The 57144-nt window shown below is 51.8% G+C and carries 55 protein-coding genes and 6 pseudogenes (2 of these 61 only partly in view); 38 read left to right on the forward strand and 23 right to left on the reverse strand.

Annotated elements, in window-relative coordinates; genetic code table 11:
- The 6 genes and pseudogenes from NSS88_RS08850 to NSS88_RS08875 all read right to left on the reverse strand — a co-directional run.
- On the reverse strand, positions 1-729 hold the 5' portion of the coding sequence (locus tag NSS88_RS08850; protein ID WP_011232915.1) for a carbon-nitrogen hydrolase family protein. 132 nt of this gene lie to the left of the window's left edge; only the first 729 of its 861 coding nucleotides appear in the window; it begins with the start codon at positions 727-729; its stop codon lies beyond the left edge, outside the window.
- Positions 730-913: 184 nt separating this feature from the next.
- Complete coding sequence (gene pdxK / locus NSS88_RS08855; protein ID WP_121678294.1) at positions 914-1729, reverse strand: pyridoxine/pyridoxal/pyridoxamine kinase; 816 nt, start codon at positions 1727-1729, stop codon at positions 914-916.
- 45 nt (positions 1730-1774) lie between these two features.
- The gene (locus tag NSS88_RS08860) at positions 1775-2293 is read right to left on the reverse strand and encodes a Uma2 family endonuclease (protein ID WP_341084059.1); all 519 of its coding nucleotides are present in this window, start codon (positions 2291-2293) and stop codon (positions 1775-1777) included.
- Positions 2294-2364: 71 nt separating this feature from the next.
- A pseudogene (locus tag NSS88_RS08865) lies at positions 2365-2775 on the reverse strand (zinc ribbon domain-containing protein); the annotation flags it as partial.
- Between the two features lie 343 nt (positions 2776-3118).
- A complete protein-coding gene (ald, locus tag NSS88_RS08870) occupies positions 3119-4252 on the reverse strand; it encodes an alanine dehydrogenase (RefSeq protein ID WP_020278676.1) in 1134 nt (377 codons plus the stop codon).
- Between the two features lie 117 nt (positions 4253-4369).
- On the reverse strand, positions 4370-5605 hold the full coding sequence (locus tag NSS88_RS08875) for a PucR family transcriptional regulator (protein WP_049626327.1): 1236 nt from the start codon (positions 5603-5605) through the stop codon (positions 4370-4372).
- A gap of 201 nt (positions 5606-5806) precedes the next feature.
- Here NSS88_RS08875 and NSS88_RS08880 point away from each other — a divergent pair.
- The 6 genes and pseudogenes from NSS88_RS08880 to NSS88_RS08905 form a co-directional block, all read left to right on the forward strand.
- Positions 5807-6070 (forward strand): annotated as a pseudogene (locus tag NSS88_RS08880) (isocitrate/isopropylmalate family dehydrogenase); the annotation flags it as partial.
- A 25-nt stretch (positions 6071-6095) separates the two neighbouring features.
- On the forward strand, positions 6096-6590 hold the full coding sequence (locus NSS88_RS08885; protein WP_033015389.1) for a PTS sugar transporter subunit IIA: 495 nt from the start codon (positions 6096-6098) through the stop codon (positions 6588-6590).
- Positions 6591-6608: 18 nt separating this feature from the next.
- Entirely contained in the window at positions 6609-7439 is an 831-nt protein-coding gene (locus tag NSS88_RS08890) for a PRD domain-containing protein (RefSeq protein WP_033015391.1), read from the forward strand.
- Between the two features lie 193 nt (positions 7440-7632).
- Positions 7633-9009: a sucrose-specific PTS transporter subunit IIBC gene (locus NSS88_RS08895; protein ID WP_049626328.1), complete on the forward strand. Its 1377-nt coding sequence runs from the start codon at positions 7633-7635 to the stop codon at positions 9007-9009.
- 12 nt (positions 9010-9021) lie between these two features.
- Positions 9022-10473 carry a glycoside hydrolase family 32 protein gene (locus NSS88_RS08900; protein ID WP_055358788.1) on the forward strand — a complete coding sequence of 484 codons (1452 nt, stop codon included), beginning with the start codon at positions 9022-9024 and terminating at the stop codon, positions 10471-10473.
- A 224-nt stretch (positions 10474-10697) separates the two neighbouring features.
- Positions 10698-11249, forward strand: a pseudogene (locus NSS88_RS08905) (MFS transporter); the annotation flags it as partial.
- A 377-nt stretch (positions 11250-11626) separates the two neighbouring features.
- Here NSS88_RS08905 and NSS88_RS08910 read toward each other — a convergent pair.
- The 4 genes from NSS88_RS08910 to NSS88_RS08925 all read right to left on the reverse strand — a co-directional run bounded on the left by NSS88_RS08910 (position 11627) and on the right by NSS88_RS08925 (position 13429).
- Positions 11627-11842: a DUF7667 family protein gene (locus NSS88_RS08910; RefSeq protein WP_230456207.1), complete on the reverse strand. Its 216-nt coding sequence runs from the start codon at positions 11840-11842 to the stop codon at positions 11627-11629.
- Positions 11821-12138, reverse strand: a complete 318-nt coding sequence (locus NSS88_RS08915) for a hypothetical protein (RefSeq protein WP_013146668.1) — start codon at positions 12136-12138, stop codon at positions 11821-11823. Before NSS88_RS08915 ends, NSS88_RS08910 begins: the two co-directional genes overlap by 22 nt.
- Positions 12139-12153: 15 nt before the next feature.
- On the reverse strand, positions 12154-12630 hold the full coding sequence (locus NSS88_RS08920; RefSeq protein ID WP_013146667.1) for a hypothetical protein: 477 nt from the start codon (positions 12628-12630) through the stop codon (positions 12154-12156).
- Positions 12631-12874: 244 nt separating this feature from the next.
- Entirely contained in the window at positions 12875-13429 is a 555-nt protein-coding gene (locus NSS88_RS08925) for a DUF4277 domain-containing protein (protein ID WP_080985723.1), read from the reverse strand.
- Positions 13430-13808: 379 nt separating this feature from the next.
- On the opposite strand from NSS88_RS08925, the gene NSS88_RS08930 reads away from it, so the two are divergent.
- The 8 genes and pseudogenes from NSS88_RS08930 (at position 13809) to NSS88_RS08965 (ending at position 22014) form a co-directional block, all read left to right on the forward strand.
- Positions 13809-15005: an MFS transporter gene (locus NSS88_RS08930; protein WP_341084070.1), complete on the forward strand. Its 1197-nt coding sequence runs from the start codon at positions 13809-13811 to the stop codon at positions 15003-15005.
- A 79-nt stretch (positions 15006-15084) separates the two neighbouring features.
- Positions 15085-15915, forward strand: a complete 831-nt coding sequence (locus NSS88_RS08935) for a glycosyltransferase family 2 protein (protein WP_152968885.1) — start codon at positions 15085-15087, stop codon at positions 15913-15915.
- Between the two features lie 288 nt (positions 15916-16203).
- Positions 16204-17586, forward strand: coding sequence for a glycine--tRNA ligase (locus tag NSS88_RS08940; RefSeq protein WP_055358791.1), 1383 nt, complete (start codon positions 16204-16206; stop codon positions 17584-17586).
- Positions 17587-17754: 168 nt separating this feature from the next.
- Positions 17755-17904, forward strand: coding sequence for a hypothetical protein (locus NSS88_RS08945; RefSeq protein ID WP_200910071.1), 150 nt, complete (start codon positions 17755-17757; stop codon positions 17902-17904).
- Between the two features lie 173 nt (positions 17905-18077).
- Positions 18078-18713, forward strand: coding sequence for an FMN-dependent NADH-azoreductase (locus tag NSS88_RS08950; RefSeq protein ID WP_015376094.1), 636 nt, complete (start codon positions 18078-18080; stop codon positions 18711-18713).
- 695 nt (positions 18714-19408) lie between these two features.
- A pseudogene (locus tag NSS88_RS08955) lies at positions 19409-19642 on the forward strand (transposase); the annotation flags it as partial.
- A 191-nt stretch (positions 19643-19833) separates the two neighbouring features.
- Positions 19834-19929, forward strand: a pseudogene (locus tag NSS88_RS08960) (FMN-dependent NADH-azoreductase); the annotation flags it as partial.
- Between the two features lie 174 nt (positions 19930-20103).
- Positions 20104-22014: a SpoIIE family protein phosphatase gene (locus NSS88_RS08965; RefSeq protein WP_341085372.1), complete on the forward strand. Its 1911-nt coding sequence runs from the start codon at positions 20104-20106 to the stop codon at positions 22012-22014.
- A 37-nt stretch (positions 22015-22051) separates the two neighbouring features.
- On the opposite strand, the gene NSS88_RS08970 is transcribed toward NSS88_RS08965, so the two are convergent.
- From NSS88_RS08970 to NSS88_RS08980, 3 genes are read right to left on the reverse strand one after another with little or no spacing between them, the layout of a single operon-like run.
- Positions 22052-22825 carry a sigma-70 family RNA polymerase sigma factor gene (locus NSS88_RS08970; RefSeq protein ID WP_033011024.1) on the reverse strand — a complete coding sequence of 258 codons (774 nt, stop codon included), beginning with the start codon at positions 22823-22825 and terminating at the stop codon, positions 22052-22054.
- Positions 22785-23273: an anti-sigma B factor RsbW gene (gene rsbW / locus NSS88_RS08975; RefSeq protein ID WP_033015409.1), complete on the reverse strand. Its 489-nt coding sequence runs from the start codon at positions 23271-23273 to the stop codon at positions 22785-22787. Before rsbW ends, NSS88_RS08970 begins: the two co-directional genes overlap by 41 nt.
- 31 nt (positions 23274-23304) lie before the next feature.
- Positions 23305-23619 (reverse strand): STAS domain-containing protein, encoded by a 315-nt coding sequence (locus tag NSS88_RS08980; RefSeq protein ID WP_235468592.1) that lies wholly within the window; start codon positions 23617-23619, stop codon positions 23305-23307.
- Between the two features lie 150 nt (positions 23620-23769).
- Here NSS88_RS08980 and NSS88_RS08985 point away from each other — a divergent pair, with 150 nt between their 5' ends.
- From NSS88_RS08985 to NSS88_RS09000, 4 genes are all read left to right on the forward strand, one after another.
- On the forward strand, positions 23770-23925 hold the full coding sequence (locus NSS88_RS08985) for a hypothetical protein (RefSeq protein ID WP_158225554.1): 156 nt from the start codon (positions 23770-23772) through the stop codon (positions 23923-23925).
- A gap of 82 nt (positions 23926-24007) precedes the next feature.
- Positions 24008-24697, forward strand: coding sequence for a uracil-DNA glycosylase (locus NSS88_RS08990; protein WP_011232888.1), 690 nt, complete (start codon positions 24008-24010; stop codon positions 24695-24697).
- 18 nt (positions 24698-24715) lie between these two features.
- Entirely contained in the window at positions 24716-25015 is a 300-nt protein-coding gene (locus NSS88_RS08995) for a YwdI family protein (RefSeq protein WP_011232887.1), read from the forward strand.
- Between the two features lie 266 nt (positions 25016-25281).
- A complete protein-coding gene (locus tag NSS88_RS09000) occupies positions 25282-25653 on the forward strand; it encodes a DUF423 domain-containing protein (RefSeq protein ID WP_015376087.1) in 372 nt (123 codons plus the stop codon).
- A gap of 492 nt (positions 25654-26145) precedes the next feature.
- Here the strand turns inward: NSS88_RS09000 and menA are convergent, their stop codons facing one another.
- The 5 genes from menA to hemQ all read right to left on the reverse strand — a co-directional run bounded on the left by menA (position 26146) and on the right by hemQ (position 29665).
- Positions 26146-27006 carry a 1,4-dihydroxy-2-naphthoate octaprenyltransferase gene (menA, locus tag NSS88_RS09005; protein ID WP_341084083.1) on the reverse strand — a complete coding sequence of 287 codons (861 nt, stop codon included), beginning with the start codon at positions 27004-27006 and terminating at the stop codon, positions 26146-26148.
- A 19-nt stretch (positions 27007-27025) separates the two neighbouring features.
- Complete coding sequence (locus NSS88_RS09010; RefSeq protein WP_014196991.1) at positions 27026-27526, reverse strand: hypothetical protein; 501 nt, start codon at positions 27524-27526, stop codon at positions 27026-27028.
- Positions 27527-27660: 134 nt separating this feature from the next.
- A complete protein-coding gene (gerQ, locus tag NSS88_RS09015) occupies positions 27661-28248 on the reverse strand; it encodes a spore coat protein GerQ (protein WP_341084090.1) in 588 nt (195 codons plus the stop codon).
- Between the two features lie 18 nt (positions 28249-28266).
- Complete coding sequence (locus NSS88_RS09020; RefSeq protein ID WP_033015418.1) at positions 28267-28713, reverse strand: cell wall hydrolase; 447 nt, start codon at positions 28711-28713, stop codon at positions 28267-28269.
- Positions 28714-28918: 205 nt separating this feature from the next.
- Positions 28919-29665, reverse strand: coding sequence for a hydrogen peroxide-dependent heme synthase (hemQ, locus tag NSS88_RS09025; protein WP_055359060.1), 747 nt, complete (start codon positions 29663-29665; stop codon positions 28919-28921).
- Positions 29666-29922: 257 nt separating this feature from the next.
- Here hemQ and pta point away from each other — a divergent pair, with 257 nt between their 5' ends.
- From pta to NSS88_RS09040, 3 genes are all read left to right on the forward strand, one after another.
- The gene (gene pta, locus NSS88_RS09030) at positions 29923-30903 is read left to right on the forward strand and encodes a phosphate acetyltransferase (RefSeq protein ID WP_055359061.1); all 981 of its coding nucleotides are present in this window, start codon (positions 29923-29925) and stop codon (positions 30901-30903) included.
- A gap of 300 nt (positions 30904-31203) precedes the next feature.
- Positions 31204-32388, forward strand: a complete 1185-nt coding sequence (locus tag NSS88_RS09035; protein ID WP_033017188.1) for an RNA-guided endonuclease InsQ/TnpB family protein — start codon at positions 31204-31206, stop codon at positions 32386-32388.
- Positions 32389-32648: 260 nt separating this feature from the next.
- Positions 32649-33500, forward strand: a complete 852-nt coding sequence (locus tag NSS88_RS09040; protein ID WP_049624634.1) for a lipoate--protein ligase family protein — start codon at positions 32649-32651, stop codon at positions 33498-33500.
- 138 nt (positions 33501-33638) lie between these two features.
- Here NSS88_RS09040 and NSS88_RS09045 read toward each other — a convergent pair whose 3' ends face one another.
- The gene (locus NSS88_RS09045; RefSeq protein ID WP_015376083.1) at positions 33639-34292 is read right to left on the reverse strand and encodes an RsfA family transcriptional regulator; all 654 of its coding nucleotides are present in this window, start codon (positions 34290-34292) and stop codon (positions 33639-33641) included.
- Between the two features lie 294 nt (positions 34293-34586).
- Between NSS88_RS09045 and NSS88_RS09050 the strand changes: the two genes are divergently transcribed.
- The 7 genes from NSS88_RS09050 to NSS88_RS09080 all read left to right on the forward strand — a co-directional run bounded on the left by NSS88_RS09050 (position 34587) and on the right by NSS88_RS09080 (position 43427).
- Entirely contained in the window at positions 34587-35954 is a 1368-nt protein-coding gene (locus NSS88_RS09050; RefSeq protein WP_341082672.1) for an ISLre2-like element ISGsp3 family transposase, read from the forward strand.
- A 231-nt stretch (positions 35955-36185) separates the two neighbouring features.
- A complete protein-coding gene (locus NSS88_RS09055; RefSeq protein WP_011232879.1) occupies positions 36186-36413 on the forward strand; it encodes a DUF1450 domain-containing protein in 228 nt (75 codons plus the stop codon).
- A 144-nt stretch (positions 36414-36557) separates the two neighbouring features.
- A complete protein-coding gene (locus NSS88_RS09060; RefSeq protein WP_049624635.1) occupies positions 36558-37856 on the forward strand; it encodes an HD domain-containing protein in 1299 nt (432 codons plus the stop codon).
- A 13-nt stretch (positions 37857-37869) separates the two neighbouring features.
- Complete coding sequence (locus NSS88_RS09065; RefSeq protein WP_033015432.1) at positions 37870-38388, forward strand: YwgA family protein; 519 nt, start codon at positions 37870-37872, stop codon at positions 38386-38388.
- Positions 38389-38761: 373 nt separating this feature from the next.
- Positions 38762-40312: an IS1182 family transposase gene (locus tag NSS88_RS09070; protein ID WP_201027872.1), complete on the forward strand. Its 1551-nt coding sequence runs from the start codon at positions 38762-38764 to the stop codon at positions 40310-40312.
- 85 nt (positions 40313-40397) lie between these two features.
- Complete coding sequence (gene iscB, locus NSS88_RS09075) at positions 40398-41669, forward strand: RNA-guided endonuclease IscB (RefSeq protein ID WP_341084105.1); 1272 nt, start codon at positions 40398-40400, stop codon at positions 41667-41669.
- Between the two features lie 207 nt (positions 41670-41876).
- The gene (locus NSS88_RS09080; RefSeq protein ID WP_341084107.1) at positions 41877-43427 is read left to right on the forward strand and encodes an IS1182 family transposase; all 1551 of its coding nucleotides are present in this window, start codon (positions 41877-41879) and stop codon (positions 43425-43427) included.
- Positions 43428-43549: 122 nt separating this feature from the next.
- On the opposite strand, the gene NSS88_RS09085 is transcribed toward NSS88_RS09080, so the two are convergent.
- The gene (locus tag NSS88_RS09085; RefSeq protein ID WP_033015433.1) at positions 43550-44851 is read right to left on the reverse strand and encodes an NCS2 family permease; all 1302 of its coding nucleotides are present in this window, start codon (positions 44849-44851) and stop codon (positions 43550-43552) included.
- 100 nt (positions 44852-44951) lie between these two features.
- The gene (locus tag NSS88_RS09090; RefSeq protein ID WP_011232876.1) at positions 44952-45140 is read right to left on the reverse strand and encodes a 2-hydroxymuconate tautomerase; all 189 of its coding nucleotides are present in this window, start codon (positions 45138-45140) and stop codon (positions 44952-44954) included.
- Positions 45141-45272: 132 nt separating this feature from the next.
- On the opposite strand from NSS88_RS09090, the gene NSS88_RS09095 reads away from it, so the two are divergent.
- Positions 45273-45941 (forward strand): site-2 protease family protein, encoded by a 669-nt coding sequence (locus NSS88_RS09095; RefSeq protein WP_011232875.1) that lies wholly within the window; start codon positions 45273-45275, stop codon positions 45939-45941.
- 17 nt (positions 45942-45958) lie between these two features.
- A complete protein-coding gene (locus NSS88_RS09100; RefSeq protein WP_011232874.1) occupies positions 45959-46474 on the forward strand; it encodes a YwhD family protein in 516 nt (171 codons plus the stop codon).
- A gap of 131 nt (positions 46475-46605) precedes the next feature.
- Here NSS88_RS09100 and NSS88_RS09105 read toward each other — a convergent pair whose 3' ends face one another.
- A complete protein-coding gene (locus NSS88_RS09105; RefSeq protein WP_061580621.1) occupies positions 46606-48651 on the reverse strand; it encodes a transglycosylase domain-containing protein in 2046 nt (681 codons plus the stop codon).
- A gap of 256 nt (positions 48652-48907) precedes the next feature.
- On the opposite strand from NSS88_RS09105, the gene speE reads away from it, so the two are divergent.
- From speE to NSS88_RS09145, 8 genes and pseudogenes are all read left to right on the forward strand, one after another.
- Positions 48908-49735 carry a polyamine aminopropyltransferase gene (gene speE / locus NSS88_RS09110; RefSeq protein WP_341084113.1) on the forward strand — a complete coding sequence of 276 codons (828 nt, stop codon included), beginning with the start codon at positions 48908-48910 and terminating at the stop codon, positions 49733-49735.
- Positions 49736-49747: 12 nt separating this feature from the next.
- On the forward strand, positions 49748-50623 hold the full coding sequence (gene speB, locus NSS88_RS09115; RefSeq protein ID WP_049624641.1) for an agmatinase: 876 nt from the start codon (positions 49748-49750) through the stop codon (positions 50621-50623).
- A gap of 225 nt (positions 50624-50848) precedes the next feature.
- Positions 50849-52129 carry an IS110 family transposase gene (locus NSS88_RS09120; protein ID WP_014195603.1) on the forward strand — a complete coding sequence of 427 codons (1281 nt, stop codon included), beginning with the start codon at positions 50849-50851 and terminating at the stop codon, positions 52127-52129.
- A gap of 581 nt (positions 52130-52710) precedes the next feature.
- Entirely contained in the window at positions 52711-53958 is a 1248-nt protein-coding gene (locus tag NSS88_RS09125) for an RNA-guided endonuclease InsQ/TnpB family protein (RefSeq protein ID WP_339239157.1), read from the forward strand.
- A 70-nt stretch (positions 53959-54028) separates the two neighbouring features.
- A pseudogene (locus NSS88_RS09130) lies at positions 54029-54232 on the forward strand (cytochrome-c oxidase); the annotation flags it as partial.
- 254 nt (positions 54233-54486) lie between these two features.
- Entirely contained in the window at positions 54487-54918 is a 432-nt protein-coding gene (locus tag NSS88_RS09135; protein ID WP_033010742.1) for a DUF1934 domain-containing protein, read from the forward strand.
- Between the two features lie 4 nt (positions 54919-54922).
- A complete protein-coding gene (gene argS, locus NSS88_RS09140; protein ID WP_055358464.1) occupies positions 54923-56596 on the forward strand; it encodes an arginine--tRNA ligase in 1674 nt (557 codons plus the stop codon).
- Between the two features lie 81 nt (positions 56597-56677).
- On the forward strand, positions 56678-56845 hold the full coding sequence (locus tag NSS88_RS09145) for a XapX domain-containing protein (protein WP_033010756.1): 168 nt from the start codon (positions 56678-56680) through the stop codon (positions 56843-56845).
- 248 nt (positions 56846-57093) lie between these two features.
- Here the strand turns inward: NSS88_RS09145 and cls are convergent, their stop codons facing one another.
- A protein-coding gene (gene cls, locus NSS88_RS09150) for a cardiolipin synthase (RefSeq protein ID WP_055358463.1) crosses the window boundary here: on the reverse strand, positions 57094-57144 show its 3' portion. The gene runs 1140 nt beyond the window's last position; only the last 51 of its 1191 coding nucleotides appear in the window; its start codon lies off the right edge, out of view — the gene reads right to left on this strand; it ends in the stop codon at positions 57094-57096.

Raw genomic sequence — 57144 nt, forward strand, 5'->3', positions numbered from 1 at the left:
CTCGCCCGCCGCAAGGACGCCGCCTTGCGGGAACGGAATGTCGTTTGGCGTGATGACGGCCGCCTGGCCGAAATTGGCGCGCATAAAGTCGACCGTTGGAAGCGAGCCGACCGTGCCGGTTGTGACGACATACACTTCGTTTTCGACCGCCCGCGCGTGGCAGCAATACCGTACACGATAAAACCCGTGCCGATCGTCGGTGCACGACGGACAGAAGATGACGTCCGCCCCTTTCGCGCGCGCCAGGCGAACGATTTCCGGAAACTCGATGTCATAGCACGTCAAAATAGCGATCGTCGCTTTGTCCGTTTCAAAGACGTGCAGTCCGTCACCCGGGGCGATGTTCCATTCGTTGGCCTCGGTCGGGGTGATGTGCAGCTTCGCTTGGCGATGGATCGTTCCGTCCGGCGCAAACAAGTGGGCGACATTGTACAGCTTGCCGTTTTCGCGGATGACATGCGTACCGCCGATCAAATACATGCCCGTGTCTTTGGCGAGCGACGTAAACAGCCCGCAATACGGCTCCGTGTAGTCCGGCAAGTCGTCGATCGCTGCTTGACGTCCGTCATCAAGTGGAATGGAAAGCAATTGGGTCGTGAAAAATTCTGGGAACAAGACAAACTCGGCGTCAAACTCTTGCGCTGTTTTGACGTAATGCGTCACTTGCGCGGCAAATTCGTCAAACGAACGGATCGTATGCAAATGATATTGGACAGCGGATACGCGCAATGGCGGCACTCTCCTTTCTCCATGTTGTCGCGGCGCATAATGCCTATTTGATTATGGCCAAGCCCGTCCTGTGCATCCATTTTTTAGGCATGGGCACGCCGGTTCTCTGTCTTGCAAAAGAAGCTAGCGCTATTGCTCCGGGAGCGGGCTGTCTTGTGAAAAAAGACAAGGATCGAAACGTGGCCTACTTTCCTTCATAGCGTCGGTACGCGCCGTGATGCGTCGGGCCGACGTATTCGTTTAACGGGAACGAATGGCGAATGGCGGCGGTGATGAACGCCTTGGCGGTGGCGATGGCGTCTTTCACCGGCCGGCCTTTTGCCAGTTCGGCGGCGATGGCGGCTGAGAACGTGCAGCCAGCGCCATGCGTATACGTCGTGTCGATCCGCTCCGATTCGAGGAGTTCAAACGTTTTGCCGTCGTAAAGGACGTCAACCGCATAGTCGTGCGGAATTTTCCGTCCGCCTTTGACTATCACATATTGAGCTCCGAGCTCATGAATGCGTCCAGCCGCCTCTTTCATGTCTTCAACCGTTTCAATGCGCGGCAGGCCGGCTAGCTGCGCCGCCTCAAACAAGTTCGGCGTCACGACCGTTGCTTTTGGTACAAGCGTTTCCCGGTAGCACACCGTATTTTCCGGGTGGAGCGGCTCATCCGCCCCTTTGCACACCATAACTGGATCGACGACCGTATTTTTCAAACCATGCTTTTCAATCGTCCGCGCGGTCAGTTCAATGATGTCCGTCGTCGGCAGCATCCCCGTTTTGAGAGCATCAACGCCGACGCCGACGATGATCGTCTCAAGCTGGGCTTCGATCGTTGCTAGGTCAACGGGGAACACTTGGTGCGCCCACCGGTTGTGCGGGTCCATGGCGACGATTGTCGTGATCGCCGTCATGCCGTAAACGCCAAGCTCTTGGAACGTTTTTAAGTCCGCCTGCAGCCCGGCGCCGCCGCTGCTGTCCGAGCCGGCGATCGTTAACGCTTTTGGCATCGTCATCATCATCACTCCTTTGCTTCATAACATTATATCATGAAGCCGCCCTCAAGGACGAAATAGTTGTTCCACATCAACAAAAAAGCCATCCAGCACACGTGAACAGGCCATGCCGGTTTCTTTCCAGACGCCGGCTTGTTCATATTGTCCATTGTCATTGAGCGAGTAGATTTGCACAACACGATGCATGGGGTTCACGATCCAGTATTCATAGACTCCGTATTGCATATACAAATTCAATTTGAACACGAGATCATACGCCTGGTTGGAAGGGATTAAAATTTCCATGATCAGCGTTGGGACGCCGACAAATTTTGTATCCGTTAATCCACTTCGATCACAGATCACGGTTAAATCAGGGACGACAATTTTCTTGCCTTCGATTCGTTCGTTCTTTAGTTCGATATCAAACGGGGCATGAAACACTTCACACGGCTTTCCTTCTAAAAAATGGAACAGTTGGACGTGCAGCCGTCCCGATATGCGTTGGTGCTGGGTCGAAGGGGAGGGAGACATCAACACAGCGCCATCAATGTATTCTAAAACGCGGTCGGTTGTTTCCCGCATGCGGTGAACTACCCCCACTTAATTTTCTAGCGAAAATTTGAAGTGGGGGCTTCCAAAGAAGTTTGACTGCTTCAAGCAATCCTTATTCTTTGAGGCGTGTCCACTTCGCCGCTAGAGCATAAGACACTCAGGTCTACAGCTTTACTTTTCTTTAAGATGTTTAATGCGCCATTGACATCAGCATTCATTAGTTTGCCAGACTTTGTTCGATACAAGCCGCGCTTAATACGTTTGCCGCTGAACTTATATTCTTTTGGATTGTCGGCATTATATTCAGGAATCTCATCGCCGTCAAAAAAGCTGGCTTGAGACGTATAGGATTCTTCCTGTTTCAAGAATTCAATGCCGTAAAATTCACAAAGATATTCTAGTTTTTCTTTTATGTTACCGAGAGGAATATTGACAAAGTTTTGATTTGTCTTTTTTCCTAGATTCATATTGCGTTGCCATGTTTCCGCATAGCCAATGACAAGTTTGCCAATTTACAATCCGACGTTGTACATGTTCTTGGCAATATGGCACAGTTCTCGAAGAGTCAAGTATTCTTCTTTGGTCAAACCATTTAGCTGTTGTTTGATACAAAAATACATTTTTTCACCTCCCATCTAACTATATTATACTATATTTTACTGAATCTATCCTATTTTCAGCAAAATATAGTTAAGGCGATTCATCTCCCACTTACTCCGCTTCGCTTCGTTGAAGTGGGAGTCTTCTCGCCTAATTAAGATAAAAAAAGCCGCCCGCTATGAGCGGGCGATCATGGGAATGGACAATGATGAACAGGCGGCCGGCAGCGCGCGTTGTCGGCCGCGTCCATCATGGTTAGTTGGCAGCCAACGTTTTCCCGAGCGCTTCGCGGGCCGGGACGTAGCGATAGCCGAGGTCGCGGGCGACGGCTTCGTACGTGATTTCGCCGTTGGCGACGTTGACGCCAAGCTCGAGCGCCGGGTTGTCCGTAATGGCTTGCATGACGCCTTTATTGGCGATTTGCAAGGCGTATGGGATCGTGACGTTCGTCAAGGCGATCGTCGAGGTGCGCGGGACAGCACCCGGCATGTTGGCGACCGCATAATGGACGACGCCGTGTTTGACGTACGTCGGGTCGTCGTGCGTCGTGACGTGGTCGCTCGTCTCGACAATACCCCCTTGGTCGATGGCGACATCGACGATGACCGAACCCGGTTTCATCGCTTTCACCATGTCCTCGGTGACGAGCTTCGGCGCCCGCGCCCCTGGGATGAGGACAGCGCCGATGACAAGGTCGGCCTCTGCGACCGCTTCGGCAATGTTCATCGGGTTGGACATGAGCGTCGTAATTTGGTTGCCGAAAATGTCGTCAAGCTCGCGCAGGCGATCCGCGTTCAAGTCGATGATCGTGACATCTGCCCCGAGGCCGACCGCGACTTTTGCCGCATTCGTGCCGACGACCCCGCCGCCGATGATGACTACTTTGCCGCGGGCGACGCCAGGGACGCCGCCAAGCAAAATGCCTTTGCCGCCGTACGGCTTTTCCAAAAATTGCGCCCCGATTTGCGCCGCCATCCGTCCGGCGACTTCGCTCATCGGCGTCAACAGCGGCAGCGTGCGGCCGACTTGCACAGTTTCATAGGCGATGGCGATAACGCCGCTTTCTTTTAACGCGCGCGTCAACTCTGGGTCGGCGGCCAAATGCAAGTAGGTGAACAGCACAAGCCCCGGACGGAAGAAGCGGTATTCGCTTGGCAGCGGCTCTTTCACTTTCATCACCATATCTGCTTGCGCCCACACATCTTCCGCTCGCTCGATGATTTGTGCTCCGGCACGGGCGTAATCATTGTCGCTGAAACCGCTTCCAACCCCTGCCTCTTTCTCAATGAGCACCGTATGTCCTGCCTGAACGAACGACAATACGCCAGCCGGCGTAATGGCGACACGGTTTTCGTTATTTTTAATTTCCTTTGGCACTCCAATAATCATGAATATGGTTCCTCCTCATCAAAAGTGGCCTTACTTATAGTATAAAAGAGACGGAACGGGCCGGGCGTTGTTCAAAAAAGAGAAAGAAGCGCGTGGGTTTTGTGGATTTCCACAAATTCAACCGCGCGCTTCGTATTTCGCTAATTTAATATCGATGTATAATTTGATTTTTTGATTCATGTCATTGAGATCAAGCTCGGCGATGTCGGCAATCCGCTTGAGCCGATAAGCAAGCGTGTTCGGGTGAACGTTGAGGACGTCGGCGGTTTCTTGCACATTTTCGTTATGGTCAAAAAATGTTTCAAACGTTTTCACCAAGTCGCTGTGATGTTTGCGGTCATAGGCTTGCAATTTCTCAAGCGCCGGGTTGGTCCAGCCTCCTTGCCGTTTTTTTTCAAGCAAAAAGTCAAAAAATTGGTAAATACCGAGTTGGGCGTAGCCGTAGACGCCGTTGATGTCATCCCCAAGCTTCTCCTTCAGCGCTAGCACGGCGAGCGCTTCGCGGTAGCTTTTTTCAATGAGGCGACAGACGCTGTACACGCCGCCAAATCCGCACTGCACATCGTGGATGTGAAATCGTTCTTTCATTTTGGCGGCGAACGATTCGATGAATGCACTCAGCTCTTTCAGCGGCTGGTCAGTTTTGGGCGCCCCAAGCAAAATCACATCGCGGCCGTCGGTCGTATAAAGAAGGAGCGGGAGTTGCTGAGTCGTCTGCAAGAGATAAGAAATTTGCCGCTCCATTTCGGCGGTCAAATCAGCGGCAAAGCGGAAGACGACAACGGCAAACTGCGGTGCGGTCGGGATTTGCATGGCAGCGAGATGGGCGCGAATCTCGTCTTCGGCCGCGATATGGCTCGTCAGCAACTTCCAAAACAGCTCCTGCACCCGCTCTTCTTTTTTGTTTTTGCGCATATACAGCTGCAACACTTTGTTTTTCGCTGCCTTGGCGGCGAGCTTGAGCCATTCCATCTCCTCAGGCGACAGCGTCCGGTTCGTTTCCAGCACCCAGATGAAACCGATCACCTCATCATTTTTCCAGATCGACACAGCGACGCGGCTGCCGAGGCCGACGTCATGAATCGGCGGCACGCGCACCGGCTCGCGGCTTTTGAGCAGCGCCGGGATGGCGCCTTGTTTCCATAAGCTGTTGATCACTTTTTCCGGGACGCGCCGGCTGATGATCGTCGCCGTCCGCGCCGGATCGGTGTAATCGTCATGGGCGCTGTAGGCGATGAGCCGATGGTTCGCATCTTCGATCGTCACCGGGCATTTCAGCACGTCGCTGACGCGGTCGGCAAACTCTTCAAGGCTGTCAAATTCGCCGCGGAACGGGTCGGTATCATAAGACATATTGACTCCCTCGCATCGTCCATATGATTTGTAGTTTCATTTTATCATAAATGTGAATCCACCACCGTTATTGTATGATGAAAGAAAGGAATGGCTGCGCTTTCTGTCCAAGGAAGGAAAGAAGGAATTCTCCCAAGAATGAAAAAATGGGACATTGCCGTCATTCCCAGCGACGGAATTGGCAAGAAAGCCGTTCTCGTGGCGAACATGAACGTCAACAGCAAATATCCGTCAATGTTTGAACCGGTGCACGGTTTGGCGCCGGATATTTACGGCAAAGGTATCGCCAATCCGATCGGGCAAATTTAGACAGCGAAGTTGATGTCTGACCATTTCGTTGAAGAAGAGCTCGGCGCCTTGTTGCTAAAAACGATTGGAGATGTTACCGCCGATGGCATCAAAACGCCGAATCTTGGCGGCACGGCTTGCGGTTTTCTTCCGTTTCGGTATACTGTTTTCAGATGAACTGCAAAAGAAAGGATGATGTTCGTTGTTCAAAAAATGGTTTGGCAAGCAACAGCCGAAGGAAGAGATGATCACCGCACCGCTTGACGGGACGATTGTGCCGCTTGAAGACGTGCCGGATCCGGTGTTTGCGCAAAACATGATGGGCGATGGTATCGCCATCGACCCGGCGGATGGGGATGTCGTCGCTCCGGTCGATGGCGAAATCATTCAGCTCTTTCCGACGAAACACGCCATCGGCTTGCGTTCGGCAGCGGGTGTGGAGTTGCTCATCCATGTCGGCATCGACACCGTGTCGATGAACGGGGAAGGGTTTACCGCTTATGTCAAAGCCGGCGACCGAGTGAAGCGGGGCGATCGGCTTCTTTCTGTCGACTTGCCACTTGTGCGCGAGAAAGCGAAAAGCGCGGTGACGCCCATCATCATTACGAACGGGGATGCCCTCAAAAGCCTTGAGAGAAAGGCCGAGGCATCAGCCAAAAAAGGCGAGACGGTCTTATTTCATGTGAAAATGAAATAAGGGCGGAAGGGAGGACATATGGCGTTTCGCATCCATAAGATTTTAAACAACAACGCTGTTGTCGTGCTCGACGAAGGCAAAGAGAAAATTGTCATGGGCCCGGGGATTGCGTTTCAAAAGCGGAAAAACGATCTCATCCCCCCGGGCCGCATTGAGAAAATTTTCGTCATGGAAGAAGAAAATGAGAAGTTCCAGCAATTGCTTCGCACGTTGCCAGAAGAACATATCGATATTGCCGAAGAAATTATCAGCTATGCGGAAGGCAAACTGCAAGCACCGCTCAACGACCATATTCATATTGCGCTGACTGACCATTTGTCGTTTGCCATCGAGCGGTTGAAGCAAGGTTACCGCATTCAAAACAAATTGCTCAATGAAATTAAAGTGCTATATAAGGCGGAGTATGAAATTGGGCTATGGGCGAAACAGTTGATCAAAGAGCGGCTTGGCATCGAGATTCCCGATGACGAGGTGGCCCATATCGCCCTTCATATTCATACGGCGAAACTCGATGCCGCCAGCATGAACAAAACGATGCGCGAGACGACGCTCATTCATGAATTCGTTGACCTTATCCAAACGGAGCTCGGCATATCGATCGATAAGGAAAGCATTTCATACCAGCGGCTGCTCACTCATTTGCGCTTTGCCTTAAGCCGCATCGAAAACGGGGAGCCGATTCATTCGATGGATGAGGAGATGCTTGCGCTCATTCAGACAAAATATGCAAGGGAATGGGCGTGTACACAAAAAGCGGCAAGCTATGCAGAGAAGGAATATGGCATCCGTTTTCCGGAGGAGGAACTCGCCTATATCGTCCTCCATATCCAACGGTTGCGAAAGCGTTGACAAAAACAGCAAGTTGCCGTATAATGCAAAACAGACAACGAAATATTGCGGGATTGTAACTGCTTCGAGCAGGCAAGACCTAAAACGTATGAAGGGAACGGCAAGTGAGTCATGCCGCTAGATCGCCCTTTGTATGTTTTAGGTCTTTTTTGTTTTTCATTTCACCATCATTCAGAAGGGGAGGAGTTCACCGATGAATTATGAACACATTGCTAAACAACTCATCCCGCTCCTTGGCGGGAAAGAAAACATCATTAGCGTAACTCATTGCGCGACACGGCTTCGCCTCGTCTTAAAAGATGACAAAAAGGCCGAGGCGAAAGACATTGAAAACATTGAAGGGGTTAAAGGGGCGTTTTCCAGCTCCGGACAGTTTCAAATTATTTTTGGCACCGGCGTGGTGAATAAAGTGTATGAGGCGTTTGTCCGGGAAGCAGGGATACAGCAAGGTGATGCTGATGCTCATCAAGAAGCCATCAAGCAAAAAATGAATCCGCTCGCCCGCTTTGCGAAGACGTTGTCAAACATTTTTGTCCCAATCATCCCAGCCATTGTCGCGAGCGGTTTGTTAATGGGTTTGCTTGGGATGATGAAGGCGTTCAAATGGGTGGCGGCAGACAGCCCGCTGTATATTTTGCTTGATATGTTTTCGAGTGCGGCGTTTATTATTTTGCCAATTTTAATCGGCTTTAGCGCGGCGAAAGAATTTGGAGGCACGCCGTTTTTAGGGGCGGTCATCGGCGGTATTATGACTCACCCGGCGCTATTAAACCCGTGGGGATTGGCCGAGGCCAAGCCAAACTATATGCATTTTCTTGGCTTTGATATCGCTATGGTCGGGTATCAAGGGACGGTCGTGCCGATTTTGCTGGCGACGTATGTGATGAGCAAATTGGAGCGTGGATTGCGAAAAGTTGTTCCCCATGCGGTCAGTTTGCTTGTTGTTCCATTTGTGACCGTCATTTTGACGGGATTTATTACGATTTTGGCCATTGGTCCGCTCGGCAATTTGATTGGCGATGGGATTACGACGGTGTTGAACTTTGTTTACCATTATGGCGGTGCGTTAGCTGGCCTTATCTTCGGCGGATTGTACTCGATGATCGTCATTACCGGTGTGCATCATAGCTTTCATGCCATTGAAGCGAACTTGTTGGCGAAACTTGGGGTCAACTATTTACTGCCAATTTGGTCGATGGCCAACGTCGCCCAAGGCGGCGCCGGTTTGGCTGTATTTGTCAAATCGAAGCGGACAAAAACAAAAGAGATTGCGTTACCGGCGGCCTTGTCAGCTTTTTTAGGCATTACCGAGCCAGTCATTTTCGGGGTGAACTTAAAATACCGGAAGCCGTTTATCGCTGCGGCCATTGGCGGCGCGCTCGGCGGAGCGTACGTCGTATTTACGAATGTAGTAGCTAATGCCTACGGGTTGACCGGCATCCCGATGATCGCCATCGTTGCGCCGGAAGGGCTCACGAACTTAATGCACTACTTAATCGGTTTTGCCATTGCCGTCGTTTCAGCGTTTGTGGCGACATTCCTTCTAAAGTTCCGTGAAGAAGAAGAGTGAGGGGACAAGCGGATGAAATCCGAACGGGAACAGAAACTTATTGAACAAGCATACGCTGAAGTCGAAAAATATGAGACTCTTGTCAATCGTGACCGGTATCGGCTTCGCTACCATCTCATGCCTCCTGTCGGGTTGATGAACGATCCAAACGGGCTGATCGACTGGCACGGAACGTATCACGTCTTCTACCAATGGATGCCGTTTCGCACCGGCCATGGCGCCAAGTTCTGGGGGCATTATACATCCCCAGACTTGGTTCATTGGCAAGCAGCGCCGATTGCGTTAGCGCCAAGCGAATGGTATGACAAAGATGGCTGCTATTCCGGCAGTGCGATTAGTTGCGATGGAAAACTCGTGCTGTTTTACACTGGCAATGTGAAAGATGAACAAGGAAACCGCCAAACGTACCAATGCATGGCCGTATCGGAAGATGGCATTCATTTTACAAAAAAAGGCGTCGTCATTACACTTCCGGACGGATATACGGCCCATTTCCGCGATCCGAAAGTATGGCGGTATCAGGGCCATTGGTATATGATCCTGGGGGCGCAAAGCGAAAGCGGCGATGGAAAAGCGGTGCTGTTTCGTTCCGCTGATCTTTGTCATTGGGAGCATCTTGGCCCAATTGCTGGCGGCAACATGAACGGGCTTGGTCCGTTTGGCTATATGTGGGAATGCCCAGACTTGTTTCCATTAGATGGGCAAGACGTGCTCATCGTCTGCCCGCAAGGATTAAAACCGGACGGCATGCGCTACCAAAACGTCTACCAGTCAGGTTATTTTGTCGGCCGCTTCGACTACGAACGGGCCGAATTCCTTCACGGGACGTTTGAGGAGCTTGACCGCGGCTTTGAATTTTACGCTCCGCAAACGATGCTTGACCGGAACGGGCGGCGCATCCTCATCGGCTGGATGGGTGTGCCGGACCAGGATGAAGACCGTCAGCCGACAGTGAGCCACCGCTGGGTGCACGCGCTCACCTTGCCGCGCGAACTTCGCCTCACTGGCGGCAAGCTGAGACAGACGCCAGTGGAAGAGCTGAAACAGTTGCGCAAACAAAAAGTAGCATATCCAAGCGCCACTGTGGTGAATGAGCTGAGGTCATGGGCGGGACTCGAGGGAGATGCGATCGAACTTCGCCTCGACAATATCGAACTGTTCGGAAGCATGATGGAAATTTACTTTCGCCATGCGGCTCGCCTTGTTTACAATAGTGACGAAGGGGTATTGACGCTTGAACGGAAAAGCTTTGTGAACGGGCTGACGGAGAAGCGGCAATGTCGATTGCCACGTCTTCGTTCGCTTCATGTTTTCCTTGATACGTCATCGATCGAACTGTTCGTCAATGATGGCGAAGAGACGTTCACTGCGCGGTTTTTTCCGCATCCGGACGACCGAACGATTCTGTTCGGAACCCACGGACATCTTCATATGGATATCGAGAAATGGGATTTGTTAAGATGAACTTGCAGTAAACAGGCTGCCAAACAAGCGCTGGTCGTTTGGCGGCTTTTTTATCATTTCGGGTCAAGAAGCGCCATTCCCAGCGAGGGCGTAGGGGAGAGATCGTTTCCGTGTGGCGGTTCGTTTTGTGAGAGAATGAGCAATATATGATTGAATTTGCCCCTTTCCCCTTCTATAATGAATATAGATCGTGTCTTGACACTAATAATGACAGGGGGATACACATGAATCAACCGATGATTTCCCAGCGCAAGCTGTTAGGCATTGCCGGTCTCGGTTGGCTGTTTGACGCGATGGATGTCGGCATGTTGTCGTTTTTGATGGCGGCCTTGCAAAAAGACTGGAACTTGACAGCCGAACAAGTCGGCTGGATCGGCAGCGTCAACTCGATCGGCATGGCCGTTGGGGCGCTCGTGTTCGGGCTGCTTGCGGACCGGATCGGCCGGAAAAACGTTTTTATTTTCACATTGTTGCTGTTCTCGATCGGCAGCGGGCTGTCGGCGCTGACAACGACGTTGGCGGCGTTTTTGGCGCTCCGCTTTTTGATCGGCATGGGGCTTGGCGGCGAGCTGCCGGTCGCGTCAACGCTCGTCTCAGAAGCGGTGCCGGCTGCCGACCGCGGCCGGGTTGTCGTGCTGCTTGAAAGCTTTTGGGCTGGCGGTTGGCTGTTGGCGGCGCTCATCTCGTATTTCGTCATACCAGCTTACGGATGGCGGACGGCGTTATGGCTGGCGGCGATTCCAGCGCTGTATGCGATCTATTTGCGCCTCCGCCTCAGCTTTCAGTCTTCGATTCTCTTCCTCTAAACTGCACTCTTTTTTTCGGGGTCTTCCCTTGAATGGAGACTTGGATGTCCCGCGCCGTTCTTCGAGCCCTTTTCGACCATGTTCATGATAACGTTTTACCCAAAGTCTGATCGTTTTCGTGCAGGGAATCCCTATAACTCTTGGCATATCCGCTTATATCCCCATCCTTCTTCGATGTACATCTGGACAGCCCTCCATTTAAACTCCACGGAATAGGTGGTCTTCCCTTTCGGTGTTTGCTTGGTCTCGAACATAAACAAATCCCTCCAGTGTTTTTCATGACAGTATGGGCATTTTCCCAACTGTCTACACTAGAGGGATAATATCAAGCGAGAAGGGCTCCTTTTTCATCCCGACAACTTCTCCAGCCTCGCGCACAACTCATGCTGCCACTCAACGTCGCCGGTCATGCTGGCCAGTAGCGACAGGTTTTTGAGTTTCGCGATCTCCATACTCTCTTGACATTGACAGAATCGTTTGGTGAAGATTTGGATGTTTTGAAGAAAAATAAACCCGCCTCGACATGGGCGGGTTTTTTCTGTCAATCCAAATACTTCTCGCATAACGATACGAACTTTCCATCTGACTTTAGCCCTTCCAAAATGCTTCTCAACATTGCACTTCTTTTGGGAAGCTGCTTCTCGAACTCTGCCACAAATGTGTCCTTGTCCCACTGTGATTTGCCAGCGTGATAAAACAGCTTTTCCAGGCGTTCCAACTCGTCGGCAGTAAAGCCAGTGGCTAAGGCCAGAATCGCAAAGCTTTTGTGCTCCTTGTTCACCATATCTAAGAGTAACGTAATTGCGTCGGTGGCTAGACTCAATTTTGCTTCAAGATCCTTGATTCTTTCCTCGTTCATAGCACCCTCCTTGTACTATAGTAATACCCAGTCTACGAATTTTGAAATGACCCAACCAACCTGTCTCGCTGTACTCAGTGGTACTCCCAGATCATATAACGCCCCGCTAACTTGATCTTGAATGATTTGGATAGAAAGGTCTTTCCAAGAAGCTATGGTCCGCAAGGTATCAGCAATATTATCGGCATATTCCCTGATAGTATCTGCTACCTTTTTACTGCCGTAGTCCTCAACAAAGTCGAGCAATTTTTTAATGGCTTGCGATTCCAGCATGTCTGCTAACGTCAATACCGCTTTCTTGAGAGCTGCAGTTTTGATACCCTGTGTTTCTACCTTTGGCGACACTGTGTTGACCTTCGCCACAGAAGGGGTGAGTTGTGACACCGTGTTTGTCTCTGCGGCAAAAACAGAAGTAGGTACTGCTACCGCCAAAACAGACAGAGCTAAAACAGGAGATAAAATTCTTTTGAACAACTTCATAGACAGCTTCATAAATTCCCCCTCCCTTTTATCGGTTTATTTATTTCAATGAATACTATAAAAGGTTAAAAAAGTAAAAGTATGTCGCAATTTGTCGTTCACAAAAAGTTCATATAACCCATATTAGTACTCACATTTCGCACCCTAACAGGGTTGAAAGAAAGGATTTTTTATTTCGTTTTTTAGAATAACTTTCCGACCAACACAACGAGTGATGGAAATCTTTTTTTACCATATCTGGTCGTTCCGTATCACGTTACACGTAAATGCTCTCATCCATGCCCAATCCCTGCAGAATCCTTCGCTGATCCGGGGTGAGGGAGCGATCCAGTGAGCGTTGGATGCGTCCATCCGGCAGCTTGAACAGGACGACGTTCACGTATGGAAACAGCTGAAAAATCGCCTGTCCCGTCGGACGGGTCAGCTTGCGGCCTCCAGGACCCTTCAACGGGTGTTCGGGAGTCATGAACGGACGCACCCGGCGCTGAAAGACGCGGTAAATGCCGGCCTCATACAGACGATCGAGATGACGGGTCAACGCATCGTCATTCAACTGGGAAGGATGGAGCCCGGAACGGATGAGTTTCTCCAGGTCGATCGTGTGCCCCCATTGTTCCAAGTGAACGAGGGCTTGCCGGCCGTCAAACACATTGTAGAGAATGGCTTGAACGGCATCGTTGACTCGAGTCTGGCACTGCGGATCGACGGGAACGAGATGGTCAATCGATTGGGGGAAACCCAGTTTTTTGAATAGAGCACTTATGATATTCAAATAAGAATTGCGATAGACCGATTCGACTTGCACATCCATGAGAGAAAAACTCCTTCACTTTCCTTGTGTGTCAAGGATTCATTCGACATCGGAACGAAAAAATCCTCCCGATTTTCGTCGGAAGGGTGCGAAATGTGAGGTCGAAATCAACATCATGAACGAGGGAACGAAGAAAGGATTTGATGCTTTGCCAAAAGGTTGTACTGGCGCCTATCATGAAAAGCATGGCAGCTGATTTTAGCCGAACTTTTTGTTCCAACCATGGAACGATGGCTGGATCGCGATGTTGGTGTTTGATCCTGTTATTCAAGGCTTCGAGCTGATTTTTCGCAAAAATTATCAACCGTATAGTGCACAGGCCAATGATTTTCTTTTATAATGAATATGTCTTTACACTAATAATGATAGGAAGATACACATGAACCAAACCGCGATTTCCCAGCGCAAGCTGTTAGGCATTGCCGGTCTCGGTTGGCTGTTTGACGCCATGGACGTCGGGATGCTGTCGTTTTTGATGGCCGCCTTGCAAAAAGACTGGAATTTGACGGCCAGCCAAGTCGGCTGGATCGGCAGCGTCAACTCGATCGGCATGGCCGTTGGGGCGCTCGTGTTCGGATTGCTTGCGGACCGGATCGGGCGGAAAAACGTTTTTATTTTCACATTGTTGCTGTTCTCGCTTGGCAGTGGGCTGTCGGCGCTGACGACGACGTTGGCGGCGTTTTTGGCGCTCCGCTTTTTGATCGGCATGGGACTTGGCGGCGAGCTGCCGGTCGCGTTAACGCTCGTCTCAGAAGCGGTGCCAGCTAAGGATCGCGGCCGGGCTGTCGTGCTGCTCGAGAGCTTTTGGGCCGGCGGGTGGCTATTGGCAGCGCTCATCTCGTATTTCGTTATCCCGGCTTACGGATGGCGGACGGCGTTATGGCTGGCGGCGATTCCAGCGCTGTATGCGATCTATTTGCGCCTCCGCCTGCCCGATTCGCCGCGGTTTGCGGCCGCGCAAAAAGAGGAGACGGTGTGGAGCAATATCGTCAAAGTATGGTCCGCTCCTTATCGGAAAGAGACGGTCATGCTTTGGCTCCTTTGGTTTTGCGTCGTCTTTTCGTATTACGGCATGTTTTTATGGCTGCCGAGTGTCATGGTCATGAAAGGGTTCAGCTTGATTAAAAGTTTTGAGTACGTGCTCATCATGACGCTGGCGCAATTGCCCGGCTATTTCAGCGCCGCATGGCTGATCGAGCGGGCGGGGCGGAAATTTGTCTTGGTCACGTACTTGCTTGGCACATCATTGAGCGCTTACTTTTTCGGCACGGCCGAGTCGCTCGTCGGGCTGATGGCATCCGGCATTTTCTTGTCGTTTTTCAACCTCGGCGCTTGGGGAGCGCTGTATGCGTATACGCCGGAGCAGTATCCGACGTCGATTCGTGCGACCGGCGCCGGCATGGCGGCGGCGTTTGGCCGCATCGGCGGCATTTTTGGCCCACTGTTGGTCGGCTCGCTTGTCGCCCAAGGGGTGTCGGTGACGATGATTTTCACGCTGTTTTGCCTCGCTGTTCTTGTCGCCGTTCTTTCTGTCGCCGTCCTCGGCAAAGAGACGAAGCAGCAAGAGCTCGCTTAAGTTGACAAATCAAACGGAGGGCTATACCTTAAGGGTAAGCCCTTTTTTGTTCGGATCATGAAGAGAGGCGGTGGATTCCTTGCGCCCGTTCGTATCGGTCGTCATCCCGACGTACAATCGCCCGTATCCGCTTGCCGAGCTGCTCGAGGCGTTGAGCCGGCAGACATACCGCCATTTTGAGGTGATCATTGTCAATGACGGCGGCATCCCCGTTCATGATGTCGTCGCCTTGTACCCGGAGCTTGACGTTCGTCTCATCGACCGCCGCGACAACGAAGGACATGTCGCCGCCCGCAACGAAGGCGTCAAGGCGGCGCGCGGCGAATTCATCATGCTTTGCGACGACGACGATTTAGTGTTGCCGTGCCATCTCGAGCGGATGGCCGCGGCACTCGAGCATGCGGACTTCGCCTATGCCGATGCGGAAATTGTCCAGTATCGGGTGGAAAACGACCAGCGTGTTCCATCCGCCCGTTTTTTATTTGCCTATGAGTATGATTTGGAAGCGATGCGGACGTTTTCGACGTATGTGCCGTCCGGGAGCGTTTATCGGAAGGCGCTTCATGACAACATCGGCGATTTTGACCCGTCCGTTCACCATTATTGGGATTGGGACTTCTTTTTGCGCGCGGCGGTCGTCTGTCGCGTCGCCCGTGTCGCGGCGGCGACCGTGTTGTACGCGTTCAGCCCGGACGGCGACAACGTGTCGCGACATATGAACGACAAGCGGCGCCAATATTTGCGGCGGCTTTGCGAGAAGCATGGGCTTGGGGACTTGCCGATGAAAAATTTTTGGCTCTTGCTTGACGAGCCGGAAGTCGCGAAGCGCCGGGCGAAAAGCGAAGTCATCTGGGACGGGAAGCCCGTCGTGTCGCGGTTTTGGGCGCAAAAAAATGCGAGCGACCATTGACATAGGTCTTTCTGGTTTGCTATGATAGTGGACAAAATCATATATGGATCGCGATGACGGATCAATAGTAGTTAACCCTCTCTTCCCAAGCGAGCCGGGGGCGGTGGGAGCCCGGTGAAGACGGTTAATGAAACGGCAGTCCGGAGCGGAAATGGCAAAAAGGGGATGCGTGATTTGCGCATCAACTAGGGTGGAACCGCGGGAGCTACGCTCTCGTCCCTAGGCGTCAGGCCTAGGGGCGAGGGCGTTTTTGATTGGTGGACATCACATTGAAGGAGGATGAACACGATGGCTGTCACAATGGAAGAAATCGTCGCACATGCCAAGCATCGTGGCTTCGTGTTTCCGGGCTCGGAAATTTACGGCGGGCTGGCGAACACGTGGGATTACGGCCCGCTTGGCGTCGAGCTGAAAAACAACATCAAACGGGCGTGGTGGAAAAAGTTCGTCCAAGAGTCACCGTACAACGTCGGGCTCGACGCCGCCATTTTAATGAACTCGAGAACGTGGGAAGCGTCCGGTCACTTAGGCAACTTCAACGATCCGATGGTCGACTGCAAACAGTGCAAAGCGCGCCACCGCGCCGACAAGCTGATTGAGAAGGCGCTCGAGGAAAAAGGGATCGAGATGATCGTCGACGGTTTGCCGCTTGTCAAGATGGATGAACTCATCAAGGAATACGACATCGCCTGCCCGGAATGCGGCAGCCGCGATTTCACGAACGTTCGCCAGTTCAACTTAATGTTCAAAACGTACCAAGGCGTCACCGAGTCGAGCGCCAACGAAATTTATTTGCGTCCAGAGACAGCGCAAGGCATTTTCGTCAACTTCAAAAACGTCCAGCGCACGATGCGCAAAAAATTGCCGTTTGGCATCGCGCAAATCGGCAAAAGCTTCCGCAACGAGATTACGCCGGGCAACTTCACGTTCCGCACGCGCGAATTCGAACAGATGGAGCTCGAGTTTTTCTGCAAGCCCGGTGAGGAGCTGCAATGGTTTGACTATTGGAAACAGTTTTGCAAGGACTGGCTGCTGTCGCTCGGCATGAAGGAGGATAACATCCGCCTGCGCGACCATGCGAAAGAAGAGTTGTCCCACTACAGCAACGCCACGACGGACATCGAGTACCATTTCCCGTTCGGCTGGGGCGAGCTGTGGGGCATCGCGTCGCGCACGGATTACGATTTGAAGCGGCATATGGAATACTCGGGCGAGGATTTCCATTATCTCGACCAAGAAACGAACGAGCGCTACATCCCGTACTGCATTGAGCCGTCGCTTGGCGCTGACCGCGTCACGCTGGCGTTTATGATCGACGCCTATGACGAAGAAGAGCTGGAAGACGGCACGACGAGAACGGTGATGCACTTGCATCCGGCGCTTGCGCCGTACAAAGCGGCTGTCTTGCCGCTGTCGAAAAAGCTCGCGGACGGGGCGCACCGCATTTATGAAGAGCTGGCGAAACATTTCATGGTCGACTATGACGAAACCGGCTCGATCGGCAAGCGGTATCGCCGCCAAGATGAAATCGGCACGCCGTTTTGCATCACATACGATTTCGAGTCTGAACAAGACGGCCAAGTGACCGTGCGCGACCGCGACACGATGGAGCAAGTGCGGCTGCCGATTGGGGAGCTCAAAGCCTTTTTAGAGGAAAAAATCGCCTTTTGATGCCATGAACGCCGGGGCAGCGACGAAACCCCGGCGTTTTTTTAAGAACGTGTATGGGGATGGAACTGATTTTTTAGAAAAAAATTCAAAAAATAGATGGATGTTCGCTGTATATAATGGTAAAATAAGAGTATAGACGAGTTTCTGCATGGATCAAGGGGGTTCACCATGATGGAATGGAAACCGATTTACTACGATGGAAGCGGCCATCCGCCTGGCGATGATGAAAGCGTTATCAAAAGCGAACCGTTTACGCTCACCGATGAGATACGAAAACAAATCAGCGGCAACCCGTTTGTCGTGGAACAAAGCGAGTAACATTGCCTTGGAGAAAGGCAATTTTTTTTTGCGGTCAAATCGTTTGTCAAATGTGTCGGATCTTTATATAATTATCTCTGATTGGAGATATTTGAATTCAAAATAAGTAAATGCCGCTTGAACAAAGTGCAAACACTAAAGTGCCGAGATCATCACGAAAGGGAGTATGCATCATGACAAAAGTATTGTACATCACCGCCCATCCGCACGACGACACGCAGTCTTACAGCATGGCGGTCGGAAAAGCGTTTATCGACACATACAAACAAGTGCATCCGGATCATGAAGTCATTCATCTTGATTTATACAAGGAATACATTCCGGAAATCGACGTCGACGTGTTCAGCGGCTGGGGCAAACTTCGCTCCGGGAAATCGTTTGAAGAGCTGTCTGACGAAGAAAAAGCGAAAGTCGGGCGGATGAACGAGCTGTGCGAGCAGTTTATTTCCGCCGACAAATATGTATTCGTCACGCCGATGTGGAACTTTTCGTTCCCGCCGGTGTTAAAGGCGTATATTGACGCCGTGGCGGTCGCCGGCAAGACGTTTAAATATACGGAACAAGGGCCGGTCGGATTGCTTACTGATAAAAAAGCGCTCCACATTCAAGCGCGCGGCGGTTTCTACTCCGAAGGCCCGGCGGCGGAAATGGAAATGGGCCATCGGTATTTAAGCGTCATCATGCAATTTTTCGGTGTTCCGTCATTTGAAGGGTTGTTTGTCGAAGGGCATGCGGCGGTGCCGGAAAAGGCGGAAGAAATTAAAGCGAACGCCATCGCTCGGGCGAAAGACTTGGCGCACACGTTTTAACGGGAGGCCGAGTATTGCGCGGGAAATGGCTGCAAACTTGGCCTGGGAGCCTCTTCATCCGGAGAGGCTCCTTTTTTATTGGACAAACCAAACAGCCGTGACGTTCATATACGCTGGCGGGGAGCCGTATGGTATAGCCTGATCAATAAAGTCCCTATTTCTTCGTGAGAAATTTTCCTCGATAAATACATAAAACCCCAGCACCGAAGTACTGGGGCAAAAACCATGAATTCCCCGCTGACGGGGTGAAATGGCCTGCGACGCGGCAGGCAACTTATCATTAGGTTATGATTCTCTTGGCGATAATATGCAAAGAGAGGAACCATTTAGGCTCCTCTCCGTTGTCAAAACAAACGAATCCACGTTTTTTCACGTGTGAAATGGTCTGTGACGAGACAGACAACTTATTTTGTACTCTAAGTATAGAAAAAACCTAGGGAAATGTCAATACGTCATAAATACGTCGTCAATATTCTTTGGATGCCATTCATCTAGTTTTACCTTTTTGTCCACTTTGTTTAAACGTAATCGTTCGCGTTGAATAGCATCTGATTCCATTTTATTCCCCCCTTTCCCTTCGTTTTATCTTAATTAGGCGAGAAGACTCCCACTTCAACGAAGCGAAGCGGAGTAAGTGGGAGATGAATCGCCTTAACTATATTTTGCTGAAAATAGGATAGATTCAGTAAAATATAGACGGCAGATCATTCATCATTGATGGGCGGAGATTAAAAAGTATAAATCAATGGTTTAACAAAGAAAATGCCAGACTTCAAAGCATAAAAGATAAGCAAAAAATCAAAGGCACCACTCGTAAACAGGATGTCAATGGCGCATTAAACATCTTAAAGAAAAGTAAAGCTGTAGACCTGAGTGTCTTATGCTCTAGCGGCGAAGTGGACACGCCTCAAAGAATAAGGATTGCTTGAAGCAGTCAAACTTCTTTGGAAGCCCCCACTTCAAATTTTCGCTAGAAAATTAAGTGGGGGTAGTTCACACCGCCACGCTCATGATTGTATCACATCTTGTCCTTAAAGTTCGGCCACGCTGCAATATTTTTTTGCGCTATACATTCCCATTATTTTGTCGTTGCAGGATATCTCCCATCACCAATAGAATGGTATTTGTCGAAGGGCATGCGGCGGTGCCGGAAAAGGCGGAAGAAATCAAAGCGAACGCCATCGCCCGGGCGAAAGACTTGGCGCACACGTTTTAACGGGAGAACGGGTATTGCGCGGAAAATGGCCGCAAACTTGGCCTGGGAGCCTCTTCATCCGGAGAGGCTCCTTTTTTATTGGACAAACCAAACGGCCGTGACGTTCATATACGCTGGCGGGGAGCCGTATGGTATAATAAGCCATATAGAATGAAGAGTGGAGGTTCCTCGTTGGTGAAGGAATACGAACGATATCGCCTGGTGCGTCTGCACAGCGCGATGGCCGTGCTGGCGGCCGGAATGTTTGGCTTGCTTCTGTTTGCGGCCGGCCGGTTGCCTGTTTCGCCCGGATTCTATCATTCTATTCATCTTGCTTTAGGGCTTGCCGCCGTTGTCGTCTGTTGGCTTGTCGCCGTGCAAGGATGGTCTGTGTTTCCGCATACGTTGTCAATGGAGCGGCTGATGATGGGGGCGCTGTTTTTCTCCTCAGGCTTGTTGTTTTCGCTGCATGTTGTCTTGTCTTTTGCATCTGATGGTGTGGAAGCGTCCCCTTTTTCGCTCTCGGCCCGATTGACGCTTGCCTGGGGGCTTCTTTTTCTGTTTTCGCGCCGCGATGAGGTGATGGAACGGCAAAGCGGGCAACGCTGGCAGGCGTTTTTGGCCGCGTTTTTGTATACGGCGGCTGTTAGTTTGTTCATCCACATCACGTCCCCGTTTTGGCCGGCGCATGGGACGAGCCGCTGGCCGTTTTGGTGGCGCGCAGGGGAAGGAGCGGTCGGTTTGCTTGATGCAGCGGCGGCCGTGTTCGCATGGCGGCGTTTTCGGCAAGGGAGGGCTCCCGCTTCCCTATACTGGTCTATGGCGCTTCTATTATTTGCCCTCGGCCAATGGCTGCTTATGCTTGGCGGCGGCCATGCGCTATGGGGGCAGCTGTATGAAATGGCCGGATTTTTGTATGTCGTGCGTGCAATGTACGTCGAGACGGTCGAAAAACCGTACGTGGAGCTGAAACAGCACAAACAGCAGCTGGAAATGATGGCGAACGCCCTTGGCGAGGGATTGATGATGTTAAACCGCGACGGCCGGATCGTATGGATGAACCCGGAAGCGGGCCGTTTGCTTGGCCTTGATCCGGAGGAAGCGAAAGGGAAGCCGCTGTTTTCCTTTGTCTCGCTCGCCGGGCCAGACGGCGACAAGTGGGACTGGAAGCGGCTGCGCCGTGTTGTCAAACAGCTGAAAAGCGGCGAGGTGATTCGCGTCGAGGAGGAGCCGTTTCGCCGCCATGACGGCGTGTGCCTGCCGGTCGGCTACACGCTGGCGCCGGTGATGGAAAACGGTGCGCTGACAGGGCTTGTCGCCGTTTTGCGCGACATGACGGAGAAAAAAGAGAAAGAGCGGCTTGAGCGTGAACGCGAACAACTCGACTTTGAACTGTCGCTTGCCGCGAATATGCAGCGGTCGCTTTTGCAGACATCGTCGAAGGCGGATTTGCCTTCGTACGTCGACATCAGCGTCCTCAGCGTCCCTGCTCGAGTGTTGAGCGGCGATTTCTACCACTTTGCCGTCCACCAAACATCCGTCTCAGTCGGCATTGCCGATGTGTCGGGAAAAGGCATTCCAGCCGCGATGCTGATGACATTGATGAAATTTATTTTAGACCGGACCGTTCATTACGGAACGCAGCCGCACGTGTATCTTGACCTGCTGAACCGATTCGCCTACGACTACACCGAGCCGTCGATGTTTGTCACGATGTTTGTCGGCAATTACAACGAAAAGACGCATACGTTCTCGTACGCGTGCGCTGGGCACGAACCGGCGCTTTGGTACCGGGCGAAAACGAAACAATGCGTGCCGCTTCACGCGAAAGGGTGCGCGCTCGGGTTGTTTCCGCAATTTTCGTTTGAGACGAAGTCGGTAGTGCTCGAGCCGGGTGATTTTGTGCTGCTGTACACCGATGGGGTGACCGAAAAACGCGGCGAAGAGGCGGACGATGATTTTTCCGTCCTCGCCTCGATGGTTGCCCGCGTCAATTTGGACCAGCCGGCAGCGCAAATCGTCCGCGATTTGTACGAGCATATCAAGGCGTACCACCAATACGAACAAAAAGACGACCAGACGTTGTTGTTGCTCCGCCGCCGCTGATGCCGCCCTAGCCGGCCGGCGGCGGCGTTTTTGGCTGTTACGACGGGTAGGCAGCGGCCAGCTGCCGTTTCAGCTTTTCGATCGCCCGCTTTTGAATGCGGCTGATTGTCATTTGCGAGACGCCAAGCCGTTCAGCGAGCGACCGTTGCGTCTCGCCGCGGCGGAAGACGGCGTCGATGACGATTTGTTCTTGCTCGCTCAGTTTGCCGATCGCCTGCTCTAAATCCATTCGCTCGATCAGCGACTCGATTTCGTTCGCTTCATCCGCGACGAATTCACCGATCGTCGTCGCATCCTTTTCCCCGTCTTGCACCGGGGCGTCGAGCGAAATCGCCTGGTAATGGTCGCGGCCGGCTAAAATCTCGATCGTCTCTTCCACCGATAAGCCTAAATGGGCGGCAATTTCATCTATGTTCGGCGACCGCTCGAGCTTGACGGTCAGTTCGTCGATGGCTTGCTGCACTTTGCTTCCTTTCTCTTTCACCCGGCGCGGCACTTGGATATACCACGCTTTGTCGCGCAAATAGTTTTTCATATAGCCGATCAAGCTTTTCATCGCATACGATTCAAAGTTTGTTCCTTGGTTCGGGTCGTAATGGTCAAGAAGGCGCAAAAACGACAGCCGGCCGACTTGAAACAAGTCTTCGTAAAAATCAGGGCGGCTGCGCGCCATTTTTTTCGCTGCGGCCGCAATGAGCGGCTCAAAACGCACGAGCAACGCTGTCGCCGCTTCTTCCGTCTTCGTTTGTTGATAGGCGGAAATAAGGGCGTCAAGCTTGCTCTTGGACAGAGGAGGGGGATATACAGTCATGGGCATGCTCTCCTTCGCCGTGAAGGCGGAATTTCGTCAGGCGGACTTCCGTTCCGCCTTTGGTCGTGACGCGGACGTCATCCATGAGCGCTTCCATTAAAAAGAGGCCGAGGCCGCCGACTTTCACATCTTGGAGTGGCTTGCCGGACAGCGACGCCGCCTGTTTGATCGCCCGTTTGTAGTCAAACCCTTTTCCCTCATCTTTAATGACGATGGAAAGCGCATCGGCGCTCATCTTAAAACGGAGGTGAATATCGCCGCTTCTTCCGTTGTAGGCGTGAAGCACGACGTTGTTGCACGCTTCGGAGACGGCGACTTTCATATCTTCGATTTCTTCATAGGAAAATCCCATTTTGGTAGCCAGCCCGTATAACGTCAAACGCACGATGTCAAGAAACTGTGCATCGGCTGGAATCGACAGCTGTACGATCGTTTCGTGCTCTTTCATGATTGGCCTCCGATCCTTTCTGACGCATCGTTCATTTCGGAAAAAAGTAGGATACTCCAGTTAAATCGAACAGACGCCGCACTTTCGTCGGCACGTTTTCAATGGCAAACGGCGCCCCGAGTTGATGCCGCGTTTTTAACAGCGCTACAAACATGCCGATCCCGGTGCTGTCAATATACGTTAAATCTTCGAGACGAAGAACGAGCGGTTTGGACGCATCGCCGGCGAGCGGTTCGACGGTGTGTTGAAATTGCTCGGCTGCCGCCAGGTCCAGTTCGCCTTTTATGTATACAACGTGCCGATCCGGCTGTTCGTCATGAACAAGACGGAATTGTTTCTGATCCATTTCTTTCACCCCACTGTGCGTTTGATGGATATCCCGGTGTTGCGTTGGCGCCGACGGCTTAGCTTGTCCGGCCTTTGGCGTTTACGCTTTCTATACCCATATTTTATACTTGTTGAAACAGGGAATGTCGAATGAAAAGGGGACATGATGATGGAAAGATGGAAACAATGGGCGAAGAGAATAAAAAAGGAGATTTTTGTCCTCTATTCCGCCTGCCGCGACCGGCGTGTTCCGGTTTGGCTGCGGCAGGGGATTGGCGCATTTCCTGTTGGGGAAACAGGTTTCGCTATGGTTGCCTCAATCTGAACATTCACTTCGCTTTGACGCTGGTGTCTTTTGGGCTACAATGATAAAAGGGAAAAAGCCGATGGCAAAGGAGTTGCTCGCAATGCCGATTCTCAAAAACGACTGGGCTCCGCTGCTTGAAGAGGAGTTTCAAAAGCCGTACTACTTAAAGCTGCGCGAGTTTTTAAAAGAGGAGTACCGGACGCGGACGATCTATCCCGATATGCACGATATTTTCAACGCCCTTCATTATACACCGTATGCAAACGTCAAAGTCGTGCTGCTCGGGCAAGATCCGTACCACGGCCCGGGACAGGCGCACGGGCTTAGTTTTTCCGTCAAGCCGGGCGTGCCGGTGCCGCCGTCCTTAGCGAACATTTTTAAAGAGCTGCATGACGACCTTGGCTGCTATATACCAGATAACGGCTATCTCGTCAAATGGGCCGAGCAAGGGGTGCTGTTGTTAAACACCGTGCTGACCGTCCGCCGCGGCCAGGCGAACTCCCATCGCGGCAAAGGGTGGGAATATTTCACCGACCGCGTCATTGAGCTCGTCAACGAAAAAGACGATCCGGTCGTCTTTTTGCTTTGGGGCCGGAACGCGCAAGAGAAAAAAGAACGGATTACGAATCCGCGCCATCTGATTATTGAAGCGCCGCACCCGAGCCCGTTTTCCGCCGCGCGCGGCTTTTTCGGCCATCGCCCGTTTTCGCGGACGAACGCGTTTTTAACCAAGCACGGACGCGAACCGATCGATTGGCAAATCGAGAACATCGGCGCCCGCGCTGAATGAAGAAAGGGGGAAGATATCATGACGATCTCTTTGGCGGCGGTTGTCGCCAAAATGGAAGACGAATTGCGCAAGGCAAAGGCGGCCCATGACCCGCAGCGGATGCGTGAACATGTCGCTGCCATTCGCGTTTTATGCGATTTGATGCTGGAAACGACAGGCCAGCCGCAGCCGTCCGTTCCGTCTGTCTCGACAGAGTCGCTTGCCGTCGGCGGGCCGATTTCGGTTGCTGGCGGGCTTTCGCTTGGGGGTGTTTCCGTCGGAGGACGTTCTCCCGACATTGACGATGAGGCGAACGGGGAGTCGTTGTTGGATTTTTGAGGGGGCAACGAAACACCGTGGAAAACGGTCTTCTCCACGGGGAATGTTGATCAACAGAACTCCGTTGAATCGCTTGCCTTTGTTTGCGCCAAAAAACAAGAAGCGGTTCACCGGCTTGGATGCGGGTCTTGCCGGTGGCGCTCCCGATTGACCGGTTCTGTCGAGTGAAGTGGCTGACATTCATTAGTAATTTGTTGTCGGGGAACATTCCCATTATTATTAATGAATGAGGGAAAACAATCTTTCATTAGAAAGGCGGAACAGCTATGAAAACATTCGTCCTTCTCGGCGCGCTCAATGCGTTTTTAGCCGTCGCATTGGGAGCGTTTGGCGCGCACGGGCTTGAAGGGAAGATTCCGGATCGTTATTTGGAGATTTGGAAAACGGCGGTCCAATATCAGATGTTCCACGCATTAGGGCTGCTTGTTGTCGGATTGCTCGCTGGCAAGGCGCCAAATGTCGGGCTGATCGGTGCGGCGGGCTGGGTGATGTTCGCCGGCATCGTGTTGTTTTCCGGGAGCTTGTACGTATTAAGTGTAACGCAGATTAAGCCGCTTGGCGCGATCACTCCGTTTGGCGGCGTCGCTTTTTTGGTTGCCTGGGTGATGATCGGATATGCGGCGTTAAAATGGTTGTAAACGGAGCGCAGGAGCGGAGCGCTCCGTTTTTTTGCCGCCGTCCCTCTCCGCTCTATAGCGAAAGCCATAGACTCAACGTCAACAACAGTCCAACGGCCCAATGATGGCGGGCGGCCCATTTCATCATCTTTGGCGAGGAGACCCCGACTTCTAAGCGAGAGCGAAAGTCGGGGAGGAATCGCCCTTCCTCCTTTCTTTTGTATATGATAGAATAAGAATGTGGAGAAAACCGTTGAATCAAGGCACTCCAATCCCCGTTACTCGATGTAGGGAGTTGGTTGCAGGAAACGTTGCAACCGTAAAACATCGAGCGTACATCCGTCTGTTGTGCGTGGAAGTCAAGTACTGCCTACAGACATGCCGAGCCACTCGGTAGCGATATAGGCATGACCTATGTCGTTGGGTAGTCGTCAACCTGCCCCTGATGCAACCCCAAGTCAAGGAAGGAGGACGAAGTCCGTTCGCACTTCTGGGGAGTTGCAAGCCCCCGCTTCAAGCGTTAGCTAAGTGGGGGTAGTTGACGCCGCTTCTTTCCTCGGTTCGACTAGCGCCGGGGCGGAAACAGAGACGAAGCCGGATGGCAAGCGGCATCGCGAGCCCTGTGACCGCGGCAAGCAAAGGAACGATATGCCAAACGATCAAAGCAGCAATGGACAAGTAGGCGGAGACGAGAAGAAGCCCGAGAAGGCGCACGGCGTTGTTCCGTCCGAGCCGGATGGCTAATGTGCGGCGAAACGGCCGGTCTTTTTCGATGTCGCGGATGTTGTTTGTCAAAATCATCGAGGCGATCAGCAAGGCGAACGGGATGGACAAGGCAAACAGAGCGGTGTCTGGAACATGCCCTTGTACGGCATAAGCGAGTGCGGTCACGACCGGCCCCATGCAAACGGCGGCGGTCAACTCACCTAAACCGAGCGAGGCGAGCGGACGCGGCCCGGCTGAGTAGGCGATCCCGCAGATGATCGCTGCGGCGCCGATCCACGCGATGGCTGGATCGCTTTGCCACGCCAAGTACGCGCCTAACGCAACCGCGACGGCCAGCATGGCGCCAGCAACGGCAGGGATTGAGCGATGGGCAGGTCCATGGCCATGCCCGTTCGTCCATTTGTCATCGTCTTGGCCGCGCAACCGATCAAAATAGTCATTCAGCATGTTGACGGCTGACTGAATCAGCACAGAGGCGGCTAACATCGCCAGCAGCACCTCGATCCGAACGGCGCCCTTTTTCGCCGCCAGCGCGGTGGCGGCCAGCACAGGGCTGATCGTTCCGCTCCATGTCGGCGGGCGCATTAAGTGAAGCCATGAAAAACGGTAAACCCAATGCCGATCTTCTTCACGATGTTCGTATCGCAATGCGAACCCCTCGTTTCCGTTAGGAGAGTAAAAGCATGCATACGATGAGCACGACAAATCCGGCCGCTTCGACCGACTGAACGGCAATGATCGAGGTCATCGCTTTTTTTAACGGCGCATCGTCACCGCCATTGGCTTGGCGCCAAAGGTCTTCATTGGAAAACACCGTCATCGCCTTGCGGTAGCCGACGAACATCCCCCAAGCGAGCGTTGCGATGCCTGTGAGAAGGGCGGTCAGCCATACACGGCCATAGGCGGTCTGCCATACATCTGCCCAACGGTTGATCGGTCCGGCGGCTGTGCCAAGCCATATGCCAGTGGCGATGACGACGGCACTTGCCGCGGCGAGCGGCCGATGCGACCACTGCATGAGCGAGCGGAAAAATTGCCGGCGCTCAAGAGGCGGCATGAATTGGGAGGCTGGATACACTGCCCAGCCGATGAATGCCACGCCCCCCACCCACATGATCGCCGCGATAAGATGTACCCCCAGCAGGAAATCACGCGACGTCCAAACCATCAGTAGACACCTCTTTTGTGTCATTTACCACCATTATATAAGGCCGTGTAGTAGCAGCTTGTGATGGCCATCACGTCAACCAAAAAAAGAAGGTTGCCATCGGCAACCTTCTTGTCAAAAGACAGTTTTTCCGTTTAGCGTGGAGAATACGTAGCAAGCGGTGTTGCGGCTGTAGCGCCGGCAAACGGATATTCGTAGGCGATTTCTCCTTCAAACGTGACGTAATTGAGGTAAATCATCAGGATCAAATAGCGTGTGCCTGTTTGTGGGTCGCTTAAAATGACATGGTCACGTCCAGCCGCTTCAATGACGCCGCGAAACACCTTGGCATTCCACTCACGGTTGTTTTCAAACGTCGCATAGATAGTGGCGACTTTTCCTTTGTTTAACCGTAAAATGTTTTCAATGTACGATTCTTCAATCGGCAGCATCCCTGGAATCGATGGGCCGGTGGTGGTCGGCATCGGTGTCGGGGCCGTAAACGTCGGCGCCTGCAAACCGAACGTCGGAGCGGCGGCTGTCGCCGGTGTCATCATTGGAGCGGCAGCCGCTTGCGGATAGTAATAATACAGGTATGCCGCCGGATAGTACGGCTGCGGATACGGATAGCCGTATGGATAGGATGCATACGGTTGTTGTCGTTCTTGACCGAACGGCGAATAATAAAATGATTGTTGCTCCTCATCAAGTGGATAAAATTGATTTTCTGGATTGTTCGGCATAAAGAACCCTCCTCAATATTAAGAATAGACACGTGGGCAGTCGGATGGAGTCGGTGCAAAAAAGCAATGCGATTTGTAGCGGCCGACGTTCCACTGGCCAAACCATTGCGGTGGGCACGGTTGACCTTCAGGTGGTTTAAAAAACCAAAGGGCGTTTGTCGCTGGGTGGTAGCGCCAACCGCGGAGCACTTGGCGGGCTAGGCCTATATCCACTTTGCGCGCCTGTTGGTAAAAGTACCCTTTTTGCACCGCCTCAAAGCCGCCCGGGCTTTGAAACACCATTTGCCGGATAGTGCGGATGCCGCGGAAGTCAAGGCAGTCGGCGATGACGCGGTTGACGCCGACGTTGCCGACCATGAGCATCCCAAGCCGCCCGTCTCCTTCCGCTTCGGCTCGCATGAGCCGAGCCAACAACTTCACTTCCTCTTCTGTGTGGGCTACAATGGAGGGAGCGATCTGACCCATATCGTCACCTCAGTCGTTGTGAATTTCGACAGTAATAGGCTATTGATGGAACAGGAAAATGGTGACACACGAATAGAATGTTTCTGAAGAGATTTTCTGTTTTTATGTGTATGGAGCGGTCAGGCCGCATATGACAGAAAAGCGGGATGATTGTCCAAAAAGCAGCGAAAACGAAGCAAAGCCCCGTATCGTTCGGGGCTTTGCTTCATACATGGAGGAAAGAAGGTACCTTTTCCACTGGCAGCCGGGTGCCGACGAAAAATGAACCAAACTCGCCAAAGCGGGCGCTCACTTCATCAAAGCGCATTTCATAGACGAGCTTTTTGAACTGGAGTGCATCATCTGAAAACAAGGTGACGCCCCATTCAAAATCATCCAAGCCGACGGAGCCAGTGATGATTTGCGTCACTTTGCCGGCGTATTTTCGGCCGGTCATGCCGTGGGCGCGCATGAGTTCGCGCCGCTGTTCCATCGACAACATGTACCAGTTGTCGTTGCCTTGGCGCCGCTTGTCCATCGGATAGAAGCAAATGTAGTTCGTTTTCGGCAAAATTGGATACAAACGGCGGCGCACCTCTGGAATTTGGTACGGATCTTCGCTGCCGGACGCCAAGTAGTTGCTCAACTCCACGACCGAAACGTACGAATACGCAGGTAATAAATAGTCGGCGAGTTTCGTTTTGTTAAGCGCTGTTTCGATTTCATGCAGCTCATCCAGCGTCGGCCGCAAAATCATGAACAAAATATCGGCTTTTTGCCCGACGATCGTGTAGACGGCATGGCTTCCTTGCTTCTCGCTTTCCGTCGTCTCCCATTGGTCGACAAGCGCTAAAAACTCACTGATCGCTGCCTCGCGCTCTTTGTTTGGAAGTGTTTTCCACGCGCTCCAGTCGATCGTGCGGAAATCGTGCAAACAATACCAACCGTCCAACGTTTGGGCCGCTTCGCTCATCATCGTCACTCCTTTATTCAATCAATTGTACAGTACCACTATATCATAGTTTGGCCAAAAAAGCGGCTATCAGCGCATCAAAGTGGAAGTAGACTGAATTGTAGCAAAAGTTGAATTATTTGTTGTAAAGGCTTACCTGCGTTGCATTTCTGGCGAGAAGCGGTATGCTTAATAGTGGAAATGGCTTGTGGATGCCGAAATGAGCCGGGCGTGCCTTAACCGGGGCGGGCTGGCCCTAGCATAAGGAGGATTGGATCGTGACAACCGATTTATTTACGGCATTAAAAGCGAAAGTAACCGGTACGGGTCGAAAAATCGTGTTTCCCGAGGGAACCGATGACCGCATCTTAACGGCGGCGAGCCGTTTGGCGACGGAGCAAGTGCTTCAGCCGATCGTCCTTGGCGATGAGCAAGCGATAAGGGTGAAAGCAGCTGCGCTTGGCTTGCCGCTTGAAGGGGTGGAGATTGTCAACCCGCGCCGCTACGGCGGGTTTGATGAGCTAGTTTCGGCGTTTGTGGAGCGGCGCAAAGGGAAAGTGACAGAAGAAACGGCGCGCGAGTTGCTTTTCGATGAAAACTATTTCGGTACGATGCTCGTTTATACGGGAGCGGCCGACGGCCTCGTCAGCGGGGCGGCACATTCGACGGCGGATACGGTCCGACCAGCCTTGCAAATCATTAAAACGAAGCCAGGCGTTGGCAAAACGTCCGGCGTGTTCATCATGGTGCGCGGCGACGAAAAATATGTGTTTGCCGATTGCGCCATCAACATTGCTCCTAACAGTCAAGATTTGGCTGAAATCGCGGTCGAGAGCGCCCGGACGGCCAAAATGTTCGGCCTTAAGCCGCGCGTAGCGCTGTTAAGCTTTTCCACGAAAGGGTCGGCCTCGTCGCCGGAGACGGAAAAAGTCGTTGAGGCGGTGCGGTTGGCGAAAGAAATGGCGCCGGATCTGATCCTTGACGGTGAGTTTCAATTTGACGCCGCGTTTGTGCCAGAGGTGGCGAAAAAGAAAGCGCCGGACTCGGTCATTCAAGGGGACGCAAATGTCTTTATTTTCCCGAGCCTTGAGGCGGGCAACATCGGCTACAAAATCGCCCAGCGCCTTGGCGGCTTTGAAGCGGTCGGCCCGATTTTGCAAGGGCTGAACAAGCCGGTCAACGACCTATCGCGCGGCTGCAGCGCCGAAGACGCCTACAAGCTCGCGCTCATCACCGCGGCGCAGTCGCTTGGGGAGTAAAGAGGCGGCGAACTGAGCAAGAGGAGTCGGAACCGGTTCGTTTTGCCAAAGAATGGGCGATCTCTTGTTTCAGGCATGGATTCGTGTCAAAGAAGGCGGCTGGCTGCTGTTTAGCCGCTTTCTTTTTTAACAACCCATACGCCGCAAGTCCCCCGCCTCTAAGCGAAGCGTAGGCGGGGGATACGCGGCGTCCTTTTTTTACTTTTGATCAAAAAAAGTAAAAAAATGGGAGAATCGATGAAAAAAGAATATAGATTTTCGATTATTCATATTTTATATTATAAGTAAGGAGGTGAAAGGATGTATCGAACGGTCAAAATACCTTTTCAAACATCAAAAAAAGATATCGATCGATTATTCGAATGCAACCGAATATCGGCTCAAATTTGGAATGACTGTTTAGTCATTGCCAAAAACTATGCATTAAAGAATAATGGAAAATGGATCAACCAAACCGAACTTCAAAAACAAACGAAGGGCAAATACCCGATCCATAGCCAAAGCATTCAAGCCGTATGCCATAAATATTTGAACGCCAGAGACAGCGCCAAAAAAGCCAAACAAAAAGGGCTAGATAACAAATATCCGTACAAACAGAAAAAATATTTCAACACGAAATGGGCAAATAACGGATTTATCATTCACCCAAATGGGACCATTGAACTGAAAATGGGTCGCTGGGAAAGAAAAAACCAACCTCCTATTGTAGTGAAAATCGATAAAGAACAAATTCCAAACGGCACTGTCAAAGAAATCGAACTCATTTTTGATGCGAAACATTGGAAACTCATGCTTTGCCTCAGTTATGAAAACGGTGAACAACCAACTACTAAAAAAGAAGGAACTATCGCTGCCGGTGATCCTGGCGAAATTCACGCCATTAGTGCCGTCAGCGAAAACGGAAGCAGCATCATCATCACCGGTAGAAAAATAAGAAGCATTCATCGCCTTCGAAATAAAAAAATAGCAGAACTGCAAAAAAAGATGTCCAAATGTAAAAAAGGTTCGCGTAAATGGAAAAAATATAACCGCGCGAAGCAATATATTTTATCGAAAAGCGAAGCGCAATTAAAAGACTGCTTGCATAAAACGACCAAACAATTGGTCGATTGGTGTTTGGAACAAAACGTCAAACATTTCATGATAGGCGATGTCGAAGGCGTCCAGCGCAACAAAAAGAAAAAGCGATCCAAATTGGTGAACCAAAAATTATCGAACTGGTGTTTTGGCAAACTCTACGACTATTTGAAATACAAACTAGAAGCTAAAGGCATCACTTTTGAAAAAGTGGATGAATCGTATACCACGCAAACATGTCCTGTTTGCGGGAAGAAGAAAAAACCTTCTTCTAGAAATTTTATTTGTGCTTGTGGTTATTCTCAGCATCGGGATGTCCATTCGGCATGCAATATTCTTACAAAACACTTATATGGAGAATTCCGACCGATGAAAATAACGAACCACAAGTATCTACGGATCGCGTAAGCGAGAAGTAGTAGATGGTGAGTTCCCACCCTTCATGCTTTGGCATGATGTTGCTTGCTATTTCTTTCTGTTGTGTTTCCGTGCTTGGTCACGAGATACACGGGAAACCCGGTGTATCGTGAAACACCCGGAAAGAAAAAGGCAAGAAACCCCCACTTCAACGCCTACAGGCGTAAGTGGGGGAGGTTCATTGGCCGTAATCGTTCCAGTTTGATGTGGTATAATGAGAGCGGAACGTTCAACGTAAGGGGTTTGTTGCGATGAGCCATGAATTGCTGCGGCAGCCGAAATGGCGGGTCATCGACCAGTCGCATTTCGGTCCGCTGTTTGATGCGAAACAATCGTTTGCCATCGATGATGCATTATGCACCGCGGTTGGTGCGGGACAGTCGGATGCGGTCGTCCGCACGTGGGTGCATGAGAATACCGTCGTCTTAGGCGCCGCTGATACGAAGCTTCCGTACATCGATGAGGCCATTTCGTTTTTGCGCCAGGAAGGGTATCGCGTCGTCGTCCGTAATTCCGGCGGGTTGGCCGTTGTCCTTGACAGCGGGGTGTTGAATATTTCGCTCATTTTTCCGGAAACGAAAAACACGATTGCCATCGAGCAAGGGTATGAGGCGATGTATGCGCTCATGGCCGCCATGCTTGCCTCATACGGCGCCCGCGTTGAGGCGGGGGAAATCGTCGGTTCGTATTGCCCGGGGAACTATGACTTGAGCATTGGCGGCAAAAAGTTTGCCGGCATTTCGCAACGGCGCGTGCGCGGCGGCGTTGCCGTGCAAATCTACCTTTGCGTCAACGGGAGCGGAGCCGCGCGGGCTGAGCTTATTCGCTGTTTTTATGAGCTCGGCCGCCAAGGAGAGAAAACGAAATTCGCCTACCCCGATGTTGTCCCAACTGTCATGGCGTCGCTGTCTGAGCTTCTCGGCTGCGAGTTGTCGATCGATGAGCTGCTTGTCACCCTTTGGCGCACGCTGCAGTCGTTTGGCGGCGAGCTATATTCGTCTGCCCTCGAGAACGGCGAATGGAATTGGTATGAGCAGTATTGGGCGCGCATCGTCGAGCGGAATGAAACGGCGCTCAAGGGCGAGCTCCTAGCAGGAGAATAAGGGGGCGGTCCGCCCAGAAGCAAGAGCCTGCGTTCATCGCCTGACGCCGCCGGCAGGCAAAAAGGATGCTCCGTGTCTCGGCCGCACCGGAGAGAGTGCGATCAAGGCGCAGCCATGGACAGGGCATCCTTATTTTATTTACTCCGCGATTTTTTCCAAGTTGCCGTTCGGGTCCATGCGGAAGGTCAGTCCCCGCTCTTCTTCCTCTTTTAACACCATTTTGCGCGCTCGGTTGATGATTTTCACGAGCGTCTCAAAATCTTCTTGGACGGTCGACGAATTTTCTTCTAATTTCGCAACCTTTTCTTCAAGTTCTTTATTTTTTTGCTTTAATTCTTCAATTTCGCGGCGCAGCCGCTCGTTTTCTTTGATCAGCGTCTCCCGTTTCCGTTCATGGGATTGGAACGTTTTCAAAAAAGCGATCACTTGATCCAGCGTCACTTGTTGCGGCGGGGAGGATGGGATGACGGCAGGCAGCTGCATCACCTCTCCCAGCTCCTCAAGTGAGGGCATCGGGGGCTCGTACAGACGCCGCTTTTTCGCGCCGCCTTGTTTGGCCAGCAGCCGCAGCCGCTCTTTTCGCTGCTTTTTCGCCAGCTGCAGCGCTTCTTCGTACTGATGGCGGACGACGGCATTCCAGCGAAAGCCACAGGCGGCCGATGTCCGATTTAGCTTGTCGCCGACTTCTTCAAACGCGTTCAGCTGGGTGCTCCCTTCACGCACATGGCGCAATACGGTCTCTGCCAACAATAAATCGTCTTCTTCCGTCCAAGCGTCTTGCCGTTGTTTCACTGTTCTCCACTCCTTTTTCCCATGCTAGTAAAAGGGTGGACCAAAAGGAAAAAAATTATACGTTGCAAGTTTATGGGATTGGCAAATTACAAGGGTGAAAGCAGTGTGAGTAAAATATTTGTGGGTGACATTCCGAAATGATCCCCGACGAGGGTTGCGAACTTTTGTTCGCGACGCTCGTCGGGGCCACCAAGCGAAGCGCGGTAGAAAAAAGCAAATGTCATGCAAAAAGGACTCTCTCCCTGCTATGATGGTGATTGTCAACATCAACCGAAAACAGGAGGGAAAGAGTCCATGAAACATCTTACCACAGAATGGCCTTTATTAAAAGAGCTGGAGGAACAATTAGTCAGAACTCTTCAAAAGGTGTTCGCTGTCTTGTTGGCGGCCCTTTTGGAGGAGATTGATCAACAACTGGCGGAAGCGCGGGACAAGCGCCGGTATCAGCTGAAAGACAAACGGCCGACTACGATCCAAACGCTGTTTGGAGAAGTGACGTTTCGACGGAACTACTACTATGACCGGCAAACGGGGAACTATACCTTCTTGCTGGATGCCGAATTAGGCTTTGATGGGGCCCGATCGATCAGTCCTTGCCTCGAGGAAACGGCGGTCGAGTTGGCCGTAGAGTGCTCTTCCTACCGCAAAGCGGCCCGTACGTTGGAGTCGATCGTGGGGTATGCGGTCATGAGCCACGAGGCGATTCGCCAACTGGTGCTGGAGGCCCCTGTCTCGCTGCACCGCCCTGTTTCCCAACGGCACGGCCGGGTGCTGTTTGTGGAGGCGGATGGACTGTTTATTTCCCGCCAGGGGAAAGGGAAACGGGCGAAAGAAGAGAAAATCCTGGCGGTTCACGAGGGATGGAAACGAAACGGTTCGCAGCTCGAGTTCGTGAACCGGCGCCACTACCTCCATGAAGGGGAGGGAGACGTGTGGGAACGGTTTGAGGAGTGGCTGATGAACGAATATGCCTATGATCCGTGCCGGGACCTGTTGATCATCAACGGCGACGCGGCGTCGTGGATCACGGCCTGCCGGGAGTATTTTGGGAAGCGGGCGTGCTTTCAGCTGGATCGATTTCATGTGGCGCGGGAGCTGCGTCAGTGTCTGTCCGGCCATCCGCGTTGGCAGGAGGTGCGGAAGAAGCTGGCGAAACAAGACGAAGAGGGGCTTCTCGTGGAGCTGAACAGCGCGGTCGGCACGTTGGAGGACGAAGCGAAAGAGAAGCAGATGGCTGCCATGATCCGCCGGATCGAGTCGATGCCGGGATGCATCCGGGACTATCGGGAGTGGCTGTCGGAGCAAGGGGTGGAGACGACCGGCATGCGTCCGATGGGCCACGCCGAGAGCGTGATGAGCCGGTTTGCGCATCGGGTGAAATCCCGCCGCAGCTGGAAAGACCAAGGGCTTCGGGCGTTTCTGAGGGCGATGGCAGCCCGAATCGACGGGATTTGGCGGAGAAATGGGCAGTTGGTGGAGGAAGAAGAGACCCGAACGGCAGCCTCGGCCTCGACGAAGTCCAAGCGGGTTGAACAGGCCAAACGGAAGGCAGGACGGTTGTGGGCAGATGTGGTGCGTCAGAATCTACCGTGTCTGCAGCGGTCATCCGGGACGCCGATCCATCAAGCGTTGTCGGCGCTCCGGGATGGTGGTTGGATGTAAAAAAATGGAATATCGTATCATCGCCTCAAGATGAGGGATGAGAGTCCGAAAGCGCTTACGAATGAATTCCTGAAAATGGTTCGCTAACTAGTGATTGGCAACACCCGTAGTGAACCGAAAAAATGTTCTCCACAAAGTCTTGACTGACTCGTGAAAGCATGCCAACTTGCAATTTTCTCACGAAAGCGGTAGAATACACAAAGCAAACGCTGCGGAAAGGGATGACGAGTGATGGCGAATGAGTTTCGCGTTTGCGACGACTGCAAGGCGCCGAATTTAAAAACATTGATTCCGCGCCTCAAAAAGCTGGATCCGGATGCGGTCATCAAAATCGGCTGCCAGTCGTATTGCGGCCCAGGGCGGAAAAAGACGTTTGCTTTCGTCAACAACCGTCCGGTGGCGGCGCTGACGGAAGACGAACTGATTGATAAAATTGCTGAAAGGTTGAAAAAGCGATAACCGATCACCTTCTTTGCCGAAAGAAGGTGATTTTTTGTTTTTTCCGTCAATAATGGAGAAAGACGGAGAAAAAAGTCAACTATTTCTTTGCCAAAAGAAACGGCGTATAATAGACGTATGTTGGAGACGGAAGAGGAGGACGCGATGTATTCCGGCGGGCAGCTTGACGAAGAAAAAGTGTTTAAAGATCCAGTGCACCGATACATACATGTTCGCGACAAAGTGATTTGGGATTTGATCGGCACAAAAGAATTTCAGCGCCTGCGCCGCATCAAGCAGCTCGGCACGACATATTTGACGTTTCACGGCGCCGAGCACAGCCGGTTTAACCATTCGCTCGGCGTTTACGAAATTATCCGCCGCATCATTGACGACGTGTTTGTTGGCCGCGATCATTGGGATCATAGCGAGCGCCTTCTTTGCCTATGCGCGGCGCTCTTGCACGATTTAGGGCACGGCCCGTTTTCCCATTCATTTGAAAAGGTGTTTCGCCTCGACCACGAAGATTTTACACAGGCCATCATTTTAGGCGATACGGAAGTGAACGCCGTCCTGCGCGCGGTTGATGGCAATTTTCCGCAAAAAGTGGCGGAAGTGATTGCCAAGACGTACCCGAATAAGCTCGTCGTCAGTCTCATCTCGAGCCAAATTGACGCCGATCGGATGGACTATTTGCTGCGCGATGCGTACTACACCGGCGTCAGTTACGGCTATTTTGACATGGAGCGCATTTTGCGCGTCATGCGCCCGCGCGAAGACCAAGTCGTCATCAAACGAAGCGGCATGCATGCGGTCGAGGATTACATTATGAGCCGCTACCAAATGTATTGGCAAGTGTATTTCCATCCTGTGACGCGCAGTGCGGAAGTCATTTTGACGAAAATTTTGCATCGGGCGAAAAAGCTGTACGAGGACGGGTATACGTTTGCGACGAAGCCAACCCATTTTTTATCGTTTTTTGCCGGCCATGTAACGCTCGGCGACTATTTGGCGCTCGATGAAGCGATCATCCTGTTTTACTTCCAGCAATGGCAATATGAGCGAGATCCGATTTTAAGCGATTTGTGCCGGCGGTTTGTCCACCGCCGCCTGTTCAAATATACGGAGTTCCATCCGACGAACGAGCAAATGGCGAAGCTGATCGAGCTGACCGGCTTGTTCAAAAAGGCCGGGATCGATCCAGACTATTATTTGGTCGTCGATTCATCGTCCGACTTGCCGTACGATTTTTACCGGCCGGGCGAGGAAGGCGAGCGCCTGCCGATTTATTTGTTGATGCCAAACGGGGAGCTGCGCGAGCTGTCGCGCGAATCGGTGTTGGTTGACGCCATTTCCGGCAAGCGGCGCACCGACCATAAGCTCTATTTCCCCGCTGATTTCCTGGAAGACTTGTCGACGAAGCGGACAGTGAAGAAAAAGATTATGGAAATTTTAAAGGGTTAGGAGATGACGGAGAGTGCTCACAGAGCATGCGAAAGTAATGAAGGCGTTGGCGGCCGCCGGGGAAATTGTCGGCCGCAAAAAGCTGCAAAAAATGATTTACATCGCCAAAAAGCTCGACTTTCCGTTTTATGAGAAGTTCGACTTCCACTTTTACGGCCCGTATTCGGAAGAGTTGACGTGCCGCATCGAAGAGCTGTGCGCGCTCGGCTTTTTGCATGAAGTGAAAGAGAAAAAGAGCGGCTATGTGCAATACCGCTATACACTGACCGAAGCGGGCGAACAGTTTTTGCGCCATTACGACTGGGAGATGCCGGGCCTTGCCGAATGCATGCAGGCGATGAACGGACAAAACGCACGCTTTTTGGAGCTTGTTTCCACGGTGCTCTATTTTGAACATTTGTCAAAAGATGAGGTAAAAGAGAAAATCGCTGTCGTAAAAAGCAAGCAGCGCTATACGGAGGACGAGATCGAAGAGGCGTATGCGTATATTGAGGCGCTGCGGAGCCGTTGCAACAAGGGCGCTTGTGTGTAGGGAAGGTCAACTACCCACCACTTAAAGCCTAACGGCTTTTGAAGTGGGGGCTTGGCAAGCCCTAGTTGACTACCCTCAGCCATTCAATGGCTACGTTGGAAGGGTCATGACACTTACGGATGCTCCTCCAGTCCGTAACCCTGTCGCAGAAGGTTAAAAGCTCTGATGGGTAGGAGCGGTGCTGTCTGCCGAACAAGCCCTTCCAACATTGGGGAGGAGGAACTCACTCCTGAAAGGAGGGGGCTGACCCAAAACGCGAATGCGTTTTGGGATCAGCCCCCACTTTTTTGCCTCAAATATAGAAGAATCGCCCTTTTTTCTGGTAGAATAGAGTCACCAAAACCACTACCACCGAAAGAAGGGCGATTCTTTTATGAAACATGATCATATTTCCTTTAAAGAGTATACCATGGACAACCTCTCTTTGCCAAGCAACATCGCCGATCTCATTCCACGGGATAACATGGCCCACGTGGTTCATGAGATGGTTGAACGCATCCCGATGGAGACGTTTCTTGCTTACTACAAAGGAGGGGGCGCCTCCGCCTATCATCCGAAAATGATGACCAAAATTCTCCTTTACGCTTACACCCAAAAAATGTATCATGGCCGTGAGATTGCACGGCAGCTCGAAGTCCACCTTCCCCTCATGTGGCTAAGTGGATTTCAAAAGCCGGACTTCCGTTCCATCAATCGGTTTCGTTCGGAGCGGATGAAAGACCTGATTGACGACCTGTTCCGGGAAATGATCACGCTGCTCGTGGCCGACGGCTATGTCAAGATGGAAGATTATTTTGTGGATGGAACGAAAATTGAAGCGAATGCCAACCGGTACACCTTCGTTTGGCGCAAATCGGCTGAGAAGTACCAGGAGAAACTCCAAGCCAATGTCGATCGGCTGATTGCCCAGATCGAGGTGATCGTGGAAGAAGAAAAGGCGGAAGACATCGACCCTTCGCCGGCCTTTACGTCAGAAGAAATCCGAAAGAAAACCGAGGAGTGGGAAAAACGGTTGGAGGCCGAGCCGGACAACCAACCGTTGAAGAAGGCCATCAAGAAGATGAAGGAGGACTACTTGCCCCGCAGTGAAAAGTATGAACACCAACTCCATGTATGCGGGGATCGCAACAGCTATTCCAAGACCGATGTGGATGCCACCTTCATGCGGTTGAAGGAGGATCACATGCGAAACGGCCAGCTCAAGCCGGCCTATAACGTACAGGTGGGTTCTTCCGGCCAATTTATTTTGGGGTATTCCCTTCATCAGAGGCCGGGCGACACTCGTTGTCTTCTCCCGCATTTGGAGACCGTTCGAGAGAAGTACGGCGTGGAACCCGAACGTTTGATCGCTGACGCGGCTTATGGCTCGGAAGAGAACTACGTGAAGCTGGAAGAGAAGCACATATCGGCCTTGATCAAGTACCATACGTATGAGAAGGAGAACACGCGCAAGGTCAAGAAAAATCCGCATCATCAGCAGAATTGGACCTATGTGGAAGAAGAAGACGTTTGGATTTGCGCCAATGGGAAAAAGCTGGTTCGCACCGGAACTTCGAAACAGACCACGGAATCAGGATACACCTCGGTCACCCGACACTACCAATGCCATGAATGCGAAGGATGTCCGTTCCGTTCGGCCTGCACGACTTCCAAGTATGGACGAACCACGCAATGGAACCCCGTCTATCATGAACAAAAACAGAAAGCCCGCGAACGGTTGGAGAGTGAAGAAGGGCAAGCCCGATACCGCCAACGCCAAACCGACATTGAGAGTGTATTTGGGCAAATCAAACAAAATCGCGGGTTTCGTCGCTTTGTCCTGCGAGGCCTCCAAAAAGTTTCCATCGAATGGGGGCTGGTTTGTGCTGCCCACAATCTTCTCAAAAAAGCCGCTAGGGACAAGCAATTGTCCTTGGTGGCGTAAATGAGGGGGAGAACAGAGTCGGAATTTTGTTCCGTTTGGTAAAATATACAAAAACCAGAGAGGGCTGACTCCAAAAGTCCGCTTTTTGGCGGACTTTTGGGTCAGCCCCATTATCAATAAGCATGGAAAACCACTCATGCCATGCTCACCAAGGAAAGCAAGACTTTTGCTAAAACAGAAGAAAGCAAAAGTAGTAAGAAGGACACCTTTTACCATCCAGCTTTTATATGGTAGCAGTGGTTACAAACAACCCGTGTCATTGGGTGTTGACATGGGGACACGACATGTAGGAATTTCTGCAACAACAAAGAAAGATGTGCTGTTTGAAGCGGAAGCGCAACTTCGAACAGATATTGTGGAATTACTTGCTATACGGAGACAGTTCCGTAGAAGTCGAAGAAACAGAAAGACTCGCTACCGAGAAGCCAGATTTCTTAACAGAAGAAAACCAGAGGGATGGTTACCACCATCTATTCAACACAAAATCAACTCGCATATAAAGTTGATTGACTTAGTTCACAATATTCTCCCTGTCACATCTGTCACTATTGAGGTAGCAGCATTCGATACACAGAAATTAAAAAACCTAAATATCCGAGGGGTGGAATATCAACAAGGAGAACAAATGGGGTTTTGGAATGTTAGAGAGTATGTTCTATACAGAGACAATCATACTTGTCAATATTGCAAAGGAAAAAAGAAAGACCCTGTTCTCCAAGTGCATCATATTGAAAGTCGAAAGACAGGAGGTGATTCACCAGATAATCTGATCACTCTATGCAAAACATGCCACCATGAAATTCACGAAAAAGGGCTTGAGCATATATTTCAACGCAAACGACCGCCTATGAGGGATGCTAGTCAGATGACCGCCATGCGATGGGCAATGTTTAGTAGGATAAGAGAAAAATACTCGCATGCAAATATCACATACGGGTATATCACCAAATGTATTCGCATTGCTAATGGACTGTCTAAATCTCATATGGTGGATGCTCGTTGTATTAGTGGAAATCCACTAGCCAAGCCAAGTGGCACGGTTTATCTTCTAAAATTCGTTCGAAAAAACAACCGTCAATTGCATAAAGCAACCATCTTAAAAGGCGGAAAACGAAAATCAAACAAAGCTCCACGATTTGTCAAAGGGTTTCAACTGTTTGACAAGGTGGTATACGAAAGGAAAGAATGTTTTATATTTGGCAGAAGAAGCAGTGGTTATTTTGACCTTCGGCTGTTAGATGGCACAAAAGTGCATGCTTCAGCAAGCTGGAAAAAGTTAAAAAGAGTTGAGCATGCTAGTACATTGTTAATTGAAAGGAGGAAGGGCGATTCCTCCCCGACTTTCGCTCTCGCTTAGAAGTCGGGGTCTCCTCGCCAAAGAAGATGAAAAACACTGTTTCAACACACCATCAGCTGGCCATAGACGAAAAGGGGCTGACCCAAAACGCGAATGCGTTTTGGGATCAGCCCCCACTTTTTTGCCTCAAATATAGAAGAATCGCCCTTTTTTCTGGTAGAATAGAGTCACCAAAACCACTACCACCGAAAGAAGGGCGATTCTTTTATGAAACATGATCATATTTCCTTTAAAGAGTATACCATGGACAACCTCTCTTTGCCAAGCAACATCGCCGATCTCATTCCACGGGATAACATGGCCCACGTGGTTCATGAGATGGTTGAACGCATCCCGATGGAGACGTTTCTTGCTTACTACAAAGGAGGGGGCGCCTCCGCCTATCATCCGAAAATGATGACCAAAATTCTCCTTTACGCTTACACCCAAAAAATGTATCATGGCCGTGAGATTGCACGGCAGCTCGAAGTCCACCTTCCCCTCATGTGGCTAAGTGGATTTCAAAAGCCGGACTTCCGCTCCATCAATCGGTTTCGTTCGGAGCGGATGAAAGACCTGATTGACGACCTGTTCCGGGAAATGATCACGCTGCTCGTGGCCGACGGCTATGTCAAGATGGAAGATTATTTTGTGGATGGAACGAAAATTGAAGCGAATGCCAACCGGTACACCTTCGTTTGGCGCAAATCGGCTGAGAAGTACCAGGAGAAATTCCAAGCCAATGTCGATCGGCTGATTGCCCAGATCGAGGCGATCGTGGAAGAAGAAAAGGCGGAAGACATCGACCCTTCGCCGGCCTTTACGTCAGAAGAAATCCGAAAGAAAACCGAGGAGTGGGAAAAACGGTTGGAGGCCGAGCCGGACAACCAACCGTTGAAGAAGGCCATCAAGAAGATGAAGGAGGACTACTTGCCCCGCAGTGAAAAGTATGAACACCAACTCCATGTATGCGGGGATCGCAACAGCTATTCCAAGACCGATGTGGATGCCACCTTCATGCGGTTGAAGGAGGATCACATGCGAAACGGCCAGCTCAAGCCGGCCTATAACGTACAGGTGGGTTCTTCCGGCCAATTTATTTTGGGGTATTCCCTTCATCAGAGGCCGGGCGACACTCGTTGTCTTCTCCCGCATTTGGAGACCGTTCGAGAGAAGTACGGCGTGGAACCCGAACGTTTGATCGCTGACGCGGCTTATGGCTCGGAAGAGAACTACGTGAAGCTGGAAGAGAAGCACATATCGGCCTTGATCAAGTACCATACGTATGAGAAGGAGAACACGCGCAAGGTCAAGAAAAATCCGCATCATCAGCAGAATTGGACCTATGTGGAAGAAGAAGACGTTTGGATTTGCGCCAATGGGAAAAAGCTGGTTCGCACCGGAACTTCGAAACAGACCACGGAATCAGGATACACCTCGGTCACCCGACACTACCAATGCCATGAATGCGAAGGATGTCCGTTCCGTTCGGCCTGCACGACTTCCAAGTATGGACGAACCACGCAATGGAACCCCATCTATCATGAACAAAAACAGAAAGCCCGCGAACGGTTGGAGAGTGAAGAAGGGCAAGCCCGATACCGCCAACGCCAAACCGACATTGAGAGTGTATTTGGGCAAATCAAACAAAATCGCGGGTTTCGTCGCTTTGTCCTGCGAGGCCTCCAAAAAGTTTCCATCGAATGGGGGCTGGTTTGTGCTGCCCACAATCTTCTCAAAAAAGCCGCTAGGGACAAGCAATTGTCCTTGGTGGCGTAAATGAGGGGGAGAACAGAGTCGGAATTTTGTTCCGTTTGGTAAAATATACAAAAACCAGAGAGGGCTGACTCCAAAAGTCCGCTTTTTGGCGGACTTTTGGGTCAGCCCCTTCTTCTTTTGGATTAATGCGGCAAAAACGCCAGCTGCAAAAAGAACAGCACGGCAAGCACGTACAGCAGCAACGGCACATCGCGCCAGCGGCCGCGGGCGATTTTTAAGAGCGGGTACGAGATGAAGCCGAGCGCGATGCCGGTCGCGATGCTGGACGTGAGCGGCATGCTTAAGATGATGAGAAAGGCTGAGAACGCTTCGTCCAGTTCGCGCCAATTGATATGGGCGATGTTGCTGATCATCAAGCTGCCGACGACAATGAGCGCTGGGGCGGTGATGGCAGAAAGCCCGGCGACGGCGCCGACAAGCGGGCTGAAAAAGGCGGCTGCGATGAACAAGACGGCGACCGTGAGCGCGGTCAAGCCGGTGCGGCCGCCGGCGGCGACGCCGGTTGACGACTCGATGTACGCCGATGTCGGGCTCGTGCCGAACATGGCGCCGATCGTGGTCGCGACGGAGTCGGCCAAGAGCGCCTCGCGGGCGCGCGGCAGTGTGTTTCCTTTCATCAGTCCCGCTTGCTGGGCGACGCCGATCATCGTGCCGGTCGTGTCAAAGAGCGTGACAAGCAAAAAGGAAAAGACGACAGCGTACAGGCTGTGGCTGATGACATCGCCAACGGCCGTCAATGGATTGGCGGCGACAAGCCCTTCCGGCAGCGACGGCAGCGAGACGATACCTTTGTCAAAGTGAAGCTGCCCGGTCGCGTAGGCGATGACGCCGGTCACGACCATGGCGTAAAAGAGCGCGCCGTTGACGCCGCGCATCATGAAAACGAGCGTCACCGCCAGGCCGATGAGCGTCAACACGGCCGACGGGGCATGCAAGTTGCCAAGCGCGACCAAATTTTGCGGATGGGCTTGGATAATTCCGGTCAGCCGCAGGCCGATAAAGGCGATAAACAGCCCGATGCCGGCGGTGATGCCATGTTTTAAGCTGTCGGGGATCACTTCGATCAGCTTGCTGCGGAGCGGGGTGAGCGACAGCAACAAAAACAGCAATCCCGCGACAAACACAGCGGAAAACGCGGTTTCGTACGAAATGCCGCCGTGCGAGCCGACGACGGAATAGGCAAAATACGCGTTCAGCCCCATGCCGGGGGCAATGGCGATCGGATAGTTGGCGAATATTGCCATCCAAAGCGTGCCGACGACGGTGGCGATGACGGTGGCGGTGAACGCCTGTTCAAACGGGACGCCGGCGTCTGATAAGATGATCGGATTGACGACGATGATGTACACCATGGTGAAAAAGGTCGTCAGGCCAGCGAGAACCTCTGTTTTGCGATTGCTGGCATGGTGCGGAAGACGAATCATAGGCAACCTCCTAAAGACGAACAATATGAAAGACAAATATAATAATATTCGTTTTTATTTCAAAAAGCAATGGGGACGCCCGATGGCGTCCCCCTGTTTGTTACTCCGCGTCGCTCAGCCGTTTTCCAGCGATGGCGTAATGGTCTTTCGTCATTTCTTCAATGAATACGACAACGCTCTCCCGTTTCGCCCCTGTCGTCTCGACGACGGCGTCCGTCACTTTTTCAACAAGCGCTTTCTTCTGTTCATCCGTGCGGCCGGCGAGCATTTTGATCGTGACATACGGCATCATCATTCCCCCCATTTCCTTGTCGAGTGCTATCACGCTTATTATACCATGGAACCGTGAAGTTCAGTCCACTTTTGGCGGTAAATCATGTATACTAAGGATAGTGAATACAGGGGAAAAGGAGTTAATCAAGTGGAACACATTTTGCCGTATTCGTTAAGCGAAATTCCGTACGTGCTGTTGACGCTGGCGCTGGCGTTTTCTGTGCATGAGTTCGCCCATGCCTACGTTGCTTACAAGTTCGGCGATCCGACGGCGAAAAACGAGGGACGGCTGACATTGTCACCGTTTGCCCATTTGGATTTGCTTGGAACTTTGCTGATCTTTCTCGCCGGGTTTGGCTGGGCGCGCCCGGTGCCAGTCAATCGCTTTTATTTCAAAAACCCGCGCCTTGCCGGCATTCTTGTCTCGGTGGCAGGGCCGCTAAGCAACCTCGCGCTCGCCGGGCTTGGATTTGTCATTTGGTACGCCATGATCGATTTCGGCATCATGCGGGCGCTGCCGGATTGGTTTGCGGCCGGGTTTGATCTGTTTTTCCAAATTTTTATCAGCTTGAACGCCGTCTTGTTTGTGTTTAATTTATTGCCATTTCCGCCGCTTGATGGGTATCGTATTATTGAAGACTTGGCCCCGGATGGGCTGCGGGCGAAAATGACGCAGTGGGAAACGTACGGGGCGCTCATTTTCCTTGTTCTCGTGCTGACGCCGCTCGATCGCTATACGATTGAGCCGGTGTTTCAAGTGGCGCTGCCGTTTGTGCTTGAGAACTTGCAGTCACTTGTGGCCAGCTTGTTTATGTAGGAAGGAGGAACAAGCGGATGGAGCAAAAAAAGAAAAAAAACATCGGCTTTAATATCATCAAAGACGACCCGACCGACGGGCACCGCGGCTTTGGCGCCGGGGCGTTGAGCCTAGAAAACGTGTCGCCGGTCATCATTGACGTCGAAGCGGGTGAAGCGTTCGTTGATATGGGGGCGATGCATGCCCGCAGCTCTGTTGAGCGCGGCATCAAGTTTTTGCCGGATCGCTCCGCCGTGCCAAACGGCAAGCCGTATTGGATCGTCTGGGTGACGATCGAGCGCCGCGAGGACGGTCCGTATTACGCCGGGGTGACGGCGTGCGAAATGACGGTCGACCGTGAGGCGCGCCGTGGTTATAAGTTATTGCCGGAACATGTGAACCGGCTCGATAAATCGCTGAAACGGCATATCATCGTCGATCATATGGACGCTAAGTCGAAGCGGGTGCTCGCCGACTTTTTGAAAGGCCACGACATCGGGATGTGGAACCGCTCGAGCGATGAACTGAAAAAAGGACTCGAAGGCGAATTGTGACGGTTTTGTGAACATGTTTGCCTAAGGGCTTGTTCTTATCTGGAAAAAAGGATAAACTAAATCTACATGTATAACACAGGAAAACTAGGACAAGAAAATCCCCTGCGGGCAAACGCAGGGGATTTTCTTGTTTAAAACCATGGAAACCATTTCTCGAACCAGCTTTTTCCGTCTTCTTTTTTCTTCTTCTCCTCTTTTACATGATCGGTGCAATAGTCAACTGGTTCTGTGCCAGCGATATAATACGTTTTCCGCTTCACTGGGCACGAATCGGTTGCCAGCTTGCCGTTTTGCGGGTCGATGTAGACACCGATGACGCCTTTGGTCGGCTTGAACGATTTTTTCGGCTCGCCGGCGAGGCTTTTCTCCATAAAGCGGATCCATATTTGTTTCGCGTATTGCTTTTCGTCAAAGCGGCTCATCGTTTCGCCGCGGTCGTAGCCGGTCCAGACGCCGGCGACCAACTGCGGGGCGAAGCCGATCATCCAGCTGTCCGTTTTCGTCGTCCCGGACTTGCCGGCGTACGGGCGCGTCATTTCATCGGCGATCGATTGCCCGGTGACGGTCGTATAGCCGTTAAGCTTTGGGTCGAACATTCCGGTCATTAAATGGGTCGTCACAAACGCTGCGTCGCGGTCGAGCACTTGCCGGCTCTCCGGCTTATGTTCATACAGCACGTTTCCGTTCGCGTCGACGACTTTTTGAATAAACACCGGTTCGGTTTGTTTGCCGTAGTTGGCCAGCGTGCTGTACGCGGCCACCATGTCGATCACTTTCACGGGCGAGGTGCCAAGCGCCAATGACGGCACTGCTTTCAATCTGCTTGTAATGCCAAGCGCTTTCGCTGTTTCGACGAGTTTGTCGGCGCCGATAAACTGGAGCGTTTTCACCGCAAAGACGTTGTCGGATACAGCGAGCGCCTGAGCGAGCGTGATCGGGCCATTGGCGTAGTAGTCATTGTAATTATGGGGGGTGTACGACGATCGGCCGCCGTTAAACGTAAATGTCGTCAGCTCGCTGCGCAGTTGGGTCGATGGGGTGAATCCTTGCTTGATCGCCGCGTAATACAAAAACGGCTTAAATGTCGACCCTGGCTGGCGTTCCGCTTGCACAGCGCGGTTGAACGAGCTTTCTTCGTAGTTGCGTCCGCCGATGAGCGCCTTTACTTCCCCTGTGCGCGGATCCATGGCCACCAATGCCGCCTGGATGGCAGAATGGGGACTGATGACTTGCTTAACTTGTTCTTCGGCGATTCGCTGCAGGCGTCGGTCGAGCGTTGTGTAGACGCGCAGCCCCCCGAGCTCAATCGTCCGCTCATCAAAGCCAAGCTTCGTGCGCAGCTGCTGTTTCACAACATCTTGGAAATACGGGGCCACAGGCTGCTCTCGTTCGCGGTGGCGGATGTAAACGAGCTTGTCACGGTACGCCCGCTCCGCTTCTTCGCGGCTGATGTAGCCGGCTTCCACCATGGAGGTGAGCACGATTTTTTGCCGCGCTTTTGCCCGCGCCTCGTTGACAAGCGGCGAGTAGTAATACGGCCCTTTCGGAATGCCGGCGAGCATCGCTGCCTCGCTGAGCGCCAGCTCGCTCGCGTGCTTGCCGAAATAATAGCGCGCTGCTGCCTCGATGCCGTAGGCGCCATGGCCGTAGTAAATCGTATTTAAATAGCCTTCTAAAATTTTTTCTTTGCTGTAATTGGCTTCAAGGCGGATCGTGTACAGCGCTTCCTGGATTTTTCGCGACCACGTTTTCTCATGTGTTAAAAACAAGTTGCGTGCATATTGCTGGGTGATCGTGCTCGCTCCTTGCACTTTGTCCATGGCCTCGAGATTGGCGAGCACCGCGCCGGTGATCCGTTTCAAGTCAAATCCGTGGTGTTCGTAAAACTTTCGGTCCTCAACGGCAATCGTCGCCTCGATGACGTGCGGGGAAATGTCACCGAGATGAACCCAGTACCGCTTTTGTCCATGGTCGCTTTCCCCGATTTTGCGGCCGTCGTCCGCATAAAAAATCGTTGTTTGCGGCACGGCGACCGGCGGGGCGCCTTCGATTTTGGCAAACAAAATAAAGCTCCCGAGAGCGGCGAAGGCAAAGATGGCGAGAAAAAAGCCGATAAAGACGGCGGCGCGCACATATTTCCACGTGCCGCGAAAACGGCTGCCCGGGATCGGTTCCATTGCGCATCACCTCAACGGTTTTGGCGTTGTTTTAGACATGCGGGCGGACGCCTGGCTGGATGTGCCGCCTTGCTTTTGTCAAGGCTTCGCCAGCGAGGTTTTCCGCTTTTTCTTACCAGTATGAAAAAAAATTTTTTATTTTAAACTTGTTCCTCTTGCATTTTTGCTAGATTGCTCTATACTTTTTCGTGTTTAGTTTTTCGTTGGCTAAGGAAAACTTGTATAGTAAGCAACGCTCGGAGAAAGGATGTTACCGATGGAACTTTGGTTTACCGAAAAGCAAACGGAGCATTTTGGCATCACCGCACGCATCGTCCGCACTTTACATACAGAACAGACGCCGTTTCAAAAGCTTGATATGGTCGAAACGGCGGAGTTTGGCAACATGCTCATTTTAGACGGCATGGTGATGACGACGCAAAAAGACGAGTTCGTCTATCATGAAATGGTCGCCCACGTCCCATTGTTCACCCATCCGAAGCCAGAGAACGTCCTTGTCGTCGGCGGCGGCGACGGAGGCGTCATTCGTGAAGTGCTGAAACACCCGATCGTCAAAAAAGCGACGCTTGTCGAAATTGACGGCAAAGTGATCGAGTATTCGAAAAAATACTTGCCGGAAATTGCCGGAAAACTCGACGATCCGCGCGTCGAAGTGAAAGTCGATGACGGGTTTATGCACATCGCGCAAAGCAAAAACGAATACGACGTCATCATGGTCGACTCGACGGAACCAGTCGGCCCGGCGGTCAACTTGTTCACAAAAGGGTTTTATGCCGGCATCGCCAACGCGCTGAAAGAGGACGGCATTTTCGTCGCTCAAACGGACAACCCGTGGTTTAAAGCGGACTTGATCCGCAACGTCTACCGCGATGTGAAAGAAATTTTCCCGATCACCCGTTTGTATACAGCGAACATTCCGACGTATCCGAGCGGGCTCTGGACGTTTACGCTCGGCTCGAAACAATACGACCCGCTTGCGGTGAGCGACGACCGGTTCCATGACATTGAGACGAAATACTACACGAAAGAATTGCATAAGGCGTGTTTCGTTTTGCCAAAATTTGTCGCGGACCTAGTGAAATAAGGGGGCAGATCGATGCGTTTTGATGAAGCTTATTCAGGCAACGTCTTTATTGGCAGCCACCCGAACTTCGAAGAGAGCGAAGCGGTCATTTACGGCATGCCGATGGACTGGACGGTCAGCTACCGGCCTGGCTCGCGGTTTGGCCCGGCCCGCATCCGCGAAGTGTCAATCGGGCTTGAGGAGTACAGCCCATATTTGGATCGCGAACTCAAAGACATCCGCTACTTTGACGCTGGAGACATTCCGCTGCCGTTTGGCAATGCGGCCCGCAGTTTAGAGCTGATTGAGCAGTTCGTGAAAAAGGTGCTTGACGCCGGCAAGTTTCCGCTCGGCCTCGGCGGCGAACATCTCGTCTCTTGGCCGGTCATCAAAGCGGTGTACGACTATTACCCGGATTTGGCCGTCATTCACATGGACGCCCATACCGACTTGCGCGAACATTACGAAGGCGAGCCGCTGTCGCACGCGACGCCAATCCGCAAAGTCGCTGACTTGATCGGCCCGACGAATGTCTTTTCGTTCGGCATCCGTTCCGGGATGAAAGAGGAGTTTGAGTGGGCGAAAGAAAACGGTATGTACATCGCCAAGTTTGAGGTGCTTGAACCGCTCCGCTCCGTGTTGCCAAAGCTCGCCGGCCGCCCGGTGTATGTGACGATCGACATCGATGTGCTTGACCCGGCCCATGCCCCCGGAACGGGAACGGTCGATGCCGGCGGCATTACATCGAAAGAACTGCTAGCCGCGATCCATGAGATCGCCCGCTCCGACGTCCGCGTTGTCGGCGCCGATTTGGTGGAAGTCGCGCCGATTTACGACCACTCCGAACAAACGGCCAATACGGCGAGCAAGCTTGTGCGGGAAATGCTGCTTGGTTGGGTAGGGAAGTGAAAAATGAGAAAAAGCGCCTAAATCGCAAGTTTGCGAGGGTGCTTTTTTCTTTGGTGGGACAAAAGATGCAGGAATATGAGCGTACGGAGCGTAATAATTAATGTATTTACAGAAAAAGGAGCATTCCCGTTAGGAGCTTTTCCGGGGACTTGATCAAAAAAAGCCCTCTTGGTATGATGCAGGGGTGTCAAACAATACCTACCATCATGCCAAGGAGGACTTCAGATGAATTGTACACAAAACTATAAAATTGATCAAGTTACGGAACAAACGCTTGTCGTGGGCATCGATATCGCGAAACGAACTCACTACGCCTGCTTCGTGGATGACCGGGGGCGCGTGCTTCGCAAGTCGTTCCCGATCTTCCAGTCGAAAGAGGGGTTTCAGCAGCTGTATAAAGCGATTCAGGAGGCGATGCAAGCGTTTGGGAAGTCAGAGGTGATCGTCGCGGTGGAGCCGACCGGGCACTACTGGTTGAACCTGGCCTACTTCCTCGAGGAGCACGGGATCCCGTTGGTCATGGTCAACCCGGCGCATGTGTGCCGGTCGAAAGAACTCGATGACAACCTGCCGACGAAACACGACGCCAAAGACGCCCTGGTCATTGCCAGACTGGCAAAAGACGGACGATTCCTCGTCCCCCGGCTGCTGCACGAGATCGAAGCCGATTTGCGCGTGGGAAGCACGCTCAAAGAGAAGCTCCGCAAGGAACAGACGGCGGTGAAAAACGCGATCGTCCGCTGGACCGACCGATATTTTCCGGAGTTTTGGACGGTGTTTCGCGACCTGGGGAAAACGGCGCTTTCGGTGCTGGAGTGGACGCCGCTTCCGGCCGATATGGCCGGCCGATCCGCCGAGGAGCTCATCGAGGTGTACCGGCAAAGCGAAGGGCTGAAATGCCCGCAGAAGGCCAAAATTCAGGCGTTGATCAACGCCGCGAAGGACTCCATTGGGGTGACGGAAGGGACGACGATGGCCCGGTTTGAGATCGCCGCGCTCGTCCGCCGATACCGCCAATTGGAGGCGGAGATCGCCGCGTTGGACGCCGAGTTGAAGGCATTGGTTCAAACGACGATGGAGTATCAATGGCTGAAAACGGTCGACGGGTTGGGAGACGCCACGATTATCGATCTGTTGGCGGAGATCGGCAGCTTCGCCCATTATCGGGACCCGCGCCAATTGGTGAAGTTGGCGGGCCTGACGCTCAAGGAGAACTCCTCCGGCCAGCGCAAAGGGCAAAAGCACATCTCCAAACGGGGACGGAAACGGCTGCGCTCGGTGCTGTTTCGGGCGATGATTCCGCTGATCCGGCACAACGAGGCGTTTCGCGAGCTGCATGAATATTACACGACCCGATCCGTCAACCCGCTGACCGGAAAGCAATCCATCGTCGCCTTGTGCCGGAAGCTGTTGAATGTGCTGTTTGCGATTTGTACGAAGAAACAAGCCTTTGACGCGGAGCGAATGAAACAGGACGTCTTGTCCCAGGTGCAACGGGCGGCCTAAGGCCTCCCCCTGCGAACGGAAGAATCGTTGGACAACAGGATGACACCGGAGAAGCTGGCGTGATTTTATCCATTCGACCTTGAGTCCCCAAAGGAGCTTGGCCGGCCTCCGCCTGATGACGAGACCGAACGAGGGAATGTTGGCGCGAAGACGCCCGGAGACATGGGAGGGTTCGTCCTCATCAGCGACGCGGAGATCCAAAGGGTGCATCGAATACGCTTCCCCCACGGCAGGAAAATATAACCAGCCGTGGCCGCGAAGCGCACCCTAGGTCTGTAAGATATCCACAAAACTGAAAAAGGATGTAAGGGATTTTGTCGAAAAATATTTTTTGGACACCCCTGAGAGGCCGAAAAGCCTTGATAGATCAACATTTCTAGAGGGAGGGATGAGAGTCCGAAAGCGCTTACGATATGAATTCCTGAAAATGGTTCGCTAACTAGTGATTGACAACGCCCGTAGTGAACCGAAAAAATGTTCTCCACAAAGTCTTGACTGACTCTCGCCTTAACTATATTTTGCTGAAAATAGGATAGATTCAGTAAAATATAGTATCATATAGTTAGATGGGAGGTGAAAACATGTATTTTTGTATCAAACAACAGCTAAATGGTTTGACCAAAGAAGAATACTTGACTCTTCGAGAACTGTGCCATATTGCCAAGAACATGTACAACGTCGGATTGTACAATGTCAGACAATACTATTTTGAACACAAGGAATTTCTTAATTATGAGAAAAATTATCATCTTGCCAAAACTAACGAAAACTATAAGCTGTTAAACAGCAACATGGCACAGCAAATTTTAAAAAAGGTCAATGAAGCCTTTAAATCTTTCTTTGGTTTGATCAGTCTTGCCAAACAAGGAAAATATGACCACAAGGCTATCAGTATTCCAAAATATCTTAAAAAAGATGGCTTTCATTCACTGATCATTGGCCAGATTCGTATAGACGGCAACAAATTCACGATACCGTATTCTCGCCTATTTAAAAAGACTCACAAGCCTATCACGATAACGATTCCGCCTGTGTTACTGGACAAAAAGATTAAGCAGATTGAAATCATTCCTAAGCATCATGCCAGGTTCTTTGAGATTCAGTACAAATATGAAATGCCTGAAGATCAAAGAGAATTAAACGACCAAAAAGCACTGGCCATTGATTTAGGATTAAACAATGTTGCCACTTGTGTCACATCAGACGGCAGATCATTCATCATTGATGGGCGGAGATTAAAAAGTATCAATCAATGGTTTAACAAAGAAAATGCCAGACTTCAAAGCATAAAAGATAAGCAAAAAATCAAAGGCACCACTCGTAAACAGGCTTTGCTTGCTATGAATCGCAATAATAAAGTGAATGATTATATCAACAAGACTTGCCGTTACATCATTAACTACTGTATTGAAAATCAAATTGGCAAACTTGTCATTGGCTATGCGGAAACATGGCAACGCAATATGAATCTAGGAAAAAAGACAAATCAAAACTTTGTCAATATTCCTCTCGGTAACATAAAAGAAAAACTAGAATATCTTTGTGAATTTTACGGCATTGAATTCTTGAAACAGGAAGAATCATATACGTCTCAAGCCAGCTTTTTTGACGGCGATGAGATTCCTGAATATAATGCCGACAATCCAAAAGAATATAAGTTCAGCGGCAAACGTATTAAGCGCGGCTTGTATCGAACAAAGTCTGGCAAACTAATGAATGCTGATGTCAATGGCGCATTAAACATCTTAAAGAAAAGTAAAGCTGTAGACCTGAGTGTCTTATGCTCTAGCGGCGAAGTGGACACGCCTCAAAGAATAAGGATTGCTTGAAGCAGTCAAACTTCTTTGGAAGCCCCCACTTCAAATTTTCGCTAGAAAATTAAGTGGGGGTAGTTCACTTCCACAAGCGGCGGCGACGAAATGGGCGAAAGTGCATTTCTGGCTGCACAATATCGGCCTGCCGGTCATGATGATCGGTCTCATTTTCGTCGTTTACGGCAACGAAGCGTTCGTGCCGGTGACAGCGATTGGCGGGGTGCTCGTCGTGATAGGTGTCATTCTTTTTGCTATTAACGTGTTAAAAAATGTTCGGGCGTCATCATAAAATACCGATGGAACAGAGGGTGTCCCAAAAGGATCGGGACACCTTTTCTTATTACCGTATGTAGGCATAAAACAATCATTAAGATAACGATATGTTGTGTTTTGTTTAAGGAAAAACAACCTTTTGGGCCAGCCCCTTTTTTTTGCCCACTGGAGCGGAAATCTGCCATCGGGTTTGTCCCCTCTTGAATGGAGCGGAACAGTTCATTATACTATAAACTATGACTGTTTGTTCGCAAAGGTGTGTTCATCGATATGAAGGAAACAAACGGCATCCCGGCGCGCCTCCGCCAAGTGGCTGTCATTCGCGACGGTCCGCGCCAAGAGACGGTTGTGCTTGAGGCGGACGGGGTGTATTACATAAAAGGGGAAACAGGCTATTTGCAGTTTGAGGAGGAAAACGAACTCGGGCGGGTGAACAACATTGTGAAAATCGCGCCTGACGAGGTGACCATCCTTCGCTCCGGAGCGGTCGAGATGCGGCAAACGTTCCGCCGCCGGCAAGAAACGCCGGGCCATTACGGAACGGTGTTTGGGCGGTGGGCGATGGCGGCGAAAACGGATGCGATCGAGTTTCACTATGACGATAAGCGGAAGCGGGGGCGGCTCTTTCTCTCCTACGAGCTTTTCTTGCAAAACGAGCGGAGCGGACGCCATACGTTGACGTTGACATTTAAGGGGGTATAAGCCGATGAACATTGTCGGACAAATGAAAGAACAGCTGAAAGAAGAAATTCGCCAAGCGGCGGTGAAAGCCGGGCTCGTTTCGGCTGATGAGCTGCCGGACGTCTTGCTGGAGGTGCCGCGCGACAAGGCGCATGGCGATTACTCGACGAACATCGCCATGCAGCTTGCCCGCATTGCGAAAAAGCCGCCGCGGGCGATTGCCGAAGCCATCGTCGGGCAGCTTGATCGCGAGCGCGTATCGGTGGCGCGCATTGAGGTGGCGGGTCCGGGATTTATTAACTTTTACATGGACAACCGCTATTTGACGGCGGTCGTGCCGGCGATTTTGCAGGCGGGACAAGCGTATGGCGAATCGAACGTCGGCAACGGGGAAAAAGTGCAAGTCGAGTTCGTCTCCGCCAACCCGACCGGCGACTTGCATTTGGGCCATGCCCGCGGCGCGGCGGTCGGCGATTCGCTTTGCAACATTTTGGCGAAAGCCGGGTTTGACGTGACGCGCGAATACTATATTAACGACGCCGGCAAGCAAATTTACAACTTGGCGAAATCGGTCGAAGCCCGCTATTTCCAGGCGCTCGGTGTCGATATGCCGTTGCCGGAGGACGGCTATTACGGCGACGACATTGTCGAAATCGGCAAAACACTTGCTGAGGAATATGGCGATCGGTTCGTCCACGCCGATGAAGAGGAACGGCTTGCTTTCTTCCGCGAATACGGCCTTCGTTATGAGCTCGACAAAATTAAACAAGATTTGGCCGCATTCCGTGTTCCGTTCGACGTCTGGTACTCGGAAACATCGCTTTATGAAAGCGGCAAAATCGACGAAGCGCTTTCCACTTTGCGCGAGCGCGGCTACATTTACGAGCAGGACGGGGCGACATGGTTCCGTTCGACGGCGTTTGGGGACGACAAAGACCGCGTCTTAATTAAGCAGGACGGCACGTATACGTACTTGCTTCCGGACATCGCCTACCACCAAGACAAGCTGCGGCGCGGATTTACCAAGCTGATTAACGTTTGGGGAGCGGATCACCACGGCTACATTCCGCGCATGAAAGCGGCGATCGCCGCGCTCGGCTACGATCCGGAGGCGCTCGAAGTCGAAATCATCCAAATGGTGAACTTATACCAAAACGGCGAGCGCGTCAAAATGAGCAAGCGCACCGGCAAGGCGGTGACGATGCGCGAGCTGATGGAAGAAGTCGGCGTCGATGCCGTCCGCTATTTCTTTGCGATGCGCTCGGGCGATACGCATTTGGATTTTGACATGGACTTGGCCGTGTCGCAGTCGAATGAAAACCCGGTTTACTACGTCCAATACGCGCACGCCCGCGTTTCGAGCATTCTTCGCCAAGCGGAGGAACAACACATTTCCTATGACGGCGACTTAGCGCTTCACCATCTTGTGGAAACGGAAAAAGAAATCGAGCTGCTCAAAGTGCTCGGCGACTTCCCGGACGTCGTCGCCGAGGCAGCGCTCAAGCGGATGCCGCACCGCGTCACCGCCTATGCGTTTGAGCTGGCTTCGGCGCTCCATAGCTTCTACAACGCGGAAAAAGTGCTTGATTTGGACAACATCGAAAAAACGAAAGCCCGCCTCGCGTTGGTGAAGGCGGTGCAAATTACGCTGAAAAACGCGTTGGCGTTGATCGGCGTTTCCGCCCCGGAACAAATGTAACAGATGCAACAAAGGAGGGGAGCGACTGCTTCCCTTTTTGTCTGGGCATCATAAGGAAAAACAACGATGGAGGATTTGCTTGTGAAAGAAGTGGTGCTGTCGCTTGTCACCGGCATCGTTGTCGGTTTTTTGTTCACGCTGTTCCGCCTGCCGATTCCGGCCCCTCCGGCGTTGGCTGGCATTGCCGGCATTGTTGGAGTGTATCTTGGGATGCGGCTGTTTCAATGGTTGACATTGTTTTGGAAATGAATAGAAGATACAGGATGGCCAACTGATTCAATCCCGGCCGGCACCCGCAGCGATCTCACATCGCCAACATGGAGCCGGCCGGGTTTTTTGTTTGGCGGTTTCGGCTGGGATTCCTTTGCCCTTTTGTCCGGGCGTTCGTCCAAGCGCCGGGTTTTGCACGAAAAAAGCTGATTTTGCCAAGTTCCTCCTCGGGGAAAGCCGCTGTTAGGCGGGTTGGTGATGAACATCGCCGGCTTTTTTCGTGTTGCCTACAACCAGGCGGAAATCAGCTGGGAAATCGATTCTTTGCCGCGGTCAAG

The organism is Geobacillus sp. FSL W8-1251 (assembly GCF_038005945.1).
In the GTDB taxonomy this organism is placed as follows: Bacteria; Bacillota; Bacilli; order Bacillales; family Anoxybacillaceae; genus Geobacillus; species Geobacillus stearothermophilus.

Bases quoted from the DNA above. Each gene is read 5' to 3' on its own strand.
- NSS88_RS09125 (WP_339239157.1), top strand. From the start codon at position 52,711: ATGTATTTTTGTATCAAACAACAGCTAAATGGTTTGACCAAAGAAGAA.
- NSS88_RS08900 (WP_055358788.1), top strand. From the start codon at position 9,022: ATGAAATCCGAACGGGAACAGAAACTTATTGAACAAGCATACGCTGAA.
- NSS88_RS09090 (WP_011232876.1), bottom strand. From the start codon at position 45,140: ATGCCGTATGTCACGATCAAAATGCTCGCCGGCCGCACGGATGAACAG.
- ald (WP_020278676.1), bottom strand. From the start codon at position 4,252: ATGATTATTGGAGTGCCAAAGGAAATTAAAAATAACGAAAACCGTGTC.
- speE (WP_341084113.1), top strand. From the start codon at position 48,908: ATGGAACTTTGGTTTACCGAAAAGCAAACGGAGCATTTTGGCATCACC.
- NSS88_RS09050 (WP_341082672.1), top strand. From the start codon at position 34,587: ATGAAACATCTTACCACAGAATGGCCTTTATTAAAAGAGCTGGAGGAA.
- NSS88_RS08990 (WP_011232888.1), top strand. From the start codon at position 24,008: ATGCCGATTCTCAAAAACGACTGGGCTCCGCTGCTTGAAGAGGAGTTT.
- NSS88_RS09035 (WP_033017188.1), top strand. From the start codon at position 31,204: ATGTATCGAACGGTCAAAATACCTTTTCAAACATCAAAAAAAGATATC.
- NSS88_RS09060 (WP_049624635.1), top strand. From the start codon at position 36,558: ATGTATTCCGGCGGGCAGCTTGACGAAGAAAAAGTGTTTAAAGATCCA.
- argS (WP_055358464.1), top strand. From the start codon at position 54,923: ATGAACATTGTCGGACAAATGAAAGAACAGCTGAAAGAAGAAATTCGC.
- NSS88_RS09055 (WP_011232879.1), top strand. From the start codon at position 36,186: ATGGCGAATGAGTTTCGCGTTTGCGACGACTGCAAGGCGCCGAATTTA.
- hemQ (WP_055359060.1), bottom strand. From the start codon at position 29,665: ATGAGCGAAGCGGCCCAAACGTTGGACGGTTGGTATTGTTTGCACGAT.
- NSS88_RS09020 (WP_033015418.1), bottom strand. From the start codon at position 28,713: ATGGGTCAGATCGCTCCCTCCATTGTAGCCCACACAGAAGAGGAAGTG.
- NSS88_RS09100 (WP_011232874.1), top strand. From the start codon at position 45,959: ATGGAGCAAAAAAAGAAAAAAAACATCGGCTTTAATATCATCAAAGAC.
- rsbW (WP_033015409.1), bottom strand. From the start codon at position 23,273: ATGAAAGAGCACGAAACGATCGTACAGCTGTCGATTCCAGCCGATGCA.
- NSS88_RS09105 (WP_061580621.1), bottom strand. From the start codon at position 48,651: ATGGAACCGATCCCGGGCAGCCGTTTTCGCGGCACGTGGAAATATGTG.
- gerQ (WP_341084090.1), bottom strand. From the start codon at position 28,248: ATGCCGAACAATCCAGAAAATCAATTTTATCCACTTGATGAGGAGCAA.
- NSS88_RS08940 (WP_055358791.1), top strand. From the start codon at position 16,204: ATGGCTGTCACAATGGAAGAAATCGTCGCACATGCCAAGCATCGTGGC.
- NSS88_RS08875 (WP_049626327.1), bottom strand. From the start codon at position 5,605: ATGTCTTATGATACCGACCCGTTCCGCGGCGAATTTGACAGCCTTGAA.
- NSS88_RS09080 (WP_341084107.1), top strand. From the start codon at position 41,877: ATGAAACATGATCATATTTCCTTTAAAGAGTATACCATGGACAACCTC.
- NSS88_RS09135 (WP_033010742.1), top strand. From the start codon at position 54,487: ATGAAGGAAACAAACGGCATCCCGGCGCGCCTCCGCCAAGTGGCTGTC.
- NSS88_RS08980 (WP_235468592.1), bottom strand. From the start codon at position 23,619: ATGGATCAGAAACAATTCCGTCTTGTTCATGACGAACAGCCGGATCGG.
- NSS88_RS09040 (WP_049624634.1), top strand. From the start codon at position 32,649: ATGAGCCATGAATTGCTGCGGCAGCCGAAATGGCGGGTCATCGACCAG.
- NSS88_RS09000 (WP_015376087.1), top strand. From the start codon at position 25,282: ATGAAAACATTCGTCCTTCTCGGCGCGCTCAATGCGTTTTTAGCCGTC.
- speB (WP_049624641.1), top strand. From the start codon at position 49,748: ATGCGTTTTGATGAAGCTTATTCAGGCAACGTCTTTATTGGCAGCCAC.
- NSS88_RS09120 (WP_014195603.1), top strand. From the start codon at position 50,849: ATGAATTGTACACAAAACTATAAAATTGATCAAGTTACGGAACAAACG.
- NSS88_RS08890 (WP_033015391.1), top strand. From the start codon at position 6,609: ATGGCGTTTCGCATCCATAAGATTTTAAACAACAACGCTGTTGTCGTG.
- pdxK (WP_121678294.1), bottom strand. From the start codon at position 1,729: ATGACGATGCCAAAAGCGTTAACGATCGCCGGCTCGGACAGCAGCGGC.
- NSS88_RS08915 (WP_013146668.1), bottom strand. From the start codon at position 12,138: ATGAACGAGGAAAGAATCAAGGATCTTGAAGCAAAATTGAGTCTAGCC.
- NSS88_RS08860 (WP_341084059.1), bottom strand. From the start codon at position 2,293: ATGCGGGAAACAACCGACCGCGTTTTAGAATACATTGATGGCGCTGTG.
- NSS88_RS08985 (WP_158225554.1), top strand. From the start codon at position 23,770: ATGGAAAGATGGAAACAATGGGCGAAGAGAATAAAAAAGGAGATTTTT.
- NSS88_RS08995 (WP_011232887.1), top strand. From the start codon at position 24,716: ATGACGATCTCTTTGGCGGCGGTTGTCGCCAAAATGGAAGACGAATTG.
- NSS88_RS09085 (WP_033015433.1), bottom strand. From the start codon at position 44,851: ATGATTCGTCTTCCGCACCATGCCAGCAATCGCAAAACAGAGGTTCTC.
- NSS88_RS08945 (WP_200910071.1), top strand. From the start codon at position 17,755: ATGATGGAATGGAAACCGATTTACTACGATGGAAGCGGCCATCCGCCT.
- NSS88_RS08950 (WP_015376094.1), top strand. From the start codon at position 18,078: ATGACAAAAGTATTGTACATCACCGCCCATCCGCACGACGACACGCAG.
- NSS88_RS09070 (WP_201027872.1), top strand. From the start codon at position 38,762: ATGAAACATGATCATATTTCCTTTAAAGAGTATACCATGGACAACCTC.
- NSS88_RS08920 (WP_013146667.1), bottom strand. From the start codon at position 12,630: ATGAAGCTGTCTATGAAGTTGTTCAAAAGAATTTTATCTCCTGTTTTA.
- NSS88_RS08910 (WP_230456207.1), bottom strand. From the start codon at position 11,842: ATGCGAGAAGTATTTGGATTGACAGAAAAAACCCGCCCATGTCGAGGC.
- NSS88_RS08895 (WP_049626328.1), top strand. From the start codon at position 7,633: ATGAATTATGAACACATTGCTAAACAACTCATCCCGCTCCTTGGCGGG.
- NSS88_RS08970 (WP_033011024.1), bottom strand. From the start codon at position 22,825: ATGACTGTATATCCCCCTCCTCTGTCCAAGAGCAAGCTTGACGCCCTT.
- NSS88_RS09010 (WP_014196991.1), bottom strand. From the start codon at position 27,526: ATGGTTTGGACGTCGCGTGATTTCCTGCTGGGGGTACATCTTATCGCG.
- NSS88_RS08925 (WP_080985723.1), bottom strand. From the start codon at position 13,429: ATGGATGTGCAAGTCGAATCGGTCTATCGCAATTCTTATTTGAATATC.
- NSS88_RS08930 (WP_341084070.1), top strand. From the start codon at position 13,809: ATGAACCAAACCGCGATTTCCCAGCGCAAGCTGTTAGGCATTGCCGGT.